General features: G+C 42.9%; 50 protein-coding genes (2 of these 50 cut by a window edge). 23 read left to right on the forward strand and 27 right to left on the reverse strand.

Annotated features, from left to right (window positions below; genetic code table 11):
* Positions 1-730 carry the 5' end (the start) of an exopolyphosphatase gene (gene ppx / locus ACHEVO_RS08200; protein WP_394124572.1) on the reverse strand. It extends 836 nt beyond the left edge of the window, so the window shows 730 of its 1566 coding nt (coding positions 1-730); the start codon lies at positions 728-730; the stop codon falls past the left edge of the window.
* 460 nt (positions 731-1190) lie between these two features.
* Between ppx and ACHEVO_RS08205 the strand changes: the two genes are divergently transcribed.
* A complete protein-coding gene (locus ACHEVO_RS08205; RefSeq protein WP_394124734.1) occupies positions 1191-1526 on the forward strand; it encodes an Mpo1-like protein in 336 nt (111 codons plus the stop codon).
* Positions 1527-1650: 124 nt separating this feature from the next.
* On the opposite strand, the gene ACHEVO_RS08210 is transcribed toward ACHEVO_RS08205, so the two are convergent.
* From ACHEVO_RS08210 to ACHEVO_RS08220, 3 genes are all read right to left on the reverse strand, one after another.
* Positions 1651-3372: an AMP-binding protein gene (locus ACHEVO_RS08210; RefSeq protein ID WP_394124573.1), complete on the reverse strand. Its 1722-nt coding sequence runs from the start codon at positions 3370-3372 to the stop codon at positions 1651-1653.
* A 264-nt stretch (positions 3373-3636) separates the two neighbouring features.
* The gene (gene hemL / locus ACHEVO_RS08215) at positions 3637-4938 is read right to left on the reverse strand and encodes a glutamate-1-semialdehyde 2,1-aminomutase (protein WP_394124574.1); all 1302 of its coding nucleotides are present in this window, start codon (positions 4936-4938) and stop codon (positions 3637-3639) included.
* Positions 4939-5041: 103 nt separating this feature from the next.
* Positions 5042-5395, reverse strand: a complete 354-nt coding sequence (locus ACHEVO_RS08220) for a zinc ribbon domain-containing protein YjdM (protein ID WP_057758016.1) — start codon at positions 5393-5395, stop codon at positions 5042-5044.
* A 457-nt stretch (positions 5396-5852) separates the two neighbouring features.
* Between ACHEVO_RS08220 and ygfZ the strand changes: the two genes are divergently transcribed.
* A complete protein-coding gene (gene ygfZ / locus ACHEVO_RS08225) occupies positions 5853-6605 on the forward strand; it encodes a CAF17-like 4Fe-4S cluster assembly/insertion protein YgfZ (protein WP_394124575.1) in 753 nt (250 codons plus the stop codon).
* A gap of 91 nt (positions 6606-6696) precedes the next feature.
* Positions 6697-8022: a D-amino acid dehydrogenase gene (locus ACHEVO_RS08230; RefSeq protein ID WP_394124576.1), complete on the forward strand. Its 1326-nt coding sequence runs from the start codon at positions 6697-6699 to the stop codon at positions 8020-8022.
* A gap of 92 nt (positions 8023-8114) precedes the next feature.
* Here the strand turns inward: ACHEVO_RS08230 and ACHEVO_RS08235 are convergent, their stop codons facing one another.
* Both ACHEVO_RS08235 and ACHEVO_RS08240 read right to left on the reverse strand, forming a co-directional pair.
* Entirely contained in the window at positions 8115-10313 is a 2199-nt protein-coding gene (locus ACHEVO_RS08235; RefSeq protein ID WP_394124577.1) for a molybdopterin oxidoreductase family protein, read from the reverse strand.
* Between the two features lie 63 nt (positions 10314-10376).
* The gene (locus tag ACHEVO_RS08240) at positions 10377-11075 is read right to left on the reverse strand and encodes a TetR/AcrR family transcriptional regulator (protein WP_394124578.1); all 699 of its coding nucleotides are present in this window, start codon (positions 11073-11075) and stop codon (positions 10377-10379) included.
* 210 nt (positions 11076-11285) lie between these two features.
* Between ACHEVO_RS08240 and ACHEVO_RS08245 the strand changes: the two genes are divergently transcribed.
* The 4 genes from ACHEVO_RS08245 to ACHEVO_RS08260 all read left to right on the forward strand — a co-directional run bounded on the left by ACHEVO_RS08245 (position 11286) and on the right by ACHEVO_RS08260 (position 15019).
* Positions 11286-12533, forward strand: coding sequence for an NADH:flavin oxidoreductase/NADH oxidase family protein (locus ACHEVO_RS08245; RefSeq protein WP_394124579.1), 1248 nt, complete (start codon positions 11286-11288; stop codon positions 12531-12533).
* Between the two features lie 434 nt (positions 12534-12967).
* Positions 12968-13171: a CsbD family protein gene (locus ACHEVO_RS08250; RefSeq protein ID WP_057758006.1), complete on the forward strand. Its 204-nt coding sequence runs from the start codon at positions 12968-12970 to the stop codon at positions 13169-13171.
* 729 nt (positions 13172-13900) lie between these two features.
* On the forward strand, positions 13901-14560 hold the full coding sequence (locus ACHEVO_RS08255; RefSeq protein ID WP_394124580.1) for a hypothetical protein: 660 nt from the start codon (positions 13901-13903) through the stop codon (positions 14558-14560).
* 84 nt (positions 14561-14644) lie between these two features.
* A complete protein-coding gene (locus tag ACHEVO_RS08260; protein WP_394124581.1) occupies positions 14645-15019 on the forward strand; it encodes a hypothetical protein in 375 nt (124 codons plus the stop codon).
* A gap of 142 nt (positions 15020-15161) precedes the next feature.
* On the opposite strand, the gene ACHEVO_RS08265 is transcribed toward ACHEVO_RS08260, so the two are convergent.
* From ACHEVO_RS08265 to ACHEVO_RS08300, 8 genes are all read right to left on the reverse strand, one after another.
* Complete coding sequence (locus ACHEVO_RS08265) at positions 15162-15473, reverse strand: NGG1p interacting factor NIF3 (RefSeq protein ID WP_394124582.1); 312 nt, start codon at positions 15471-15473, stop codon at positions 15162-15164.
* 37 nt (positions 15474-15510) lie between these two features.
* Entirely contained in the window at positions 15511-16143 is a 633-nt protein-coding gene (locus tag ACHEVO_RS08270; RefSeq protein ID WP_394124583.1) for a DNA-3-methyladenine glycosylase, read from the reverse strand.
* 294 nt (positions 16144-16437) lie between these two features.
* Positions 16438-16998 (reverse strand): hypothetical protein, encoded by a 561-nt coding sequence (locus tag ACHEVO_RS08275; RefSeq protein WP_394124584.1) that lies wholly within the window; start codon positions 16996-16998, stop codon positions 16438-16440.
* Between the two features lie 269 nt (positions 16999-17267).
* Positions 17268-17981, reverse strand: a complete 714-nt coding sequence (gene purC / locus ACHEVO_RS08280) for a phosphoribosylaminoimidazolesuccinocarboxamide synthase (RefSeq protein ID WP_057757995.1) — start codon at positions 17979-17981, stop codon at positions 17268-17270.
* 127 nt (positions 17982-18108) lie between these two features.
* Positions 18109-18435 (reverse strand): hypothetical protein, encoded by a 327-nt coding sequence (locus tag ACHEVO_RS08285; RefSeq protein WP_394124585.1) that lies wholly within the window; start codon positions 18433-18435, stop codon positions 18109-18111.
* A gap of 141 nt (positions 18436-18576) precedes the next feature.
* On the reverse strand, positions 18577-19482 hold the full coding sequence (gene dapA, locus ACHEVO_RS08290) for a 4-hydroxy-tetrahydrodipicolinate synthase (RefSeq protein WP_165598142.1): 906 nt from the start codon (positions 19480-19482) through the stop codon (positions 18577-18579).
* A gap of 450 nt (positions 19483-19932) precedes the next feature.
* Positions 19933-21141 (reverse strand): hypothetical protein, encoded by a 1209-nt coding sequence (locus tag ACHEVO_RS08295; RefSeq protein ID WP_394124586.1) that lies wholly within the window; start codon positions 21139-21141, stop codon positions 19933-19935.
* Positions 21142-21418: 277 nt separating this feature from the next.
* A complete protein-coding gene (locus tag ACHEVO_RS08300; protein WP_394124735.1) occupies positions 21419-22783 on the reverse strand; it encodes a Do family serine endopeptidase in 1365 nt (454 codons plus the stop codon).
* Between the two features lie 967 nt (positions 22784-23750).
* Here ACHEVO_RS08300 and ACHEVO_RS08305 point away from each other — a divergent pair.
* Positions 23751-26024 (forward strand): cation:proton antiporter, encoded by a 2274-nt coding sequence (locus tag ACHEVO_RS08305; protein WP_394124587.1) that lies wholly within the window; start codon positions 23751-23753, stop codon positions 26022-26024.
* A gap of 188 nt (positions 26025-26212) precedes the next feature.
* On the opposite strand, the gene tmk is transcribed toward ACHEVO_RS08305, so the two are convergent.
* The gene (gene tmk, locus ACHEVO_RS08310; protein WP_394124736.1) at positions 26213-26932 is read right to left on the reverse strand and encodes a dTMP kinase; all 720 of its coding nucleotides are present in this window, start codon (positions 26930-26932) and stop codon (positions 26213-26215) included.
* A 99-nt stretch (positions 26933-27031) separates the two neighbouring features.
* The gene (gene mltG, locus ACHEVO_RS08315; RefSeq protein WP_394124588.1) at positions 27032-28321 is read right to left on the reverse strand and encodes an endolytic transglycosylase MltG; all 1290 of its coding nucleotides are present in this window, start codon (positions 28319-28321) and stop codon (positions 27032-27034) included.
* A 170-nt stretch (positions 28322-28491) separates the two neighbouring features.
* Between mltG and ACHEVO_RS08320 the strand changes: the two genes are divergently transcribed.
* Positions 28492-29256, forward strand: a complete 765-nt coding sequence (locus tag ACHEVO_RS08320; protein ID WP_394124589.1) for a DpnI domain-containing protein — start codon at positions 28492-28494, stop codon at positions 29254-29256.
* Here the strand turns inward: ACHEVO_RS08320 and ACHEVO_RS08325 are convergent.
* Entirely contained in the window at positions 29248-29814 is a 567-nt protein-coding gene (locus ACHEVO_RS08325; protein ID WP_394124590.1) for a hypothetical protein, read from the reverse strand. The genes ACHEVO_RS08320 and ACHEVO_RS08325 overlap by 9 nt on opposite strands.
* A 177-nt stretch (positions 29815-29991) precedes the next feature.
* Between ACHEVO_RS08325 and ACHEVO_RS08330 the strand changes: the two genes are divergently transcribed.
* Positions 29992-30183 (forward strand): DpnD/PcfM family protein, encoded by a 192-nt coding sequence (locus ACHEVO_RS08330; protein WP_025651093.1) that lies wholly within the window; start codon positions 29992-29994, stop codon positions 30181-30183.
* Positions 30184-30301: 118 nt separating this feature from the next.
* On the forward strand, positions 30302-30985 hold the full coding sequence (locus ACHEVO_RS08335; protein WP_394124591.1) for a DNA-methyltransferase: 684 nt from the start codon (positions 30302-30304) through the stop codon (positions 30983-30985).
* A gap of 5 nt (positions 30986-30990) precedes the next feature.
* On the opposite strand, the gene ACHEVO_RS08340 is transcribed toward ACHEVO_RS08335, so the two are convergent.
* Positions 30991-32010 (reverse strand): aminotransferase class IV, encoded by a 1020-nt coding sequence (locus tag ACHEVO_RS08340; protein WP_394124592.1) that lies wholly within the window; start codon positions 32008-32010, stop codon positions 30991-30993.
* A gap of 3 nt (positions 32011-32013) precedes the next feature.
* Positions 32014-32676, reverse strand: a complete 663-nt coding sequence (locus ACHEVO_RS08345) for a hypothetical protein (RefSeq protein ID WP_165598150.1) — start codon at positions 32674-32676, stop codon at positions 32014-32016.
* A 490-nt stretch (positions 32677-33166) separates the two neighbouring features.
* Here ACHEVO_RS08345 and aroE point away from each other — a divergent pair, with 490 nt between their 5' ends.
* Positions 33167-34030: a shikimate dehydrogenase gene (gene aroE / locus ACHEVO_RS08350; RefSeq protein WP_394124593.1), complete on the forward strand. Its 864-nt coding sequence runs from the start codon at positions 33167-33169 to the stop codon at positions 34028-34030.
* A gap of 30 nt (positions 34031-34060) precedes the next feature.
* Here aroE and ACHEVO_RS08355 read toward each other — a convergent pair whose 3' ends face one another.
* A complete protein-coding gene (locus ACHEVO_RS08355) occupies positions 34061-35182 on the reverse strand; it encodes an FUSC family protein (protein WP_394124594.1) in 1122 nt (373 codons plus the stop codon).
* Between the two features lie 382 nt (positions 35183-35564).
* Here ACHEVO_RS08355 and ACHEVO_RS08360 point away from each other — a divergent pair, with 382 nt between their 5' ends.
* Complete coding sequence (locus tag ACHEVO_RS08360) at positions 35565-37385, forward strand: acyl-CoA dehydrogenase C-terminal domain-containing protein (protein ID WP_394124595.1); 1821 nt, start codon at positions 35565-35567, stop codon at positions 37383-37385.
* Positions 37386-37507: 122 nt separating this feature from the next.
* The gene (locus ACHEVO_RS08365; protein WP_394124596.1) at positions 37508-37978 is read left to right on the forward strand and encodes a hypothetical protein; all 471 of its coding nucleotides are present in this window, start codon (positions 37508-37510) and stop codon (positions 37976-37978) included.
* A gap of 97 nt (positions 37979-38075) precedes the next feature.
* Here ACHEVO_RS08365 and ACHEVO_RS08370 read toward each other — a convergent pair whose 3' ends face one another.
* Positions 38076-38450 carry a 5-carboxymethyl-2-hydroxymuconate Delta-isomerase gene (locus tag ACHEVO_RS08370; RefSeq protein ID WP_394124597.1) on the reverse strand — a complete coding sequence of 125 codons (375 nt, stop codon included), beginning with the start codon at positions 38448-38450 and terminating at the stop codon, positions 38076-38078.
* Between the two features lie 204 nt (positions 38451-38654).
* Positions 38655-39143, reverse strand: coding sequence for a Cys-tRNA(Pro) deacylase (gene ybaK / locus ACHEVO_RS08375; RefSeq protein ID WP_394124598.1), 489 nt, complete (start codon positions 39141-39143; stop codon positions 38655-38657).
* A 247-nt stretch (positions 39144-39390) separates the two neighbouring features.
* Here ybaK and plsB point away from each other — a divergent pair, with 247 nt between their 5' ends.
* Complete coding sequence (gene plsB, locus ACHEVO_RS08380; protein WP_394124599.1) at positions 39391-42195, forward strand: glycerol-3-phosphate 1-O-acyltransferase PlsB; 2805 nt, start codon at positions 39391-39393, stop codon at positions 42193-42195.
* Between the two features lie 104 nt (positions 42196-42299).
* On the opposite strand, the gene ettA is transcribed toward plsB, so the two are convergent.
* Positions 42300-43961 carry an energy-dependent translational throttle protein EttA gene (gene ettA / locus ACHEVO_RS08385; RefSeq protein WP_057757965.1) on the reverse strand — a complete coding sequence of 554 codons (1662 nt, stop codon included), beginning with the start codon at positions 43959-43961 and terminating at the stop codon, positions 42300-42302.
* 402 nt (positions 43962-44363) lie between these two features.
* Between ettA and ACHEVO_RS08390 the strand changes: the two genes are divergently transcribed.
* The 4 genes from ACHEVO_RS08390 (at position 44364) to ACHEVO_RS08405 (ending at position 48164) form a co-directional block, all read left to right on the forward strand.
* On the forward strand, positions 44364-45614 hold the full coding sequence (locus tag ACHEVO_RS08390) for a flavin reductase family protein (RefSeq protein ID WP_394124600.1): 1251 nt from the start codon (positions 44364-44366) through the stop codon (positions 45612-45614).
* A 158-nt stretch (positions 45615-45772) separates the two neighbouring features.
* Positions 45773-47221: a fatty acid desaturase family protein gene (locus tag ACHEVO_RS08395; protein ID WP_394124601.1), complete on the forward strand. Its 1449-nt coding sequence runs from the start codon at positions 45773-45775 to the stop codon at positions 47219-47221.
* Between the two features lie 198 nt (positions 47222-47419).
* Positions 47420-47713: a GNAT family N-acetyltransferase gene (locus tag ACHEVO_RS08400; RefSeq protein ID WP_394124602.1), complete on the forward strand. Its 294-nt coding sequence runs from the start codon at positions 47420-47422 to the stop codon at positions 47711-47713.
* Positions 47714-47870: 157 nt separating this feature from the next.
* Entirely contained in the window at positions 47871-48164 is a 294-nt protein-coding gene (locus ACHEVO_RS08405) for a 4a-hydroxytetrahydrobiopterin dehydratase (protein ID WP_394124603.1), read from the forward strand.
* A gap of 133 nt (positions 48165-48297) precedes the next feature.
* Here ACHEVO_RS08405 and ACHEVO_RS08410 read toward each other — a convergent pair whose 3' ends face one another.
* Positions 48298-48453 carry a DUF1328 domain-containing protein gene (locus ACHEVO_RS08410; protein WP_082624527.1) on the reverse strand — a complete coding sequence of 52 codons (156 nt, stop codon included), beginning with the start codon at positions 48451-48453 and terminating at the stop codon, positions 48298-48300.
* A 502-nt stretch (positions 48454-48955) separates the two neighbouring features.
* Here ACHEVO_RS08410 and ACHEVO_RS08415 point away from each other — a divergent pair.
* Positions 48956-50242, forward strand: a complete 1287-nt coding sequence (locus ACHEVO_RS08415; protein ID WP_394124604.1) for a saccharopine dehydrogenase family protein — start codon at positions 48956-48958, stop codon at positions 50240-50242.
* A 749-nt stretch (positions 50243-50991) separates the two neighbouring features.
* Positions 50992-51570, forward strand: a complete 579-nt coding sequence (locus ACHEVO_RS08420; protein WP_394124605.1) for a hypothetical protein — start codon at positions 50992-50994, stop codon at positions 51568-51570.
* A gap of 116 nt (positions 51571-51686) precedes the next feature.
* Here the strand turns inward: ACHEVO_RS08420 and ACHEVO_RS08425 are convergent, their stop codons facing one another.
* A complete protein-coding gene (locus ACHEVO_RS08425; protein WP_394124606.1) occupies positions 51687-54233 on the reverse strand; it encodes a Tex family protein in 2547 nt (848 codons plus the stop codon).
* Between the two features lie 378 nt (positions 54234-54611).
* Between ACHEVO_RS08425 and ompR the strand changes: the two genes are divergently transcribed.
* Both ompR and ACHEVO_RS08435 read left to right on the forward strand, forming a co-directional pair.
* A complete protein-coding gene (gene ompR, locus ACHEVO_RS08430; protein ID WP_057757943.1) occupies positions 54612-55370 on the forward strand; it encodes an osmolarity response regulator transcription factor OmpR in 759 nt (252 codons plus the stop codon).
* Between the two features lie 79 nt (positions 55371-55449).
* Positions 55450-56697, forward strand: coding sequence for a CobW family GTP-binding protein (locus tag ACHEVO_RS08435; protein WP_394124607.1), 1248 nt, complete (start codon positions 55450-55452; stop codon positions 56695-56697).
* Positions 56698-56948: 251 nt separating this feature from the next.
* Here the strand turns inward: ACHEVO_RS08435 and ACHEVO_RS08440 are convergent, their stop codons facing one another.
* Entirely contained in the window at positions 56949-57215 is a 267-nt protein-coding gene (locus ACHEVO_RS08440; RefSeq protein WP_101204603.1) for a DksA/TraR family C4-type zinc finger protein, read from the reverse strand.
* 149 nt (positions 57216-57364) lie between these two features.
* On the reverse strand, positions 57365-57671 hold the 3' end of the coding sequence (locus ACHEVO_RS08445) for a YciK family oxidoreductase (RefSeq protein WP_227684600.1). It continues 530 nt past the right edge of the window; 307 of the gene's 837 nt are visible here — the last part of the coding sequence; its start codon lies beyond the right edge, outside the window; it ends in the stop codon at positions 57365-57367.

Genomic DNA, 57671 nt, shown 5'->3' on the forward strand with positions numbered 1-57671 from the left:
TAATGCGTTCTTGCTCATCGGCCCAACCCTTTGACACTAGGACATTGCGCACCGCTTTAATCGTACCGCTTGAGCCAACCACACTGCTCCAGCCCGTCTTTTGATAGCGACCATTAATCGCTAAGACTTCTTTGCGCGCACCTGAAATGGCACTATTGAAGGCTTCTTTAGTAATCAGGCCGTCCGCGAAAAATTTTTGGGTAAAAGAAACACAGCCCATCTGTAAACTTTCAGTCAATAATGGGTCAAACTTTTGACCAATAATAAACTCTGTCGAACCGCCGCCAATATCCATAACCAAGCGTTTATCACTACTCTCGTTGGTATGCGAGACGCCCAAATAAATCAATCGCGCCTCTTCTCGGCCCGCGATAATTTCGATAGGTTTCGGCAAGATTTTATTGGCACGAGAAATAAAGTCGTTGGCGTTTTTGGCTTGACGCAACGCATTGGTCGCGACTACACGAATACGCTCTGGTGGTACTGAATCCAAGCGCGCCACAAAGCGGCTTAAACAATCAAGACCACGCTGTTCAGCAGCTGCGCTTAGAATATTATTTTCGTCCAAACCGGCGGCGAGCTGTACCTTTTCAGACATCGAGACTACTTTTCGCACTTCCCCATGGTCAAGACGAGCAATAGCTAAATGGAAACTGTTGGAACCAATATCGATGGCTGCCATCATTTCATCATCGCCAATTGGCGGATTCGTAAGGTAGTCAATAGGCATAGGACAAGTCGTCACCGTGTTAGAGAGAGTGGATAGTTTACCAAAATCACGTGCTATATAGTTATAAAATCACATGTATAGAAAAAAGTCATAACCACAAAAATCAGGGCAATTTTATCATTAAAGCATTTATACCAAACACTCGCAAGCGATGCAAAACTGTAGTGGGGACATCGAAGACCACCCTATAAGCTGACAGGTATAGACTCAGCATCTAGCGCTTGTGTTACTCATATCGGTTTGCTACATTGAAAGCTATCAATATCATGATAAAAAACCGTTATTTAGAGAGTTTTTATTCGTATCACTCACTTCAAAAGTCACCAACTAATCGGTTGAAAATCATCCGCAATTAATAGTTATCAACCCCACCAGCAAGGAAGCTAGTCACATGAATCAGACCACGACAAAAGACGCTACCCAAAATACTGAGCCCCCTATCAGTAGCGCTAAAAAAGACATGGTAAAAACTGAAAATTCGCCCAAACAGGCATTTTATGATTTTTACTTAGATGAGCATCAAAACATAGCTTGTCGCCGCTTACATTTCGCAGGTAGTAGCTTTGGCTTATTAGGACTCGCAAAGTCTGTCAAAACTGGCTCAGCTAAGCCTTTGGTAAAGGGCATTGCTGCTGGATATGCCTGTGCATGGGTTGGACACTTTTTCTTTGAAAAGAACAAACCCGCTTCTTTTAAGTTTCCATTGAAAAGCTTTGTCAGCGATTTTCGTATGTATAGCGATGTGCTACGAGGCAATCTAAGCTTGAGAGATCGCAAGTTTGATAAAGCACGATAACGTTTAATCGTCATATAAATTAAATGACAAAAAAACTGGGCTACTATTTTAGTAGCCCAGTTTTTAATTATGTTGATAGCTTCGTTGATATCAGCTCATTTCTATAAGCAAAGTGATACATTTTTTACCGTAAGGATTTGCGTAATATTTTGCCAACAGCAGTCTTAGGGAGCTCATCGATAAACTCATAGGACTGTGGGCGCTTATAACCAGTTAAACGCTTGCTTGCAAAGTCTTTTAGCTCCTCTACGGTGAGATCCGCGTCTTTTTTGACCACAAACGCTTTTGGCACTTCCCCGCTATGGTCATCTGCCACCCCGACTACAGCGACTTCGAGCACTTTAGGATGTTCAGTCAGCGCAGCCTCTACTTCATTGGGATATACGTTAAATCCTGATACCAGTATCATGTCCTTTTTACGGTCGACGAGTGTCAAAAACCCCTCATCATTCATGACGCCGATATCACCTGATCTAAAGTAGCCATTTGGGGTAAAAGTATCAGCATTGTCTCGCTGCCAATAACCGCGCATGACCTGAGGCCCTTTGATACAGACCTCACCCCTTGTACCTACTGGGCAAGTATTCCCATTCTCATCAATGATATGGATATCTGTCAAAGCAAGCGGCAGTCCGACGCTACCATTGAACTCTGTAATGCCAGACGGATTGAAAGAAATAACAGGCGCCGTCTCAGACATTCCATAGCCTTCGCTAATAATCATACCTGTCACTTGCTGCCATTGATCAGAGACCGCTTTAATAATCGCTGTGCCGCCACCGATAGATAAGGCTAAACGACTAAAATCTAGACTAGCGAATTTTGGATGATGCAGCATGCCAATGAATAATGTATTCACTGAAGGGATAACATGAGGTCGGTGCTGTTCAATGGTATTCACTAAACCATCGATATCACGTGGATTGGTGACCAATATATCTTCCCAGCCGCCATAAAGACCTAGCAAGCCGCAGACCGTAAACGAAAAAATATGATAAAGCGGTAAGGGATTAAGTATTTTAATCTGCTCGCTACGATTGGCTTCAATCGTTTTACCAAACATCGCGTAGCACTGGCAGACATTGGCCATGACATTATAATGAGTTAGCATGGCGCCTTTTGGCTTGCCAGTCGTACCGCCTGTATATTGCAGTAGCGCCAAATCTTCACGTTCAATCGTAACTGTTTTGAACGCTTCTGCACCATAGGCCTGCATAATATGTGCAAACATTATGTTGTGCTGTGATGATTCATTTGATAATTCGGTCGAGGAATGTGTTTGCTCATCTGTGTTCGCAGATTGTGCTGTGCCAATTTGACTGAGCAAGGCAATGTCGTTATCAGCAATGCTAGGATCAATGGAACATCTGACCACCCATTTCAACTGCGCTTTGACTGTGTCATCTAATTGCTCATAAGCAGTGCTCATACCATCTAGCACAATTAGACCACAGGCTTGAGCGTCAGTGAGCTGATGTGCCAATTCATATTGGGTATACATGGGATTAACATTGACCAATACCACACCTGCACGTAGGCAACCCAACAGTACCACGGCATACTGCAGTATATTTGGCAGTTGTACCGCTATGCGATCGCCCTTCTCAACACCTTGCGCTTGTAAAAAAGTAGCAAAACGTCGACTGGCAATATCTAGCTGCCTAAAAGTGAGCGATGCCGCACCCATACTAAAAGCTGGAAATTCACTATTCTGTTCAATCTTTGGTTGCAGTAAGTCAATTAGATTTTGCTTACCTTCCAATACATTCAAATGATTGTCTAGGCCGTATTGGTCGTAAGTGGCTTGCCATAATGGCGCGGTATTGCTAGAAGTACTGGTACTCATTCGTTTGCATCCTTGCTTAATTGGCTGGGTTTACCTCAGAATATCATAACTTATTGTCTGTTTTTCGGATGCGCAGGCAAGAACTGTATAAGCATCAGTCACGCTAACGGCTATACAAACAATCTTCAAAAATACTTTGTATTCTTCCCAATACGATTATAAATAAGATATCGATAAACAAAAAAACCAGCAAAGATCACGGGATGACCTTGCTGGTTTTTTAAACTGCAACTTTTTAGTTAGCTAAGAGCTTAAATGGCTAAACTATGCCTTTGCCATTTCTGCAAATATCTCATCAGCCGCTTTGATTGATGCATCAATATCTTCGTCGCTATGTTTGATAGACATAAAGCCTGCTTCATAAGCTGACGGTGCCAAGTAAATACCGCGATCTAGCATACCGTGGAAGAAAGTATTGAATACGTCCATATCGCACTCTGTCACGTCATCGAAATTCTTTGGTGTTTCGGTTGCGCTGTCTTTGACAAAGAACATGCCAAACATGCCGCCAAGCTTATTGGTACGTAGATGAATACCATGTTTGTCAGCTGCTGCTTGGAAACCGTCTACTAGGTGATCAACTTTCGCTGCTAATTCGTCATAAAAACCGTCTGCCGTTAAGTCTTCAAACATGGCGATACCAGCGCGCATCGCTAGTGGATTACCTGATAACGTGCCAGCTTGATAGACGCCGCCAAGTGGCGCGATGCAAGACATGACTTCTTTTTTACCACCGAAAGCACCGACGGGTAAGCCAGCACCGATGATTTTACCAAAGCAAGTTAAATCAGGGTCGATACCGAAATGGGCTTGCGCGCCGCCAAGACCAACGCGGAAGCCCGTCATGACTTCATCAAAAATCAATACTGCGCCATTAGCCGTACATTCTGCGCGCAACGTATCATGAAACTCTTGTGTTGGGATAACCATGTTCATGTTACCAGCGATAGGCTCTAAGATAACGCAGGCAATTTCTTCACCCCATTTCTCAAAGCAGTCCTTAATCGCTTGCGGATCATTATAAGGAATCGTAATGGTATGCTTAGCAAAGTCTGCTGGCACGCCTTTCGACGTTGGCTCACCAATATCAAGCATGCCAGAGCCAGCTTTTACCAACAAGCTGTCTGAATGCCCATGGTAGCAACCTTCGAACTTAACGATTTTGTCACGCTGAGTATAACCACGTGCCAAGCGAATCGCACTCATGGTCGCTTCTGTACCAGAGCTGGTCATACGAATCATCTCAACGCTAGGCACGATATCACAAATCTTGTCAGCAACTGTTGTCTCGAACGGCGTTGGAGTGCCAAAGCTCAAACCATCATCGGCCGCTTTTTTTACCGCATCGATGACTTTTGGGTGCGCATGACCCAAAATCATTGGGCCCCACGAGCCAACATAATCGATATAGGCGTTGTCTTCGGTATCGTAAATTTTGCTACCATTGGCACGGTGCATAAAGATTGGCGTACCACCAACCCCTGCAAAGGCGCGAACTGGCGAGTTAACACCACCTGGAATATGTTTACGTGCTTGTGCAAAGAGCTGTTCGTTTTTAGTACCCATAATTATTCTCTACTTATAGCGACATTTATAACGACAATGTTTTGTGATTAAACGTCTGCTTTATATTTGTTTATTATCGAATCTTTCAAGAAGTTTTTACAATTTAAGCTTTTTTGACCACAGAAGATTTAAGCTTCATTGGGCCATAGCCATCAAGTTTACAGTCGATATCATGACCGTCAGTAGCATCTGGCAACAGACGAATACTTTTCGCTTTCGTTCCTACTTTAATCACAATTGAAGAGCCTTTGACTTTTAGGTCTTTAATAACTGTCACCGCATCGCCGTCCTGTAGCTCATTGCCAACAGCATCACGAATAACTGCGTCTTGGTCTTCAGCTTGCGCTGCATCAGTCTCAGCCGCCGTCCATTCATGAGCACACATAGGACATACCAGTAACGCACCATCTTCGTACGTATATTCAGCATCACATTTAGGGCAATTTGGTAAGCTCATTATTTCCTCGGCAGCCATCGTACATTAGGTTAATTGTAGAGCTGATATTGTACCGTAACTCACCATCTTTAACCAATTTGTACGCTTGAAAATCAAACGCTATGCCCAATTTAACACTTAACTCATCGCTTATTGATGACGTTTTTTATGACAGGGTTTTTTGTGGTACTCTTCTTAACCTTATTTAGATTTATGTGCACATATACTGTCAATGATAAAAGCACCCATATAGTTTTTTATCACTTCGATTTACCCTCCATATTAGGGCGTGTCCCTATTTTAAAAATGGCGATAAATTGCAGGTAAACAAGGAAAATAGCGCAGGTAATATCGAGCTATTGGCCAGCTATTTGACGCCGTTTGCTAAAGATATATCCATTTTTAGCCCATTTAGTCATAAACATTTGAATTAGGGACATGCCCTAATAAGTAAGCTCTCATCAGAAGGATAATAACAATGACTCAGTCTTCAAATTTATCAGCCGTACCGCAGTTTTCGCAATTAACTATCCAAGGCGAAGACGCCGAAAAATTCTTGCAAGGGCAATTAACTTGTGACGTTACCAAGCTCGGGCTTAGCTATCAGGCAGCCGCCATCGGTAACTTAAAAGGTCGTATTGAGTTTGGCATCTGGATCAAAAAACAAGCAGAAAAACATTATGATGTGGTCATAAGTAGCGACTGTGCTGAGTCTTTTCAGGCACACCTTAATAAGTACGGGGCGTTTTCTAAATTTGAGACCAGCGCACCAGCAGCGATTTATCCTTGCGTACTAGCAGATGAGCCAACTTTTAGCCATAAAGACGACCATAATACTGCTGACGATACGCAGGCTTGGATGGCATGCAGCCTAGCTACTGGCAATTATTGGGTTGTGGCCGCCACTCAAGGTGAGTTTCAACCGCAAGAGCTGCGTCTACATCAGCGCGGCGGCATGGACTATGATAAAGGCTGCTACTTAGGTCAGGAAGTCATCGCTCGCATCTACTTTAAATCTGCACCCAAAGCATTTTTACACTATGTACAAGGTACCGGTGGGACACCAAACGCAGGTGACAAGCTCGATAAAATCCAAGTGGTCAATGCGATGAAAAATGACGATGGCTTTACTGCTTTGGTCGTGGCACGTCCTGAACAATTGGCAGAGAGTAATTTGAGCATATTGGACTTGCCAGCTGCACTACAAGTAGATGTCGCACGCCCAAAATAAAAGCACCTCGAATCAGGCAAGCGACGCAGCAAAGGTGATGGTAGTTTAATAAAGAGCGGCCGTCATGACTAACATGAGCATAGAGAATCCTATGACACATATTGCGGTACTCGGAGCAGGCGTGGTGGGCGTGACCACCGCATGGTATCTACGTCAAGCTGGCTATGATGTGACCGTGATTGAGCGCGAACCGGCGGCAGGTATGCAGACATCATTTGCCAATGGCGGCCAAATATCTGTCTCACATGCCACGCCTTGGGCCAATCCTGCGACCCCGATGAAAGCGCTCAAGTGGCTGTTTAAAGAAGATGCTCCGCTACTGTATCGTTTGCGCGCTGATAAAGCTCAGCTCAAATGGGCCATGCAGTTTCTGCAAGAATGCCGCGCCGATAGAGCCGATGCCAATCTGGTGCAAATGGTGCGCTTAGGATTATATTCTAGAGATACCTTACAACAGCTGCGCGCGGATATCGGTATTGACTACGAACAGCAAACCCGCGGTATCATGCACTTTTATACCAATCAGGCAGAGTTTGATGCGGCTATCGAACCAACTGAACGCATGCAAGCGCTTGGTTGTGAGCGCCATGTGATTGATATTAATAATGCCGTCAATTTAGAGCCAGCGCTCTACCCAATTGCGCATAAGCTCACTGGGGCAACCTATACCAGTCGTGATGAATCTGGTAATGCACACTTATTTACTCAACGGTTAGCACAGTGCTGCATTGATGCTGGCGTACAGTTTTTATATGATACCGAGATTTTGGCACTCAATGCTGATGCTGACTCTGCCCGTCCGTATGTGCACAGTATTACTATCCGTCCAAAAGGCGAAAATGCGCAGACTTTCACGGCTGATACTTATGTGGTCGCGCTTGGCAGCTATAGCGTACCTCTGCTAAAACCTTTGGGCATACACGTGCCAATATTTCCAGCAAAAGGTTATTCGGCTACTTATACGGTGAATCCACGTGCACCGCATTTAGCGCCTTTTGTCAGTCTAATTGATGATGAATTCAAACTGGTCACCTCACGACTGGGTGATAAGTTGCGAGTTGCTGGCACAGCAGAATTCAACGGCTACAACCTAGATTTAAATGCCACGCGCTGTGAAGCCATCACTCGGCGTGTACAGCAATTATTTCCAAAAGGTATCATCGCAAACTCGGTGCAATATTGGACAGGACTGCGCCCGATGACCCCATCGAACGTACCTTTGATTGGTCGCGCACACTGCGGCCAAGTCAAACATGGTAGTCATAATACTTCAGCGACTTTTGATAATTTATGGCTCAATACAGGGCATGGTACCTTGGGATGGACACACTCTTGCGGCTCTGCAAAAGCCCTTAGTTTGCTAATCCAAGGTGAAACGCCCAACGTCGATTTTGATTTTATCGGCATGAGCGTTTGATCGGCTCAGTGACGTATTCAGATTGCAAACAGAAAAAGGCGCTCACTTTACGTGAACGCCTTTTTTGTATTTCTATGAACTTGCGATTAACTTTATGCTAGTGCGCCTTCCGCTACAGTCTCTGTAGCGGTAGATAAGCCATCTACACCCATATCCAATGCTTCTAATTGCACAGGCACACCATTAACGGCGGCATTACCACTCAACTGATCAATCAACGTCTCATCGGTCAAATCATTAACGCTGACACCTGCATGCGCTTGCGCAATCTTTTGCTTCACCCCTTTGCGTCCGTGACCAAAACCATGCGGAATACTGACCACTCCTGGCATCAGCTCATCCGTCACTTCTGCTGCAATGACCACACTACTCACTCGAGAAGTTACTCTGACATCTTGACCGTCTGCAATGCCATGTTGCGCTGCCGTTTGCGGATGCAACATCAATGTACAGCGAGACTTACCTTTTACCAATCGATGGCTATTGTGCAACCATGAGTTGTTACTACGTACGTGACGACGACCGATTAGCAAAATCTCATTACTGTTGTACTGCTGTACCATCTCTTTAACACGGGCTAAATCTGACTGATAAAAATCAACATGAAGATGAATTTGTTTATCAGCGTGTTTGATGGCCTCTGGCAACATACGATGTAGAGGCCCTAAATCGATACCATGTGGATTTTCGATCAGTGCTTCAAATGTCACGTCTTTATGAGGTCCATACTTTAGGCCTTGCTCTAACAAGAACTTAGGACCAAATGCTTTTGTCGCGGCACGTTCCTTTTGCGTTGCTTCTGGCGCATCTTTGTCTAAGCGCTCTGCCAATCCTAAATAAATCTCCCAGTCATGCTTGGTATCGTCAGTTTTCTCAAACAAAGCAGACGAATATTTGGCGACATTGTGCACGGCAAAGCCGTTAAAAGTAATGTCATAATGGTCGCGCTCTAATGGCGATACAGGTGGCAAAATAATATTGGCATGGCGACTGGTCTCAGTCACAAAGTAATCAAGCGAAACCATAAACTCTAGTTGTGATAATGCTTCGTCTAACTTTTCACCATTTGGGGTACTCAGAACCGGATTACCAGCGACCGTGACGAATCCCTTTAACTGGCCTTCCCCTTCGACTAGCATCTCATCTGCCATCGCAACCACTGGATACTCACCATTAAAATCTGGCAAGTTACTGACGCGGCTATGGCGTTTACCCAAATAGCCTGGTCCTGAGCTGTTCACAACATCGACAGCAGGATTTGGGAACATGAGTCCACCCACTTCATCTAAACGACCCGTGACGATATTGATGACCATAGATAGATATTGGCTTAGCAAACCAAACTCTTGCACCGAGATGCCCATACGGCCGTAACAAACCGAGCTTTCTGCTTCACAAAAGTCTTTGACGATACGTTTGATTTCGGCTGCGGTAATACCCGTGATGTCTGCCACTGACTCAGGCGTGTATTGTTCAGCAAATAAAGCAAGTCGATCTATTTCTGGTGCCAAGGCCGCCACTCTAGTATCGAGCTTTGCATAGCCTTGCGTATAGATTTCATTGAGCATGGCCAATAGCAGCAATACGTCCGTCGCTGGACGAATAAAGTGGTGCTCACTAGCGATGTCAGCAGTTTCGGTACGTCTTGGATCAACTACTACCACCTTGCCATCGCGCGCTTTAATATCTTTTAGCTTTTGACGCATATTGGGCGCAGTCATGATACTGCCGTTGGAAGCTAGCGGATTGCCACCGATGATGAGCATGTATTGGGTGTGATTGACATCAGGAACAGGTATACGCAGCATGTGACCAAACAGATGCATGCTAATAATATGATGTGGCAGCTGGTCGATAGAAGTGGCAGAAAAACGACTGCGCGTCTTTAAGCTGGTAAGCAGTTGTTTGATGGTCAACATACCACCCATGTTATGTACGTTAGGATTACCCAAATAAACACCCAACGCATTTTGACCATACTTTTGCTGTATGGATTGAATACCTGCGGCGACTTTATCTAACGCTTCTGGCCAACTAATAGATTTCCAACCGTCAGCCGTTCTCTCTACTGGCTGACGCAAACGGTCAGGATCTTCATGCAAATCTTGCAAAGCAGTGGCTTTCGGACAAATATAGCCTTGTGAAAAGGGATCGTTTTTATCCCCTTTAATCGACAAGACTTTTTCGCCATCATGTTTTATCTCGACGCCGCACATTGCTTCGCACAATGTACAAGTTCTAAAATGCGTTTGCGTTTCGCCTAACGTTGGTGCAGCCGTGGTTGTGGCCATAGTCACTCTCCCTGTTGTATTTTTTGTTCTAGATTTCATGACAATAATTTTTGCTTATTATCACTACTGACTAGTCTTGCTTCCGTGCAAAAAATTGGCGAACAGTGCATCAAAGCTGAGACTCAACGTGGCAATCGCTTGTTGCCTTGAGTAACGCTGCTGATGACAGCCCAATATCAACTCATGTACTTGTGCCGCCGCCATATCGACGCATAGATTGACAGCACTACGCTCGCAAGAACGATTGGATAACTGCAATCCTTGAATAAATATCTCTGTCCACTCTTCTTGTATTTCGGTAATCAGATTGCCCAGTCCATTGTTTAATGAAGACTGATTTTCTATAGTGTCACTAAACCTAGGCCGATCTTCGAGCAAATGCTGAAACAGCGCGATATTCTCAAATGCAGAATCAAAGATCATAATCAGGCATTGTCGACATTGCTGATTAAATTGATCTTTACTCAACACATCATAATCTTTGAGCATATTGACCCATGCCAGTCGCATCGGTGATAGATAATTGTCTTTTAGTTGGGCGCTCAGCTCATTTTGTAACGTCTCTAGGCTCTCAAAATGATTGTAAAAACTGGGTTGGGCAATACCTGCACCTTTGGCAACTTTATTCATGCTCATGCCCTGAGCACCTTCCAAACTATACAACCGCAAGGCACTTTTTAATAACGCACGCCGAGTCTTAGCTTTCGCCAGCTCACGTTTAGATTCTACTGGGCCTGTCAAATCTTGCGCTAATACATTCAATGCAGAGGTTTTCCTATTCAATAGATAATTATATCGACACACCAGTAATTTACCTTAGGTGCTATTGTGCCAAAAAAATGTGATGATAATGGTCAATTGCCGACAGCGAATATCTTAGCTATAAGGTTATAGTCATTTAAACCATATGTCTATAGCCAAACCCATAGTAGAACTCATGCTTCACAAAACAACTATTTTTAGGCCACCATCATGACATCACCTGTATTCTCCCCTTTAGTGCTGCCTTGTGGCGCTACATTACCCAACCGCTTAGCAAAAGCTGCCATGGAAGAAAACATGGCTGATGTCGGTCAAGTCCCTGGCCCTACTCTGCTCCGTCTATATAAAAACTGGGCAGAAGGCGGTACAGGGCTGTTAATCACGGGAAACGTGATGGTCGATGGCCGTGCTATGACAGGGCCTGGTGGTGTCGTATTAGACAAACACAGTGAGATAGCGCCTTTTAGAGCATGGGCAAATGCTGCCAAACACAACAACAACAACACACAGGTTTGGATGCAGCTCAATCATCCTGGCCGTCAAGTATATGCTGCCATGGGCGGTGATGTGTTGTCACCTTCTGACGTGGCTATCGATTTAGGCAAGCACTCCCATCTATTTGGCAGACCTCGTGCGATGACGCAGCAAGATATTGAACAATTGATCCAGCGGTTTGCCGATAGTGCACTAAAAGCAGAGCAAGCTGGCTTCGATGGTGTACAAATTCATGCCGCCCACGGCTATCTAATTTCTCAATTTTTATCACCGCTTACCAATAAACGTAAAGATAAATATGGTGGTTCGATTGAGAATCGTATTCGACTATTGATCGAAGTAATCAAAGCCGTTCGTGCTCAAGTTGCGCCTACTTTTGCAGTCGCTGTGAAGATAAACTCGGCCGATTTCCAGCGCGGAGGATTTGATGCAGATGATGCTAAAGTGGTTATTTCAGCGATGAATGAATTGGCGGTAGATTTGGTTGAACTATCAGGTGGCAGCTACGAAAGCCCAGCCATGCAAGGCAGCACAGCAGATGGTCGCACGTTGCAACGAGAAGCTTACTTTTTAGATTTCGCAAAGGAGATTGCTCAAGTCGCTACCATGCCTATCATGACGACAGGTGGCGTTAGGCGATTGGCTGTCGCAGAAGATGTACTGGCGCAAGGGATTGAAGTGGTTGGTATGGGAACCGCATTAGCCATGAACCCTGCTCTGCCGAATGGCTGGAAAAATGATAGTACGCTTAGTGCTCACAATCCTGTGGTACGCTGGAAAGATAAAACCTTAAGTGCAGTTGCTACAATGGCCCTCATCAAGCGACAATTACAACGCATGGGACAAGGGAAGTCGCCCAAACCAACTGCCTCGCCAATTTTCTCCTTGATTTCTGATCGTATACGAATAAAAAAACTCACCAAACGCTATCATCAGTATTTGAATAAATATTCGACGAAATAACTTTCAAGCAATTTCAAAGACAATAAAAAAGCAGCTACTCTATTTTTGAGTATCTGCTTTTTTATTTGCATAATTATTTTTGAGTAATAATATATTTTTTAATATTCATATAAAAAACAAGTTCATAGAGGGAATTATTATCACGTACAATAGACGCAATTTACGTGGCACTACTACAGCAGCCCTGTATATAACACTTAGTAAACGCTCACTATAATTAAGTAACACTATAAACATAGCATATACAGACAGCTGAATTGAAAAGTCCTATATTTAATCTCACAAGATATTTGGAACCAATCAATTATTCTTGTGCAATACAATTAAAATAAAAATTAAATAGTAGTATCAGTAATCGATATCGTGAAATAAGCATCAAAATAGTGATTAAGAAATAAATCAAACACAATAAGTTCAATAAAAGGAATAATACAATGAACGAACATACTCTAAAAGGCGAATGGAACCAAATGAAAGGTTCAGTTAAACAAAAATGGGCTGAGCTAACAGATGATGACCTTACCCATATCGAAGGTAGCCGTGACAAGCTAGTAGGCCGTGTACAAGAGCGTTACGGTCATGCCAAAGAAGACGCAGAGCGTGAAGTAGATGACTGGCGTGTAGAAAATAAATATTAATATGTTTGCTGGATAATTATTCGCTACGTAATCACTGTACTGAACAAACCGAAAAACCGCATAGAAATATATGCGGTTTTTTTATGGCAGATTTATACTGTACAGATACGCTGTTGGAGAAATAAATTACCATTCTCCAGACACGATAAAACCGCATAGCAATCAATTGTTATGCGGTTTTATTGTTAACTATCCATGTTACCTATCACGACTGCTTTTCATGCATCCTTGCACAAATATTCAGTATATTGTGATACTGGGCATCCTGCCCTTTTTACTACACTACAGCTTCAGTATTACTTGCTGCTATCAGCAAAGGGACTGTGTCCTTACTTCAATCGCTATTGTCATCCTGACGCTAGTTATCGAATCATTATCCTTAATGCGGTCAACTCAATCCTTGAGTCACATTCCCTAATGCCGTGTGACTATAATGCCTAACTCTCACTCGTATGTTAAGTCGCGTAAACGTCATTGCGTGTAAGCATATGCTTACAACAATCTATTTTATTTGCCACAATTATTACAACTTATTAACGCAAATGACACCTAGCGCAAAGTTTTGTACTCTATTATAGATAATGTAAGGAAATATTTCGAAAAATAACCTACTAAAGATACTTGTTAATTACGATCTAATTTAATTCATCAGAATACTTTTAAAATCTTATAGTTATAGATATTTCTAACATATATCGCCTACTTAATACCATCATAGGATATTGCCTCATGAAAACAATAAAACCTTTCTCTATTAAGGCCACTGTATCTACTGGTCTTGTCGTCGCGTTATTAGGTACGACAGTGGGTTGTGCGGTTGTAGGCTCAGGATATGACAATCAGCCCGTATATCGTGGTGATAATAGCCAAAACAATAATTTTAATCGCGTAAGTCAGCAGCTTCGACAAGACTTGCGCCGCAAAGGCTATCAGGTTATAGATATCAGAGCTGATAGTTACCGTGGCGATCGAGCTCTTACGGCTTATGCTAAAAAGAACAACCAAGCCTACGAGCTAAAATATACTTACCCTGCCCTAAGACTCATCAGCTCAAGCAAAAAAGCATGGCCAAATAACTGGGATAATAATAAGTCGCAAAAGAATAATGACCGCTATAAAGAAAACAAGCATCAAGATAATTATCAGAATGGTCAGCTCTATAAAAAAGGCGATGTCGAAGACACTATTAAAAGAGAATCACGTTACCCAGCTATCAAACGTCGTGCTATCAATAAAGTAAGAGCTATGGGCTACCGTGTTGAAGATATCGATCTTGAGGAAAAAAATAAGCGCGGTGTCTTTGAGATTGAGGCCAAGCGAGGTTCACAGAAGTACGAGATACTATTAAGTTATCCAAATTTAGATGTTATCAAAGTCAGAAAAGATTGATTACTTGCAGCATTTTTAGCTAATTACCTCGGTACATTTAACTTTTACCCATATTGAGCAACGATATATTATTAGGAGATCATTATGAAGACTCTATCATTTTCAACATTAAAAACGGTAGCGACTGGCAGCATAGTCGCAGCTTTACTGGCAGTGACCACAGGCTGTGTGACTGCGCCTAGCGGCTACAATGGCTATGACGACCTTTACGAGCATACTCATAAGGACAATAAAGGGCACAAAAAACACAAAGACAAAAAGAACGACAAAGACAGCTATGTCTCCGTTGTCGAGCAACGAGCTGCTAGTAAAGTCCGTAGCATGGGATACCGTGTCAAAGACGTCAAATATAAAAACGGTGATCGTAAGATTAAGATAAAGGCTGAACGTGGACGCGACGATTATAAAATTGAGCTAGGCTATCCAAGCTACAACGTGATTAAACTTAAAAAAGATTAATCAGTTATTAGGATCTGATATTCACTATCTATACTCAGTTGAAATATTAAAAGCTTTATAACCAAATAAGTCATCGAATAGCTTATTTGGTTTTTTTATGAGAATTCTTACACTCAATCATCTGATACTTTTCTATATAAAACTAAAAATCCAAGACTTTTATCACATCATAAGCTAGTGTTTCATATGGATGTGCCTTTTTTAATGCTGCAATGGTAGCATCGATAAAGGCTTCATCCACCACCATTTCGACTCGCCACTCATTGACCATCTCTAAACTATCATGTGTACCAATGTGCGGATTACTGCCTGATAATGGCATAAACTGACCGGCTCCTTGTACCTGCCAACAGCATTGCTCATAGTTTCCAATTTTCCCAACGCCAGCAGCAAACAGAGCAGACTTCACTTGTTCTAACGCTGCATCAGGAATAAAAACGGTCAACTTATACATAGGTTTACCTTATAGAATGGTTTTGAGTCTCAACTTGCTAGTTCTTAGATAAAGAAGGGTGATCGGTCCATATATAACGTAGCAGCCAGTCTTTGGCATCACCTGCATAATCAATACCAATACGTGGGCGTAGTGATACAGGTGGCTGGCAGCCATCATCTTCTATCCAAACTTCTGATGTCGACGAGATAGGCTTGCCATATAAATCGCGATCAATTTGCAAGCGTTTGGTCAATTTCCCAGGACCTGCGAACTGCTTAGAATGTGTAAACTGCTTATCTGGGCTGAGTTGTTGCTCTTCAATCAGACGGTCACTATCATCGGTCAAAAACCCAGCGCGGATCAATACCGATTCAGGCGACTCTACAGAGCCGCTAATCAAATTTAGCATATGATGCACACCATAGGTCAAATAGACATAGAACACACCACCTTGCTCATACATAATCTCTGTGCGCGACGTTCGAGTACCTGCATGTGAATGGCAAGCGGGATCATCTTGACCAATATAGGCCTCGGTCTCAGAGATACGCATACGTAGCGTTTTTTGTTGTCCATCGCTATCTGTCAGCTGTCGACATAAAACCTTACCAATCAGGTCAGCAGCGACCACACAGGTCGGACGAGTGAACCAGTCAGGCTCTAAAATAGTTGATGAAGCAGTAGACATTAGCAAAACCTTTTTTTATTTTTATAGTCTAATTGATATTAGTAAGTACTAACAAATTAGCATAAAAGTAAGATAAGGTATCGAGGACAGTGTTGGCGCTATGTTTGATTTTTATACAATCTAAACTATACGCCTGTACCTAAAGAGTGATACTGGTTGATAAATAGATAGGAATTGCAGTCTGTTATAAGTGGTTCCATTATGGTGGTCTATTTAAGTAGTCTGTTAATAGGTTTGTCGAGTAAAATAACTGGTTTCGCTGAGGTATACCCTATAAAGATTTTCTAATTTAAATTATTTAAACTCACCAAAATTGGACTTAATAAAATATATAATGACGAGAAACATTAAGATATTTCCCATAAATAACACAAGCATTAAGTAGGCATGACCAACATTTACCAGAAGTTGATTTTTACCTTTGTGTATCTGATAAATAATTTCATCATCAGCGCTAATACTTATAAGTTGCTTATAAGGGTTATGATACCAATATAATTTAGGGATTTTATACCAATGAACAGTAACTTCCTTACCTTGAATAAGAGTTATCTTTTCAGAAGGTATGCGACAACCGCCATTTCCATTTGGCATTCGCGCACCCAAATAACAATTGATAGTCGTATCGCTTCCATTGCTATTTAGGTTTAGCCAATACTCATTGCTATAGGTTTCTCTTAGCGTTAAAACGCCTTCACTGCTATAGATACTTGACTTATCAACCGGGTATTTGTCAGATTTTCTATCTACATCTAGCACAATAAGTATGTAGATAGTACCTACTACAACCATAAAGGTTAGAAAAACAATGTATAGCTTTCCAAGGGTAGATAAATCACGAAAACTTAAGTTCATTTACTGATTTTTCCAAGTAGCGGCTTGTTGAATGTATCGTTAATCTGCCAGATTCCAGTGTGAATAACGGGCATAAACGTATTGAGTGCAAGACCTGTATAGCACACTGGCCATAGATGAAATATATATGCTAAAGCAAGTTACAACGTTGATGCCATTAGCCCACAGCCTTATGTTCGAGTCCTCACTAGAGTACCATTATAAATATAATGACATAAAAAAACTGAGCACAAGGCTCAGTTTTTTATTTTATGCTAAGTATCAGATACTTATTTTAATGGTACACCAATACGGTCAGCGACTTCTTCATAAGCTTCGATCACATCACCTAATGACTGACGGAAACGGTCTTTATCAAGTTTCTTCTTAGTGTTCTTATCCCAGATACGGCAGCCATCTGGTGAGAACTCATCACCTAACACGATACGGTCATGGAATACGCCAAACTCTAGTTTAAAATCAACTAGAATCAAATCACCCGCATCAAACAATGCCTTCAGTACATCGTTGACTTGATAGGTTAGCTCTTCCATTTTAGCCAGTTGCTCTTTGGTCGCCCAACCAAGAGATACAGAAAGTGATTCGTTAACCATCGGATCACCTAGCGCATCATCTTTATAAAACAGCTCATACGTTGGCGGCGTCAATGCCTGACCTTCTTCTAAACCTAAACGACGTACCAAACTACCAGCTGCAAAGTTACGAACCACGCACTCTACAGGAATCATGTCCAAGCGTTTAACCAACACTTCGTCATCAGACAATTGCTTCTCGAAATGTGTTTCGATACCAGCATCAGACAATTTTTGCATGATAAAAGCATTAAAGCGGTTATTAACCACACCTTTACGTGCTAATTGTTCGATACGCTTACCATCAAGCGCTGAGGTATCATCACGGAAGTGCAAAATCAGAAGATCATTGTCCTCTGTTTCATAGACAGATTTGGCTTTACCTTTATACAGCAGTTGTTGCTTTTGCATTATGGGGGTTCCTGTTCGTTCAAGCTTATGTGGTAAAAACGCGCAGCTACCGCTGACTGATGTAAGATACATGGCTTGCGGCTATGATAAAAACGCAACAGTCAGCGATATAGATAAGGGAATAAGTTTAGTTTGAAGTGTTGCTAACAGCACGCTGAGGTTTTGGCAGCTGATACTGATTGCCTGACTCATTTTGTAGTTGGAGCGTGTTTGCCCCAGCATTAGGTGTTGAATATAAAGGTACAAAAGGTGCCGTTTCTTGGGCGGCAGGTAGCTCTATCGGTGCAAGCTTTTTGCTTTGTTGATAATCTAAGCTACCGTTGTCACGTTTACCAAGCAAGTTTTTTGTCGCTTGACAACCGCTCAATACCAAAGTGCTACCCAAAACCAAGGTCAGCATTGCTAGAAATAATTTTGTCGTTGATGATGCTGTTTTTGATGTTACTGTCATCATGTTGTCTCTCTGAGTTAGCAGTTATTGCTCATGTAGGCGATTGACTTATCGTGATAAGTTGGCTTGCTGCTAGCTCGAATGGCACTCATCTAATGTGCAGCAAGTCTTAAATCGCCGAATATCAATTGGCTAAATATCAATTTATCGTATGTTTGCTCGAACCAATGCTTCATCAATAGTCGCATGATGCTGCTCCGCAAGCCAAACCAATGGCAGACGGATACCTTTATCGATAATGCCCATTTTATGCAAGGCGTACTTCGCTGGAATAGGGCTTGATTCGATGAATAGGTCACGGTGCAGATGCTTGACCACGTCATGGATTTTACCAGCCGCTTCAAAATCACCACGTAAACCCGCAGAAAAAGTCTCGCTCATGGCTTTTGGCGCCACGTTAGCAGTGACTGAGATATTGCCTTTGCCGCCTACTTTCATTAGATCCAGCGCAGTACCGTCATCACCAGATAACACAACCATTCTGTCACCAACGGCTTTGATCAATTGCTCACCGCGACCGACAGATCCTGTCGCATCTTTGATAGCAACGATATTATCGATGTCACACAAACGCTCGACCGTGTCTTGAGCGATATCAACCACTGTACGTCCAGGTACGTTATACAGCATTTGCGGTATATTTACGGCTTTGGCAATGGCTTGATAATGCTGAAATAAGCCTTCTTGTGGCGGCTTATTGTAGTAAGGAGCGACGAGTAACGCACAGTCTGCGCCTGCATCGGCAGCATCCTGAGTCAGCTTGATGGCTTCCATCGTGTTGTTGGCACCAGTACCCGCGATGACCGGTACACGACCTTTGACATGCTGAACAAAATAGCGAATGACATCGCTATGCTCTTGCATAGATAGGGTCGCTGATTCGCCAGTAGTACCAACAGCCACAAGGCAGTGTGTGCCCTGCTCGATCTGCCAATCTATGAGATCTGCGAGACGTTTATAATCAACCTTACCGTCAGGGTGCATGGGCGTTACCAAAGCTACCATTGAGCCTTGTAGTCGGGTTTTGATCTCGTCGTATGCTGTGCTCATAACCGTGCCTTACTGTATTATCCTAGCTTTTATTAAAGCTGTCACATGATAGGTCGTTTGCAAGTGGCCATTGCTTTATATGCGTTGATAAACGCTGATGGCGTAACTTACTTGATGTTAATGCTGCGTCTCTACTTACTATAATAGCGTTTGTACCATAGATTATTATATCTATGATATCAGTATCGTGATGGCAATCTACCAAGAGTAATAGGCGTACTTACTAGCCGACAGAAATATAATAATAAGAGTGCTCGTTAGTGTAGCATATTTTGATTTGACCGCTATCAATCAATTGACAGTCAGCCCATAATTTTAGTACCAAAAAACGTGTATTATTTTTTGCTTAAATATATAAAGCTTGGCTTAAAACCTTGCAAAGAAGTAATCACATTACTACAGAAGCAGTTTAGCGTAATCAACGTGCGCTGATAAGTCTCTTATGTAATATTAACGAATCGTCAACACATCGATAGTAGGTCGATAGAATCGAAAAGGCAACCCTCTCGTACCGATGCCACTACTGACAAATATCTGTGCACTTGCATGTTGATATAGGCCGCGCTGCTTACCCATGCGACTGTTATATAGCAATGTTGATTGCTCACTACTGCGTCGAATATCGTTCTGTTTTTGAGCAAGCAGGATATTTTTTTGAATAGCCTTTGCAGCGCCTGTTATCAACAAAGGGCGTGGTTGTAAAGATTTTGGCAGATCACTGATACTATCAAACCGTGATGCCAAGATAATCACTGGACTGGTGGCATTGGCAATCTCTGTTCCAAGTATTGCTTTATCAGTCGCCTCTGACGTTTCGATATCTGTAGATTGCTTGGGTACATCTTGCCAGCCGCAAAGCACCGCTACTAATGGATTTGTATTCGGGTTTTCTTGCTCAACACTGTCTTGATTATTAGTTTGATTAGTCGACTGATTGACGACTAACTGCTCATTTGTTGTTCTTGCACATTTGAGTGGCAGTGACGTACATTGCTGACCGATATAGTTGATGTCGAGTACATCAAAAGTACTGGCCAATGTATCTTCTAATAGTGGCTGGCCTTGTTTGGTCGTATTCATAGATTGATAACGCAAGTCCGAGGTACTCATGACCGTATAAACAGGTTTATTCACCCCTTTAAATAGCATTAACTGACCTACTAAATCTGCACTTGGATAGTATAGCCAGTCGCCCGTAATCAGTACGGCATCTGCTGACAAGGCGTTGATAGTAGAGACCAACTTGCGAATATGACGCGGCTTACCACCGTATATCCCTATACGCAAATCTGCCAATACGGCTACTTTAAGCGGTGTAGACAAGTCTAAGTCAATAGAATGATGCTCTAATCGTAAGCGGTTAGGTTGTACAATGACAGTATAAAAGTATAAGCCCATCATCAATATTGCCATCAGTACGGCAGATAGTGATAGCTGCGCTAACATCGGCATCAGCTCCTGTGACCAAACCATGATAAGCAATATCGCCCAAACAGGCATCGTATAAGCAGCATAATACAATGCTAGCTTCACCCAAATACGCATAAAGCGCTTGGTAGGATTGGCATTAAACGTTTGTAGCCCTGACCACAGTGCAATGTACGCTAGCAGTGCTGCTGACGTCGTTGTAATAAGCGTATGTAGAGCGGGGTCAGTCATAATTACCTAGCGGTTGCATAATGGTACGAGCCTACTAAGCGACTCGGCCCACCTTAGAGCCTATTGATTGATCAATAACTCACTTAACGAATGGATTGCTGTTGAGGTCTTACTCTTAGCTGTTTGATAAAAAACCAAACATTATAGAGGTCGACCTCCATGATAGACAAGCACAATTATTGACGTGCGCGCTGCCTTTATACCCTGAACCATAACCTGAGTTACATTATTAGTCATATTAACAGTGACATTAACAGTCACGCTTTAATCATGACACCTACTCAATACGCAGACCAATAATAGCAGGAATGCCTTGGCGTATAACTTCTATAGTGACTACGCCTTTTTTAGGAAGAGATGAGATAGCACCTGAAAAGTCTGCCACTGTTTCAATCGGCTTTTGATGAAAGTTAGTGATGACATCACCTGCTAGAATACCTGAGCGAGCGGCCAATCCAGTAGGATCAACTGTAGTAACCAATATGCCGGTTTTATTATCGACAGCAATTTCTGCTTGTTCATCTGCCGTCAAATCTCGTAAACGCAAGCCCAACTGTACATCATCATTTTGCTCATTACCGCTCTGTGCTCTTACATCATTGGGCGCATAAGCGAGCTTGCCGTTAATCACCATCTGCTTACCATTACGTTGAATCCGTGCACGGAAGGAATCGCTTGGACGCGCTCGGTTGAGCAAGTTCAGCAAATCTGATGCCTCCATGATTTGTACGTCATTGTATTGCAAAATGATGTCACCAGGTTTTAGGCCTGATTTTTGTGCTGGTGAATCTGGTGATACACGAGTCAGTAAGGCACCTTGAGGACGCTCTAAATTATAAGCCTCGGCCAGATTGCGATCGATATCTTGTGGATAGACTCCTAAATAAGCACGCGCCACTTCACCATCATTTTTTAGCTGCTCATAAATATCCATGGCAGCGTCAATAGGAATAGAGAATGACAGACCCATATAACCGCCCGTACCACTAAAAATACGCGAATTGATACCAATCACTTCGCCGCGTTGGTTAAATAGTGGCCCGCCAGAGTTACCAGGGTTTAGTGCTACATCTGTTTGGATAAATGGTACGCTCGTCTCACGCGAGAAGCTACGCGACTTGGCACTGACAATACCAGCAGAGGCTGAGTAGTCAAAACCAAATGGCGAACCAATTGCCAATACTGGTTCCCCTACTTTTAGACCACTTGAGTCGCCGATAGGCAGGGCTGGAAATTGGTTGCCCTCAACTTTTAGCACGGCCACATCTGAGCGCTCGTCACTACCGACCAAGGTTGCATCAAGCTCGGTTCTGTCATTGAGCGTCACAGTGATTTTGTCCGCACCTGCGATGACATGATGATTGGTCAGCATATAGCCATTGGAGGTAATAAAAAAGGCCGTGCCATAAGCATGTTCAATCGCTGGCGTCGCGACTCGATCAGGAATACGTAGACGATCACCAAAGAACTGACGCAATACTTCAGCCGTCTGAGCCTTAGCAAGCTCGGCTTCACTAATCGTTTTGGTGACATTGACGCGTGCCACTGCTGGCGTAACTTGTTGCACCAAACCAGAGAAATCAGCCGTAGTGACTGCAGCTTGCGCACTGTTTATCGTCGTGACATTAATACTAGCGAACATCGCGGTACTAACAGCGAGTGCTAGGGCACTACGTTGTAACCAGCGCTGCATGTTGGCAGTGGTCCGTCCTTTGAACATATTGATAGGCATTTTGTGTCCTCCATATGAGTAATCGCTGTTATTAACAGCCACGTTATGATTGTCAGCGATAGCGACTACACCAAGCGGCATGCCCCTATTCGTTACTATTTGGTGAAATTATATTCTTTTATCTATTTATCTTGTCTATTTATGCGGCGCAGCACTCTTATTCGAACTTATTGTCATAGCTTTTTAGCCGTTACTTTACGCTTATTTTTATCATTACTCATTACTTGAATATTTATAGAGCGCTTGTCTTTAGAAGATGGTTAATAGTGTAGAACATGATTAATAGTGTCTTATAAAAATAAACCATGTCAGCAATCAGTATATGACATTTCATGGCGCTAACACTATTATCCTGTGCGCGACGTGCATGCCCCACGTAGCTACTGTATGATAAATAAAAACTTGAAGTATTGTGCTGATGCCTTTTTCATAGTGCAGGATAACCCAAGGCAGCGTTATTTCATATGGGCTTTATACACTTTTGTGGCCGTGAGATAGCTTTTTAGCAGGTACGGCTTACATCAGCTTGAAATAAAATCATGGTATGATGTCAAACCAAATATTTTACTAAACAAACAAAAGTTAGCTTGTATATGAGGCTGTTTATTGCAGGCTTATGAACTGGCTATCATCACTCTTGTTTTCCATCTTTTGCATTTCTAGCGTATTGTGATTTATCTAGAAGCGCTTTTGTCTTTGCTACTTTATAGTAGTTATATCATATCTAGCTTATGTCGTGATTCATAAGGGCTATCAGTGCGATGGCTTAGCTACAACAAAAACGGATAACAACTTAATGTTAAATAAACGGTAGCGACTATCTTATAACAGCTATCGATAGATATAAAATATGACAAGATTATAAAAGGATTAATTTATGGATACCGCCCTTTTGCTATCCGGCGTGGTTGGGATTGGCATTGCCGCCCAATGGTTGGCTTGGTATTTAAAGCAACCATCCATTTTATTTTTATTACTGATTGGTATTATCGTCGGCCCAGTGCTGGGTGTATTTGACCCAGACTTGGTGTTGGGCGAGCTGATGTTCCCTTTCATCTCTTTGGGCGTAGCGATTATCCTATTTGAAGGATCGCTAACGCTAGAGTTCGATGAGATTAAGCAACATGGTACCGTGGTACAGATGCTGGTATCGGTCGGTGTACTGATTACCATTGCTATCGTGGCCCTATCGACTTATTTACTATTCGATGTCGATCCATTGATTGCTCTACTCTTCGGTGCGCTAGTCTGTGTGACTGGTCCAACAGTCATTATGCCGCTGCTGCGTAGTGTACGCCCCAACAAAACCATTTCCAACATCCTAAAATGGGAAGGTATTATCATTGACCCAATCGGCGCTATCGCTGTGGTATTGGTCTATGAGTACATTATCTCAGGCGGTGAAGCCAGTAGTATTCTACTATTTGCTAAGATTGTTGTATTGGCAACTGCAATGGGTATGGCGGGCGCTTGGTTACTTGCATTCCTCATGCGTCGTCATATGATTCCTGAGTTCTTGCGTAATGTTTTTACCCTAGCTTTTGTACTGGTGTTATTTTCGATATCAAATCATTTAGAGCATGAATCTGGTTTATTAACTGTCACAGTATTGGGCGTGGCATTGGCGAACTGGCCAAAATTCCCACGTGAGACGATTTTAGAGTTTAATGAATCGTTGACCATTTTGCTGATTTCAGTGCTGTTCATTATTTTGGCGGCGCGTGTAGAGTTGGCAAGCTTGCTCAGCGTTGGTTTTGCAGGGCTAGTGCTGCTTGCTATCGTGATGTTTGTCGCACGCCCACTATCAGTCTGGGCATCAGCTATCGGCTCGAACCTTAAGACCAATGAAAAGCTGATGATTAGCTGGATTGGCCCACGTGGTATCGTTGCTGCTGCCATCTCATCACTGTTTGCGATTCGTTTGCAAGAGTATGATATTCAAGGCGTAGAGCTACTTGTACCTCTCGTATTTATGGTCATTATCGGTACGGTCATGATTCAGGGTCTAGGTGCAAAGGTTGTTGGTAATTTACTAGGCGTACGTGAGCCTGAGACCAATGGTATTCTCATCGTCGGCTCAAACCCAATTGCGCTATTGATTGCTACCTCTCTCAAAGACCAAGGCTTCGACGTCATCGTTGCGCACAATAACTACACCAATATTGCACGCGCACGCATGAGCGGTCTGCGTACTTACTTTGGTAACCCTATCTCTGATCACGCAGATCATCATTTGGATCTGATCGGTATTGGTCGCTTGTTTGCGATGAGTATGGACAAAGAAATGAACACGTTGTCTGAGATTCATTATCGTCATGAATTTGGTGAGCGTAAGCTATACCGTCTTAAATTCAGTGACGAAAAAGTCAAAAGCGAGCGTGATGACAAGCAATCGAACTTCCATTCACAGTGGCTGTTTGGCAAAGATGTGACCTATACCAAGCTTGCCAGTATGCTGTCCAAAAAAGCTCGAATTAAGATTACTAACATCACGGATAGCTATAGCTTTGAGCAGTATAAAGCCGATAATAAGCAATTCGTACCGCTATATACCGTCGACAAAGAAGGCAAACTGCACGTCATCACTGATAAGTTTGACGGTACTGTCCCTCGTGACCGTAAGCTTATATCGCTAGTGGTAGACGATGAAGTACAGCCGAAGCCAGTCGATGTAACGCCTAAGCAAGAGCAGGCTCGCATGGCGGCTGATGCTAACTTTGAGTCTAACTCAAAATCCCCTGAAAAGCGCAAAGAGCAGGAGCCTAGCCCTGATGACAGTCAGACAGCAGCGCCAGAGTCTTCGGTAGATAGTGACAAAAATAATGAGCAAAACATTGCTAATCAGTCATCAACCACTCAAAGCAGTAGCACCGAGACTAAGTCACCTTCTAGTACTACCGTAGAGAAAAGTGAACCAGTAGAAGAGCCAAAAACGTCTGCTACTAATGTGGATAATAAAGGCGTCATGTCTGCAAATTCGACAGCGACTTCGAAAACCAAAACCTCTACGAACAGTAATGGCAATGGTAGTGCGCCTAAAAACAAAAAAGGTGCGCTTGACCCAAATCGTCTACCTGACTCTGCTCAAGATAGCGACGCCTCTATCGCTACTACTGAGGGTGTAAAAGTAGATAAAATAGATGACAAATAATGTGCATAGTTATCTGCTTTATTGACTTAAAGATAAAATATTTACCTTAACAAAAAGCCCCAGCAATATACTGGGGCTTTTTATTGGTGCTAACTGCCTGTCTAACTAGCTGTCTGGCTAACTGGCTAACTGGCTAACTGGCTATCGATACATCTAACTGCCTTATAAATCTACTTGGTAAAATTTAATTATTTAATATCGAATCTGTCCATAACTGTCTGCCATATACGCGCACTCACATCATCCGTACTACCCGATGCATCAATACGCTGTATACGCTCAGGATACTCGCTCGCAAGCTGGCTAAAACCAGTATGCACCCAAGTAAAAAACTCGGTAGCCTGCTGCTCAAAACGATCTGCCGCACTGCGCTTGTTTGCACGTTTCATACCCTCTGCTACTGGCAAATCCAACCACAACGTCAGCTCAGGAAGCTGCGTCACAAATTGTTTGATAAGCATATCGATTTTGCCGCGTACCAACTCGTCGCCATACGCACGCCCAAAGCCCTGATACGCAATAGTGGAGTCGGTAAATCTATCACATATTACCCAAGTACCATTTTGGAGCGCTGGTAAAATGACTTGCTGCATGTGATCACAGCGCGCCGCAAACAATAGTAGCAGCTCAGTATCGTCTTCGATATCAGTCGCTGGATCCAATAATATGTCACGCAATTGCTCAGCAAATGGGCTACCACCCGGCTCACGAGTACGTAGATACGAGATGCCATTAGCTTCTAAGCGCAAGCACAACTGTTCAATCGCGGTGGTTTTACCCACGCCTTCAGTGCCTTCAAAACTAATAAAGCGGCCTAACGTAGGTGCCGTCTCCGTAATTGAAGCACTTGATTCAGGTAAATTCGATAATGGTATGCTGCTATGTGAAGGTGTTACGCTGGTGTGCATAGATACTGACATGATATGACCTTATGTCATTGATGAGCGCTACCTCTACTTTGTAGCACTCAATAAACGATAAGTTTTTTAAGAAGATTAAGAGGTTATTTACTGCGGCGGCGTTTGAGATTTTTTCTCACGCATGACACTGAGGTAGTCTTTTACCGCTTGATTGTGTTCAGCCAAGTTATTGGTAAATTTGTGCCCACCATTGCCCGTTGCCACAAAATACAATGCTTCACTATCGGCAGGATGTAAGGTCGCTTCGATAGAGGCCGCTGATGGTAGCGCAATTGGCGTTGGCGGTAAACCATCAATTTGGTAGGTGTTGTAAGACGTTTTTTCATTGATGTCTTTGCGGCGGATATTGCCATCGTAACGACTACCCATACCATAGATAATAGTCGGGTCCGTCTGCATACGCATGTTTTTATTCAAGCGATTTCTAAATACGGCAGAAACTAAAGGACGTTCATCAGCAACGCTGGTCTCTTTTTCGATAATAGACGCCATGACTAGCGCTTCATAAGGACTCTTGTAAGGCAGATTCGGCGCACGATTTTCCCACGCATCAGTCAGTACCTGCTGCTGACGCTTATACAAGTCAGTCAATACTTTTTTATCGCTGGTTCCTTCACCATAATAATAGGTATCAGGCGCGAACCAACCTTCAAGATTGTAGTTAACAATCGGGTCACTGCTGTTAGTCACACTATCTGGCAATACACCCGTCAAATCCAATGCTTGGGCAATACTCGTATTGTCACTATCTGCGGTCAGTACTTCTTTTTCGATTTTGTCATTGTCACGCAGCGCTTGGTAAAGGTCTTTAGATGTCTTGCCTTCGATAATCTGTACCTTGACCATAGCCGCTTTTGCGCCTTGACCTAGTATTTGTAGCGCCTCAGCGATAGTCGGGTTTTCGGGTAATTGATACGTACCAGCATGCAACGGCGCATCGACTTGCGATTTGATATATAGCTTGGCCACACCTGCCGAAAACAGCGGAATCTGCTGCTGCCACTGCGGTAGTAGACCATAATACGTCTGACCTGGCTCAATCGTGACCATTTGCTGCGGCTGCTCGATACGACCAAACAACGTCTGATAAACCATGACTAAGAAAAATGCAGCAATCAGCCCCAACACTAGCAGCACTTGATAGCCACGTTGCATAAAAAACGATGGGTTATTGACTTTATATTGACGCGGTTTACTGTTACCACTGATAAGCGAGACGTTGGTTGCTGGCGTTGCTGATGTGTCTTCCACCTCATCTACCACTGGTTGCGCGTCCGGCAGCGTGGTATCGACACGCTCCTCGACTGTGCCATCTTGCTTGTTTGACGGCGACTCATTGGGACGTTCAGGTGGTATATTGGGTGTAGGCTTGCTCATGGCAACTCGCGAGGCAGATGTTTGCTAGAATTTAGCACTGAACCGTGCGATTTTCAATGGTATTTGCTTAGCTTATGAATTATCTTGCTATTGATAGCAGTTTATATGGCTTAATACTTAAGTGTTTTTTTCAGTATTCTCAGCTTATCTATTAATAATGAAAATATCTTATGAACCTACATTTTAACCAAAGTCTTGCTAAAAACTATCACTCTGAATCTCAAAAAGTTCGTGTACTCAGTGAAGCATGGGTAAAAGAAAATAGTTACTGCACCAATTGTAGCGCCCAATCGCTAGCTGAGTTTGCTAATAACAAACCTGTTGCTGATTTTTATTGCGAAAATTGTAATGAGCAATATGAGCTAAAAAGTAAAAAAGCCAAGTTAAGCAATGTTGTCAATGATGGTACTTATAAGACGATGATTGAGCGTATCAATAGTAAGGACAATCCCAGCTTCTTCTTTTTGACCTACTCAAAAGAATACACCGTCAATAATTTTCTAATTATTCCCAAGCATTTCTTTACACCCGATATTATTGTCAAGCGTAAACCCTTATCAGTGACGGCAAAACGAGCAGGTTGGGTTGGTTGCAATATTGACTTACGCCAAGTACCCGAATCAGGCAAAGTGTTTTTGGTCAAAGACCAACAAGCTATACCGCGTGAAAATGTCACTCAACAGTTCCAAAAGATTTTATTTCTACGCAAGCAATCTATGGCTTCACGTGGTTGGACACTCGATGTCTGGCAATGTATCGACCGACTCGATGACAGTTTTTCTCTCAATCAAGTTTATGCTTTTGCTGATGAGCTGCGGCTCAAACATCCTGAAAATAACCACGTAAAAGATAAAATCCGCCAACAGTTACAAGTATTACGAGATAAAGGCATCATTGAATTTGTGAGCCGTGGTCACTATCGAAAGTTATACTAGTCGCTTCTCGTTGTAGTGCTTAGGTTTTGGCTGTCCTTTTTTGTCACGGTATACATCGGCAATCAGCTCATCTCTATCATCCCATAATGGTAATCGCGCAGTAGCCACAAGACGCTGATGAAACTTATGCGCTGGATACTCCCAATCAATTTCATCATTGATTTTGAAAAAATGCACTCCACGATAGTCGATATAAGCATGCAATCGATTACGCACATAGCGATTCCACTGCCATAACAGCTGTACCGAGTTGCGTGCAGGTTTGGTAAAAGGAATTAGATTAACCGTCAATGCACACATCACCAATTCATCATTAGCAATAACGTCAATACCCTGCTCGATGACTTCTTCTCGCGTATGCGCATACTCAAACATACCTCCAAAAGCGACAAACCTTTTAAGGTCTTTTAAATATATGACACCAAGAGCCAGTTGGGTGTGAGGCGACAAATGCACGATTTCATTAGGCTTAACTTTGGCCAATCTACAAATTTCATCAAACACCATCAAGCGTCTGATTTGTAGTGGAATTCGTTGATCTTCATGTATTGAACGCATACGATACTGTCCTTTTAACGGTTTCTACTGAAAAAGGATCATTGATCGATTTGCTCTAAGACACAAGTCTAGGTAACAAAAGACGATCACTTCTTTTGAGCGCTTTTGCTAATCTAGTTGGTATAGATAACAAAAATAGATTTTGAATATGACAACTTGTAATTGTTGAGAATAGTTATGATAAGGACAGACGGTTTGAATATTTATCAAATAGAAGTAATCGAAACGATGAGTGCACTTATAGAAGTGGTTGCAGAAGATGGTGAAACTGCTCTGCTAAAAGCGCGAGAAGAATATAGAAGCGAGAATATTACTTTAGAACCTGATGATATGCTTGATACTGAATTTATTATCTTTGGCGTAGAATAGAATGAGTAGCTAGCTCAAACCTAAAGTAGCTCTCAGTACTTGTGAACCTTAATGGATAAGCGTATAGATAATAGTAGAGCGCTGGCTCTTAACCAGTACATTCAATAATGGTCTAACAGTGAAAAACGGTAAAGTCCAGTCAGTCAATAAAGGTCAGTGGGACAAGCTCATCAGTGACAATGATGCTTACGTATTCACCTACGAATGGCTATCTGCTGTACGAGAAAAAATGGCAGATAATGCGACCTTATGGGTCAGTGGTACACACCATAATATTTTTACCTTAGGACGTATTTTGCCGCAGCTTGGTTTTAAAATACTCAACGTTATAACTTGGGAAAAGACCAACCCACCACCCAATTTCTCTTGTCGGTTTTTCACTCACTCTACAGAATTTATTATTTGGGTAAGAAAACACCCCAAAATACCTCATTACTTTGACTATGATTTAATGAAGCGACTTAATAACGATAAACAAATGAAAGATGTGTGGCGTTTACCCGCTATTGCCAAGTGGGAAAAATCTTGTGGCAAGCACCCAACGCAAAAGCCGCTAGCGTTACTAGCCCAAATTATTTTAGCATCTACTAAAAAAGACGCTTTGGTTCTCGACCCTTTTTCTGGCTCTGCGACGACAGGTATTGCAAGCAATGTCTTAGGAAGGCGCTTTATGGGTATTGAGCAAGAAACTGAATATCTACAACTTAGCCAAGCGCGCTACGAAGACCTACAACAAGAAGGAAGAAAAGAGTTTTTCAAACAGCATTTCTATCGTTTATTAAATAAAGAAAGTAACAGCTAAACAGATTAAAATTCCACAACATCACCTGACAACAACGTCAGACTGCTCATTGGCATGATACCGCGCAGTGCATTGCAAAAGAATAGCTGCGTTAACTTAGGCAAATCCTCATCTTGTAGCGACCTGATTATGACTGGATAGTGCATCGTGGATAGTGCATCTATAATTACCTGACGCATGACGCCAGCGACGCCTGATTGAGCCATAGAAGGGGTGTACCACTGGCCAGTGATTAGGTAATCTTCATCATCTTTATGAATGCTAGAGGTAGTTTTGGATTCTGATAGTGGTGCTTCTGCCAATTGATAGAATACGTTACTCATCGTACCCTCAACCCACTGCCCGCTCATATCGCGTAGCAGACCTTCACCAAGTGTTGAAGCAAGCTTTGATGCCAATGGCTCAGCTTTTATCTGTTGTAGCTCACCACTAGCGAGGACGTTGTCTAAACGATTAAGGCTTTTGAGACCTGCCAGCGGTGGCGGTAAGCAAGCAATCTGAGAAGACAAGCATATTGCCGAAGCATAAGGTTGGATAGGTACCAAGTTTCCATCAGGCAAAGACAGTTGTAGCGCCGTAGAAACTCGCATTGCAGTAGCCTTTAGCCATATCTCACAGTCGCTACCATTTGTACTAGGTGCATAGCCATAACCGCGTACATTCTGCGCAGCGCGGGTGACTACTAGCTTGAGCATACCCTGCTCTAACTGCTGGGCATACAGCTGCAGTACTGCTAATAGCTCTTCGTTATTTATGTTTAGCTGCAAGGCTTCAGCATGAGAGACAAGCCGCCGATAATGATAATCTGACCATAGTATCAATCCATTAATGACGCCCATGGTGGTAAAAAACCCATCAGCGTATGCCAGTCCGCGATTATCTAGAGACATCGTTACCGTTTGGCTGGTCTCCCTATCCTCTTCGGTCACACTGCTGTCTTCGGTCACACTGCTGTCTTCGGTCACACTGCTGACTTGTGGGTACAGACACACCCAACCGCTTGGCACTGACGTCGTATCGGTCATGATTTAGCTATTGTCTGTTTGAGCAGCGGCTTTATTGATAACTAGCATGCAACTGTAGAACTCACATTTTGCTAGCTCTATCTTTTGTCCACCGACGATTCTATTTTTGATGATTTGACTATTGAGCATATCAGCCACCATTTTACCGCCATCATCACCCATCAATTGACGCGATAGCTGATAGGCTTTTTTGGCGTGGTTTTGGCTCAGCTCTTTTTCTTTGTCTGTGTCAGTAGGATTGGCATAGTACCAGCCAAGCTCTAGATATTTTTCAGAGTCGATGATATCTAGATAGGGTGCGTCCGTTTTCATAAAGCGATATTTTGCCGCTGGATTACTGGCATAGTCTAGGCTGTTTTCATCCGTACTCATCACTTCGCCAAACACAGATTTTATACTATCTAACTCATCTACAGCGAGCGACTCTACCTTATCCGTACCCCATGCTGCGACATCATATCTCACTGGCGTGCCTTGCTGAGCAGTGGCACCGTCTAGGTCAGGATTGTTTGCGCTGTCCTGTACTGGCTCATTCGTCGTTGCCTGCTCAGTGGTCTCAGCATCTGGATTTGGAGCATCTTCTTTGGTGCTGTCACAGCCACTGAGCGTCACACCAACGGCCATTATCGTACCGACTAGAAGGGTCTGTAGGTTAGGATTCCACATGGATAATTTACTCACACTTTTAGATTGATCTCGAAATAGTATTAACGAGCTGGCAGGAACGCCGCTGATAACGAATAGTTTTCAATAAAGAGCATATTTCACAAACATTATAATCTAGCAGTCATTACAGCATATTGATATAGGTTTCCATATTTTATAGTTTACCCAACTGCTCAGCACTTGACTACCTTTTACGTTACGCGGAGCACTCCCCGAGAGTACAGATTTGTTAAATATATAACGTACCAAAACGACCTTCTTTTTAATAGGAAGTGGAAAACTGCCTGAGCGTGTTTTACATATATTTGCCTCAATGTCACAATTTATTTTCAAAAGCGATAAGGCAGCCTCTAATTAACGCTATCACTTTCTAATAATCGATTGGTGATAGCCTCTTGGTTTGTCAATCATAGCGTTATCCCTTATGATGATTGAGCGCCACTTATCGCTCCTTTTATAGTATTTCTATTTTCTAGCCAGCGGACTATTTATGACCCAACACTTTATCGTTATTGGCAATCCAATCGCCCATAGTAAATCTCCTGAGATTCATGAGCAGTTTGCTGTACAAGCAGGGATTGATATTAGCTATCAGCGTCAGTACTGCCCTGATAATGCCGCTAGTTTTACGGCTGTCGTTGAAGCGTTTTTTTGCGGTGGCGGTGTGGGTGCCAACGTGACAGTTCCTTTTAAACAAGTTGCTTATGATTGCTGTGCGGCGCGTGGTGGCTTATCAGAACATGCCAAGACGGCAGGCGCGGTCAATACATTAATGTTAAACCAAGCACTACTAGAAAGCGGCGTACCAATCACCGAAGCACTCTATGGTGATAACACGGATGGACAAGGACTTATCAATCACATTATGAGTATGGACTGGCCACTGACCGATGCTCGTATGGCGCTAATAGGTGCAGGCGGTGCCGCTCGTGGCGTAATATTGCCATTATTTGAAGCGGGTATTGGCTCTCTCACGATTGCCAATCGCACCGTGTCTAAGGCAGCCGATTTGGTAAATGAGCTCAGTGCGGCCAGCTCAATAATCGATAACCAAAACATCGAGGTTTGCGCGACCAATGAACTCAGTGGCTCTTTTGACATTATCATTAATGCCACCTCGATTGGCTTGTCAGGTGATACGTTGCCGCTGGATGATACTCTAAACTGTCAGTACGCTTACGACATGATGTATGGTCGTCCGCTACCATTTTTACAGCATTTTGCCGCTCGCGGCGCACAGACCTCTGAAGGCTACGGTATGCTTATCGGTCAAGCCGCTTTAAGCTTCGAGCGTTGGACTGGGCATACTATCGATGTGGCACAAGCAACAACAGCGTTAAATAAAGACAGTTAAACAAAGAAAAATCTTTGCAGAGCTATGCTACTAACTAAAACGCAGTAATAGCCAATTTTCAAAACGGCGCAGCGGTACACGCAATCGCGTAGAGTGTATCGCTAGACCACCACTCAATCCAATCACACAGCCGAGCGCCGTATCAATCATACGCGCTTGAATAACCTCATCAACGACTGGAGGCACTGACATCGTACTACCATACTCAGCGATAAATATTGTCAGCGGCGTGATAAATATCACTGCCAGTCCATAATGCCGATCCACAAATGACTCAATCAAAAACATCATACACAGTATCGCGATAGCGATGCCCCATCCTGATAGTCCCCAAGACAGCATCCAACCTGCCACGCCCATGCCAGCCAACGTACCCAATAAACGATGCAACTGTTTGATCCACATGGTTCGTAGCTGCATACCTTGGATGATAATGAAGCAGCTCATCGCTGCCCAGTAGGGATAAGGCAGCTCTAACAGAACAGCAACGACCAACGCCAAACTAACGAAACTTACCACGATCAGACTATCGCTAATCATATCAGGCTGATAGTCATAGACAGGTACAGAAGCAACTGGACGCGTCGCCAATAAGAACAAACTATAGAGTAGCGCTAGCAACATCGAGGAGCCACTACCCAATATCACAAGCCCTATCGCTGAGAGCACTTGATCAATCGGCACAGGGATAAATAGCGCAATCGCACCCGCCATCAACACAAACAATCCTGCTGGTGGTGGTTGCCGATAATAACGACCTAGCATCACTACGCTAATGCCAATCAGCATAAACACAGGTAATCGCAGCACTGGCAACAGCTGCGCGATCAGACCCAGTGCAAAGCTAAGTATCATCGCAAACCCCCAAGCCATGACCGTCACTAGCCGGTGTGGCAGCCCGCCTGCAAATGGTAGGTTTAAAATAATCATAGAGCCTAGCGAGGCTTTGATACCTGAAGACAAGTCACCAAAATAAGCCCCTACAAACACCGGAAAGCTAATCGCAATCGCCGCGATGATTGGCATATGCCATGGTCGATGGCTACGATTGACTGTGAGTAAATGATTCAGCTCACCATCGATTAACCCCTTAATACGAGTTAACAATGTGCTCAACCAAGAGGCTCGCTGTTGCTTTTCTGAGGTGCTCATAAATGGCTTTTCCTATTTGATAAGTCCATTTGTCTTTGAATTTAGATGAGTCTACATAGCCCTTTATAGAATAATTTCAAGCGAAGATACAATTTACCTATACAAACTAAAATGAATTAATAACATAATTAATCATGAATAATAGTTATTAGTTGTATATTTGTCGCTGTAGAAGATTTATAATCATATCAACGCTATAACAGCTGTCTGCTACTAAAGACGTTCTAATAACTAATACACTAGAAAGCTGTCCACTAATAATTCACTTGATGACTAATATAACGTCTAGCTCATCTAAAATAAGTAAATATCGCTTACATAAGTTGTGACTCAAATATTGCGCCATAAGTCTATGATAGCGAACTAACCAAAGAGAGCGATTATGTTAACTTACAAAGCCCCCTTACGTGATATCAAATTTTTGATTAATGATGTATTTGACTATCAGACGCATTATAAAAGCTTAGACAACGGCGAAAATGCTGATCCTGAAACTGTAGACATGATTCTACAAGGTATGGCTGATTTTGCTGAAAACGTCATTGCCCCGCTCTATCAATCAGGTGGTGAAGAAGGCTGTCATTTTGAAGATGGTGTAGTAACCACGCCAAAAGGCTTCAAAGAGGCTTATGACCAGTTTGTAGAAGGCGGCTGGCAAGGTATCTCATACCCTGAAGAATTCGGTGGTATGAATCTGCCAACGTCAATCAACCTTATTAAAGCTGAGATGATCGGTACTGCTAACTGGTCATGGTCGATGTATCCTGGTCTGTCAACAGGTTGTATCAACACATTGCTTCAGTACGGTACTGACGAGCAAAAAGCACTGTATTTACCTAAGTTGGTCGAAGGCTCATGGGCAGGTACCATGTGTCTAACTGAGCCACAGTGTGGTACGGATTTGGGTCAAGTTAAATCAAAAGCCATTCCACAAGATGACGGTACCTACAAAATCAGCGGTACCAAAATCTTTATCTCAAGCGGTGAGCATGACTTAACAGATAACATCGTCCATATCGTCCTAGCACGCCTACCAAATGCACCAGAAGGCACGCGCGGTATCTCACTATTTATCGTACCAAAATTCACCCCGAATGCTGAAGGTGAAGCTGGCGAGCGCAATGCCGTTGTTTGTGGTTCAATTGAGCACAAAATGGGCATCAGCGCATCTTCGACGTGTGTATTGAACTTTGATGGCGCAGTCGGCTACCTAATCGGCGAACCGCATAAAGGCCTAAAAGCTATGTTCACTTTTATGAACACGGCTCGTATCGGTACTGGTATCCAAGGTCTGGCGCATACTGAATTGTCTTTCCAAAACGCCTTGCCATATGCCAAAGAACGCCGTTCTATGCGTACGCTATCTGGTACTAAAGATCCTGAAAAAGTAGCTGATGCTATTATCCATCATGCCGACGTACGCCGTATGCTACTGACGCAAAAAGCCTTTGCTGAAGGCGGTCGCTCAATGATTTATCATTCAGCACGTTATGCAGATAAAATGGCACAAGGTATTGTCAATGGCGATGATGAAGAGTTCGAAAAGTGGGACGACAAATTGGGCTTCTATACGCCAATTCTAAAAGGCTTCTTAACTGAGCTAGGTATCGAAGCTGCTAAGCATGGTCAGCAAGTCTATGGTGGTCACGGCTACATCAAAGAATGGGGCATGGAGCAAATCGCTCGTGATGCTCGTATTGCAACGATGTACGAAGGCACCACTGGCGTACAGGCGCTTGATCTACTAGGCCGTAAGGTTATCTTACAGTCTAAAGGTAAGATTATCCGTGACTACACGTCAAGCATCATGAAATGGTGTGGCGAGTACGCACTCGATAAAGAAATGCGTAAATTTGTTTGGGCACTAACTAAACTGTGTGCTGAGTGGAACACCTTGACAGTACGCTTGATGCTGATGGCACGTAAAGACCGTGAAATTATCTCAGCAGCATCAGATGACTTCCTAATGTACTCAGGCTACGTAATGATGGGTTATCATTGGGCTCGTATGGCAGCGGTCGCTTATGAAAAGCTAGAAAATGGCGGCACAGAAGCACCAGAATTCTACAAAGCAAAAATTCAGACTGCTGAATTCTACTTTGATAAGTTGCTACCACGTACTTCTGGTCACGCAGAAGCGATGGTTGCACCAAGCGAAAGCATGACATCGATGGAAATCGATCACTTTGCTTTCTTAGATTAAAATTGACTAAAACTGCATCGATAATCAATAAAAAAGCGCCTATCATTTAGGCGCTTTTTTATGCTTAACTGAAAATCTACTTATACAGAATACACAGCAACTAGCAGATTTAGGAGCAAGCTATGCCAATACCCTATTACAAAGCTGCCGCGTTAGCCACATGCTGTATGCAAACATTGGTAATTAGCACTGTACTAGCAAGTATCGCTGCAAATAGTGCGACTGCTAAAAATAACGACATCCCTCTTCATTTTACAGAAGGTGCTATTAGTAGCGTCGTCACTGGTAAATTAAACCACAATGACAATGAACGCTGGTATCGTTTTGACGCTACCATTGGACAGTATACCGTGATAAATATTACTCCACTTACGGGAACATCTGAGACTGCCAATGTCGGCGTATTACATATGCCGAATGGTATGCAAGATGGGAGCAAAGGCGGTATAGTCTATCAAAGCTGTTTACCTGCGACGGGCACATATCGGTTACGTATTGCCCGCAATCTTATGGCTACCGAAGGCAAAATCGCGGGTTATAAAGTGGAAGTAATGGTACTACCAACATATGCCAGTCAGCCTTTATGCAAATGATTGTAATCATTTAACGTTGGTAACTTTAGCCTATAAGCAGTCACCTTTTTAAGCAGTCGCTTCTTTAACCAAACAGTTTTTAAAAAGGCAGGCGCTATTAACTACCAAGCATTTTCTTATGATACACCGCACTTATCTCTTCAACTTCTACACATATCTGCAATGCTGCACGTCCTGACTGCTCTGCGCCTATTTTTTCTTCGATAGTAGCAACCAACAGTTCAGCCAACTGATCACGAGTGGCCGTATCGCGTCCGCTCATCAGCTTTAGGTGAGCATAAATAAATCCATTGGCCTGTTCATCGTCTTCAACACCAACTAGAAATGACTTAATAGGTACAATGCGGGCTTTTATATCAGTAGGCAGCTTAAACTGACCACTATCCCACAATGCTTTGTTTAGCGATTTGAGCAATGATTCTTCGTGAGCGATACTGACGTTGGGTGTCACTTGAATGGTTAAATGTGGCATGAGCATGTCCTTAAATGTGGATAAAAATAATAGATAAACTGGCGTATAAGTCTACGCCTTATCGCTATGCTCAATCTACAACAATCTTGCGCCAAAATATCTTCAATACAAGCAAAACCAGTATAGATTACTCATAAATATGCTTAGCGAAATTGTCGACATGGCGAATTTATAATATGCAGATGATAGCCACCGTATAACATTTTACTCATCAGTAATAGCATCAAAGCAAGCATCAAGCGTTGCTGCCAACTGTGCAGGCGGCAATTCAATCTCAAGACCGCGGCGACCCCCACTCACATAGACAGTGGCCTGATCTTGAGCTGTACTATCTATCACGGTTTTTAGTCGCTTCTTTTGACCCAGTGGACTGACACCGCCCAACACATAGCCTGTGCTTCGTTCTACTTGTTTGGGGTCGGCCATCTGCACTTTTTTGCATGACAGCAATTTGTTAGAAGATAACGCCTTAGCCATTTTTTTAAAATTAAGTGTTTTATCAACTGGTAATATCGCCACAGCGAGCACGCTAGTATCGGTGATCACTACTAAAGTTTTGAACACCTGTGTCACCGCTACGCCTAGCTTTTCTGCGGCTTCTAAACCAAACGAAGCGGCATTGCTGTCGTGAGTATATTCGTGTACCTGGTAATCAAGGTTACGTTTTTTGGCAAGATCGATAGCTGGAGTCATAAGTTTTAGGCTTAATAAAATGAAATTGAAAAATAGACGCTATATGTATCAGTCATCGGTGATAAAAATATATTATTACGCTAAATATATGAACTTTCAAATGTTTGAGCATTTTGTATAATTTGTCACTCACTACAGCGTAACCAGACCGTATTAATATTGGTAGTATATACAGACACTATATATCGCTTTGGTGGCTTTTATGGCATCATAAGCGCAACATATTTGACTATTTTTGATACTGATTATGATACCGAAGTTCCTAAAAAAACGGATTTTTAAAGCGCCGGTCGCAACTGACCGTGCGTCTGAAACTGACACTGCTGAAACTGATGGCAATGCAATCGCTACTAAGCCTTATTCTAATGCACCGATCAATCAGCTGTATCGTAAGCTGTCAGGTCAGATGCTCGATATCGCCGTAAAACCTAAGCTATTAGGCGAGTTACCTGAGTTCGATAATGATGATCAGACGCTAAGGTTTTATGTACTACAGGACTACTCTCGTTCCAACAGTATTCTGATTGACTTGCAGACGCAAGAGCACAACTTACCGCCTGCACTGGTTGGAGTAAATGATGCCGCCCATAATATTAAAGAAAATGCGGCCATCATATTTTTGAACCACCCAAGTGCCAAAGACAGCCAGTTGTCTCCTCGCCTTTCTCGCTTAGTGTCTGCTGTATTACAATACCCCGAGCTAAAGGTACGTCTAGTCCCCGTATCGATTCTGTGGGGACGCGCACCTGAAAAAGAAGATTCGTTATTTAAGCTACTGACTGCTGACAACTGGCAAGACCCTAGCATTACCAAGCAATTATTTAATATCGGAGTAATGGGCCGCGATACTTTCGTACAGTTTCACCCACCGCAAGACTTACGTACCATTATCAATGATAATCTCAAAGGCGATGTGGAAGGACCTGCTACCTTTGACTCAGTTGCTACAGATGCCCTGAAAGCAGATTTAACAGCGACGGATTCACTCGATACAGAGTCAACGGCCACTAACAGTGATGCCGCAGCTGACGCTGAGCAAACACCAAACTATGCGCTAGTCGCATCAGCTGATAGTAATCGTGAACTGGTTCGTATGTTGCAGCAGCAACTGTCAATTTATTTAGATAAACAGCGCGCCAGTATGCTTGGCCCTGATCTATCAGATAGACGCAACTTGGTAGACAAACTGGTGTATTCGCCAGCGATCAAACATGCAATTGAGATGGAAGCGGCAGAAAAAGGGACTAGCGTTCGAGAAGCTCGCAGTCAGGCCAGAGGCTATGCTAATGAGATGGTCAATGACTACTCTCATTCTATTATCCGTGGTTTTTATAAATTTCTGACATGGTTGTGGACGCAGTTATATGACGGTGTAGAAGTTCATCACTTCGAGCGCGTACGTGACCTTGCGACCGATTATGAGCTGATTTATGTGCCTTGTCATCGCAGCCATGTTGACTATCTATTACTGTCTTACGTTATCTACAAACGTGGCCTGAGTATCCCTTATGTCGCAGCAGGTGATAACTTAGATGTACCGGTATTAGGCCCACTATTACGCGGTGCCGTCGCTTTTTATATTCGTCGTAGCTTCCGTGGTAACGCGCTATATACCGCTGTACTGCGCGAATATATGCATACCCTGATCACGCGCAACACCCCGATTGAATATTTTATCGAAGGGGGTCGCTCACGTTCAGGTCGCCTGCTACCGCCGAAGATGGGGATGCTAGCGATGACCGTGCATAGCCAATTACGCCAAACCAATAAACCTGTGGTATTTATACCGACTTATATTGGTTACGAGCGTATTATGGAAGGCGGCACTTATGTTGGTGAGCTAAAAGGTAAGCCAAAAGAGTCAGAGTCTTTGATCGGGCTGCTCAAAGTTGGCCGTAAAATCGAACGTATCTTCGGTAATGTGCACTTAAGCTTTGGTACACCGTTGCACCTTAGCGATTTTATGACAAAATTCGATGTGCCAGCCAATAGCTTGCCATCTGATCGTACTGACTCGCCGCTCGATGAAAAAACCAGTGCTATGGTTGATAACATTGGTGTGAAAGTCATGCAGCATATCAATAAAGCTGCAGTAGTAACCCCTGTATCCCTATTATCATTGGTTCTCCTCTCGGCACCGAAAGCGGCATTGGATGAAAACATTTGCCGCGAGCAAATCGCTTTGTATCAAGGTCTGGCTCAGCAGCTGGTCTATTCAGATGATACGGTTATCACTGACATGACGCCGCAGCAAATCATTGATTATGGTATTAAGCTAAAACTTATTGAGCGTACGCCGCATATCTTGGGCGATATCATTCAGGTCGCAGGTAAACAAGCAGCGTTGCTTAGCTACTTCCGTAACAACATTTTGCATGTCTTTATTTTGCTGTCGTTCCTGTCTGCACTAGTCGCACGCAACGGACGTATCAAACGCAGCCGTCTCGATAGTATCGCTGAGCAGCTATATCCGTTCTTACAAAGTGAGCTATTCTTGTATTATCCAGCACATGGCTTGGCTGATACGCTCAATAAGAAAGTTGATAATCTACTATCTCATGGACTCATCGTTGACTTGGGTGATGATACGCTCAGCGTTCCTGAGTCTAATAGTAAGCACTATCAGCAGCTGCAAGTTCTGGCAACTCCAGTTGGACAAAGCCTTGAGCGTTACTTTATGACGCTTGCCCTACTTGCTCAGCAAGGCTCTGGTAATTTAACTGAAAACGAAGTTGTTGACCTGTGTCACCTACTTGGACAGCGTTTGTCTGTGCTTTATGCAGATGATATTCCCGATTTCTTTGACCGCGCCTTGTTCACCAGTTTCATTAGTGCGCTGACTCGTCTTGACTATCTACAAAAAGACGATGAAACAGGCATACTAACTTTCGATCATCGTATTAATGACATCGCTCATCATGCTAAGTACGTGCTAACGCCTGACATGATGCAAATCTTGCAGCAAGTTGCTAGTTTGGACGAAGAAGAAATCACTCACGCCATTACTGAAATTAGTAATAAAAAACAGCGTAAGTTTGGGCGTAAGCGTTAGTCTTAACAGCTGTCCATACTCTTTAAGATTTTAAGCTAAACAAAAAAAGACCTCTAATAGTTAGAGGTCTTTTTTATTGAATTTCAATACACTAAACAGCCGTATTAGTTAGTAATTTTCTTATACTTGGCACGTTTAGGACTGGCGTCATCACCCATTGTCTTTTTGCGATACGCTTCAAACTCAGTATAGTTACCGTCAAACCAAACTGGGCCTTCTTCTTCGAATGCCAAGATATGAGTCGCGATACGATCAAGGAACCAGCGATCATGCGATACGACCATTACTGTACCTGGGAATACTTGAATCGCATCCTCTAGCGCACGTAAGGTTTCGATATCCAAATCGTTTGATGGTTCATCAAGGAGCAATACGTTTGCGCCTTGCTTTAGCGTCTTCGCTAACTGCAAACGGTTACGCTCACCACCTGATAATTGACCAACGTGCTTTTGCTGATCTGAGCCTTTGAAGTTAAAACGTCCGATATAGGCACGGCTTGGCGTGGTATAGTCGCCAACGGTAATGATATCAAGGCCGTCAGAGACTTCTTCCCACACGGTCTTGTTATCATCTAGATGATCACGTACCTGACCGACATAGGCAACTTTAACACTTTCACCCAAATCGACTGAACCTGTATCTGGGGTATCACGCTCAGTAATCATGTTAAATAGCGTGGTTTTACCCGCACCATTTGGACCGATGATACCAACGATACCACCAGCTGGTACGTTAAAGCTTAGGTTTTCATACAGCAGACGATCGCCGAATGATTTAGAGATGTCATTGATCTCAATAACCTTGTTACCCAAACGTGGACCAGGTGGAATATAAATCTCAGAAGTCTCATTACGTTTTTGGAACTCAGTTGAGTTCAATTCTTCAAAACGCTGTACACGAGATTTAGACTTAGCCTGTTGGCCTTTTTGGTTTTTGCGAATCCACTCAAGCTCTTTTTTCAGCGCTTTAGCAAATGATTCTTCTTGCTTGTTCTGCTGCTCTAGACGCGTGTTCTTTTGCTCTAGCCACTCGGTATAGTTGCCTTCATACGGATAGCCATGGCCACGGTCAAGCTCCAAGATCCACTGAGCAACATTATCCAAGAAATAGCGATCATGGGTAATGGCAACGATCGTACCGCTGTAGTTCTGCAAGAACTGCTCTAGCCATGCAACAGACTCGGCGTCCAAATGGTTGGTCGGTTCGTCAAGTAATAGCATGTCAGGGCGCGACAATAGCAAACGGCATAATGCCACACGGCGTTTCTCACCACCTGACAGTTTGCTAACGTCCGCATCCCATGGTGGCAGACGGAGCGCGTCGGCCGCTTTTTCTAGCTGGTTGTTTAAGTTGTGCGCATCCCAAGACTGGATGATATCTTCCATCTTGCCTTGCTCTTCAGCAAGTTTATCAAAATCAGCATCAGGCTCTGCGTATTCAGCATAGATAGCATCTAGACGTGCTAGCGCATCTAACGCTTCGCGCATACCATCTTCGACATTACCACGAACGTCTTTGCTGTCATCTAGCTGTGGTTCCTGTGGCAGATAGCCAACTTTGGTACCTGCTTGCGCGCGTGCTTCACCACTAAACTCAGTATCCACGCCTGCCATGATACGTAGCAAGGTTGATTTACCTGAACCATTGATACCCAAAACACCAATTTTGGCACCAGGGAAAAACGATAGGTTGATATTTTTTAGGATTTCACGCTTAGGGGGAACAAGTTTTGACACGTTGTTCATCGTGTAAATATATTGAGCCATTAACACTCCGATAGACTGCATAGAAGAGAACAGCAAATGCAACTCAGCGATGATGCCAAGCGTGCCGTACCTCAAAATCAGGGTTACAAATTATAGGTCATTATCGCATTGTGGCGCATACCCTGCAAGCTGACAGGTTGTTTTACCAGTTGTTTTACCGTTTTTGACAGCAGGCTATGGCCTTTAGCTATAAAACACGCTTTAAAAAATAACGCAAGAAGTCTTATCTTAATGAACTAACTTAACATTTTGATTCATTAGCATTTTATAAAGACCACAAAAAATAGCATCAAAACTTTCGCAAATTTAATCAATAGCCGTTAGCATGTTAGTGTGGCTTAACAAGGTCTATCGGCTCGATTTCATTTTCGATTATTAGAATGACTTATAAACTGACTTTGTATGCGTTACCTCATTCACTTTTATAGCAATCATACAGGTACTGATAATATGGCCAACGGCTATCGCCCTGAAATAGTTCAACGTGCGTTTGTCGATTTTATCGGATCGCGCTTACATCCGTTTTGGTCATTGACGACTCCTAAGTTACGCCTGATTGCACGCTATACGTTAAGTGATGATTTGATAGCACTTCGTTTTGAGACCAATAGAGCCTTTAAACAGCAGACTTCTAAGATGATGAATGGTTGGCAAGGTGGTCAATATCTTGATCTGCGCGTTTGTATCGATGGAGTCTATCACCAGCGTAGCTACTCGATAGTGGGCTTGGCGCATCAACCACTCTGGTGGCTCGACGATATTACCGAGAGCCATACGGCATACCAATGCCATACGGTAACTATCGCGATTAAACCGCAAGGGTTGGTATCTAACTATTTAACCAAGCAAATGCCACTGGCTAGCGTCGTTGACACAAGTCTGCCACTTGGTCATTTCACATTAGAACAGACCTCGATAGCAGCGCAGAACACCTCAAATGATAACCAACTTATTCCTTTGCTATTTATCGCTGGTGGTAGCGGTATCACGCCTATGCTCGGACTTATCACTCAAGCGCTGAGTAATGGCTACCATGTGACTTTACTGCATTACAGTCGGACTATTTCATCCAAACTTAAACATCAATGGCAACAGCTGAACGATATATATCCAGACTTTATTTATCATCTAATCCATACTGAAGAGCCGACTACCTATTTGGCAGGCACACGATACTTAAGTGTAGAGGGTCTGCTGTCGCTAAACTTACCTCTAGCAGATACGCAGATATTTGCTTGCGGTTCACAAGCGTTATTAGCTGGCTTATATACGGCCGCTGCAGAGATAACTTTACCTATAGACAAACAGCTGCGCGATAACATCATAGTAGAGAACTTTGGTAATGCCCTAGCTGATGTTGATATCAGCAGCAATCAAACATTCGATAAGACGATACCTGTAGAAGAACACACTGTCTATTTGCGATCACGGCAACGACAGTTTAGCAGTGACACGACCATACTGGCTGCTGCTGAAAATGCAAATGTACGACTAGCACATGGTTGCCGGCAAGGCATTTGCCAATTGTGCCGCTGTAATAAAGTCAGTGGCGTGGTCAAAAACGTCCAGACAGGGAAAGTGAGCGGTGATGGTTACGAGTCTATTCAGACTTGCATCAATATTGCCATGACTGATGTGGTTCTCGATGTTTAATGACTGGCTTGATAGAACGACTGGCTCAAAAGAAAGCATGTGCTAGACAACCTATGAGAAATAAAAGACAAACGTCACTTTATAGGCTACAACTCAGATAACTTATCAAACCGGATGCAGTGCTGCTTATTCATGCCGTTTCGGTTAAGGATTTATTTATGCGCTTATTACCACCCGTTACTACGCCACAATCTGCTGTGCCTATCTTGACGCCACTGTCCGATGCACAACTAGCGAAAAACGCGCCTTTGCCTTTGACGCCGCAAACGTCTTACACGCAGCTTAATGATAAAGCAATCAATGATAGCGGTCAGCCAGACATGTCAATACGGACTCGCTACCCAACAGTAACTGACGCTCCTTTATCAAAGCCTCAAAGTGATGCTTTAGCTGCAGAGCTCAATGCCCTGTATAAAAGCGTCATGGACTCGCTAGGCAGTGAAGATGCACGCTACATACAGCGGATATATGCCACCGTGGTATATAGTGAAATTATCGCCCGTGGTCTACTTGCAGCGGTTGGGCGTATGACATCGAAACGCAGTCTGGTCGCTACTTGGCTACTAGGCACGTCTTTACTTAGCTTTAGCAAAATATTGAACAACATGGAGCTGGGTCATAACGTCATGCATGGTCAATATGACTGGATGCAACACCCGCACCTTAATAGTCAAAAATTCGACTGGGATATCGTCTGCCCTGCTCCATTATGGCAACACTCTCATAATTATCTACATCACACTTTTACCAATATTGTTGGCCGTGATCATGACGTAGGCTATCACTTGATTCGAGTGACTGATGAGCAGCCTTGGACGCCAGAAGATCGCTACAATATGTTTAGTACAGCGGTACTGGCATTTGGCTTTGAATGGGCAGTAGCCTTTCATGACATCCAAATCAGTGCAGATGAATACGCCGACTCCCCTGATCTGCACAAAATCATGCAGCAAAAGTCTCGCGCCTTATTTGCCAAAATTGGACGACAGATAGGCAAAGACTATATCGCACTGCCGTCTATAGTAGCGATGACGCTAGGTCGTCGTAGCGCCTTCAGTACGCTGAGCGGTAACATGACTGCCAACACTGTCCGTAATCTATGGACGTGGGCAGTGATTTTTTGCGGGCATTTCACTGAGCAAGCGCATATCTATACCCATCTCGATGCCAATGAAAGTAAAGGCGACTGGTATGTACGCCAAATCCTTGGCTCTAGCAATATCAAAGGCAGCAAATGGTTTCACCTTTTGACAGGTAATTTATCTCATCAGATTGAGCATCATATATTTCCTGATATGCCAGCCGGCCACTATGCAAAGATTGCACCGCAGGTACAGGCCATATGCCGTAAGTATGGTTTAAGCTATAACACTGGCCGCTTTGGTACGCAACTCAAGCAAGTACTGGGACGTATTTATCACTTTAGCAAACCTAGCGAGAAAGAATGGCAAGCCTATGTGCAATCAACGGAAAATGCAGATAGTACCGCTTATAAAAATGATAGGTTAGCGGCCAATTTAGAAGACAAATTAGCGATAGAAAACACTAGTGGTCTCACTCGCTTTTTACCTCCAGTCGTTCGTAAGGCCATATCCTATGCATGGTGACATATTCAGATTTGCAACTAGATACTGCCATGATAAGGTAGGACAAAAGACATAAATGACGTCAACAATCGTCCTATCTACCATTACGGTAAGCGTCTAGATTATTAGGCATCAAACCTACATACTAAACTGGCACTATTAAATTAATAAATATTTAATTCATAATAAAAATTCGATAATAAGAAATGGAGTATATTAATGAATAATCAAACCTCTAAACCAAATCTAGAAATTGTTCATAATCAAGCAGCAAAACGCTTTGAGACATCTATCAATGGTCAGACAGGTTATATTAGCTATCAGGAAAGTGCTGACAAGTTGGTTTACGATCATACTATCGTACCGCAGCAGTTGGGTGGACGCGGTGTTGGTTCAGCACTGGTAAAGCACGCGCTAGATTATGCACGCGAGCAAAACAAGAAAGTGATACCACAATGCTCGTTTGTCGCGTCATACATTAGCAAACATCCTGAGTATCAAGATTTGATTTAACTGGCTACGTAGTTAGGTTCAATTAATTCGTCAATTAAGTTCAGTTAAGTGATATCGGTCAAAGCAGAAAAATATGTAGATATTTATTTAGCATAGGAGACATACCCCAACACCACTTTTAATAAACCAATTCGACATAACAATAAAGGTTATTAATATGAGTAGTTTATCTGACAAACAAATCAATCTACAGCTAGAAGAGCTTGCTGGCTGGCAGCGTGACGGCAATAGTATCGTCAAGACCTATCACTTTAGCAATTTTATCGAAGCTATGAGCTTTATGAATCAAGCGGCATTTCATGCTGAAGCGCTTGAGCACCATCCAGAATGGCGTAATACCTACAATATCGTGGAGGTTCGTTTAACCAACCACGATACAGGCGGTATATCTAGTCTGGATATTCGTTTAGCCAAACGCATGGAGCATATCATTCAGCCAAAACGGTTATAGTGGCAAGTCTACAATGTATGCCTTGATGCCGATTATCTTTGCTCTGTACCAATTGCCCTAGTTGAAGCAGATAAAAAAAGACCCTCAATTGAGGGTCTTTTTTATAGTAGGTATTTATAACAATACGCTGTATCTACATTTTACGACTGACAAAGGCAACGATAAACAAAATCACAGCAACTGCTAAGAAAATGTATGCCAAATTAGCAGACAATCCTGCGACACCACCGAAACCTAGGAAACTCGCTAATAATGCGATCACTGCAAAAATAATAGCCCAACGAAACATAATCTTCTCCTCAAATAATGGTAAAAAACAGATATTAGAATTTATATAGCATCTATTTAACTTGTTTTTATCTAATGCTAGTTATTACTGTTTACGCTTATAGACTAGCAATGTTCGTCTCCAAAAAACGTTCATTTTAGTAATAATATCGGTAGGTTATGTAAAGTTTGTAGTAACTGTTAATGTCTCATACCTCTTTTTCTTTAATAGATGCTATTTTCAAAATAGAATTATATTTCTGAATACAGCGTTATTTAACTGAGAGTTCTTAAACTAAGTGCTTTTTACTTGAATGTGCTTTTATTGAATACTCTTTTACTGAACGCTACTCTTCCAACTGTATACAGAATTATTTTAAATTTCTAACGTTGTATGCGATGTTGTATGGGAGGTTGGCTGCAAACTATAAACTGTAGCGACCTCACAAACCCCTAACCTAATCAAACGACTTGGTTTATAGTTTACTATCCACTTATTCTCAAATCTATTAAGGACAATACATATGGATACCAATACGGATACTGAAAACCCTACACAAAAAACCAGCGGCGACACACGCCCTTATGCAGTTGTTCTATATGGTGCGACAAGCTTCGTCGGTCAGATCACTGCCCACTATTTAACCAATTTTTTGTCAAATAATAAGAACGAAGATGGCTCAGACGTATCATGGGCGATCGCAGGTCGTGATGAAGACAAGCTCAATAAGCTACAGGCCAAACTTGAGAGTAAGGTAGACATTATTATCGCCAATAGTAATGATGCTGCCAGCCTTGATAAGATGACAAAGCAAACTCAAGTCATCATCTCTACTGTAGGCCCATATCTGAAATATGGTGAGCCACTGATTAAATCCTGTGCTGAAAACGGTACAGATTATGTCGATCTTACTGGTGAGGCCATTTTTATCAAAGATATGATGGACAAGTACCAAGATACTGCCAAGCAAAGTGGTGCCCGTATTGTTAACTCTTGTGGTTTTGACTCTATCCCGTCAGATTTGGGCGCGTACTTTACCCAAGCTAAGGCAGAAGAGAAGTTCGGCGAGACCTGTAATGTCATCCATATGCGTGTCAAAGCAGCGAAAGGTGGTATCTCAGGCGGTACTATCGCATCGATGGCATCAATATTTGAAGAAGCTGGCGAAGATAAATCACGTCGAAAACAAGTGGCCAATCCATATCTGTTAAACGATGATACTGATGCACCAAACGTACGTCAGGATAATGTCAGCAAACCAGTATATGACAGTAACCATAAGCGCTGGTTAGCACCGTTCGTCATGGCGACCATCAATACGCGTATCGTCCATCGCACTAACCAATTGCTCAGCTATGAGTACGGTCGCGATTTCAAATATGACGAAGCAATGTGGATGAAAGATGGCGTCAAAGGAAAACTGTCTAGCTATGCCATGAGTGCAGGTTTGTTGGGCTTTGCTACTGCAATGATGATTAAACCAAGTCGCGAGTTACTATCCAAGCACGTCTTACCAAAAGCTGGCTCAGGCCCTTCTAAAGACGAACAAGAAAACGGCTACTTTGATATTCGTCACTTTGGACAAACGGCCAAAAATGACACTATTACCGTTAAAGTAACAGGTGATCGAGATCCTGGTTACGGCAGTACTTCTCGCATGATTTCGCAGGCGGCATTATGTCTGGCACAAGATATCAGCAAAGAGGACGTTGGCGGTGGGTTCTGGACACCAGCATCTGCGATGGGAGATAAGCTAATAACTCGCTTAGAAGCGCATTCTGGTCTTAGCTTTGAAGTGATTGATAGTTAATCTATTGAATGATAACAAAGGCTCAATGTCTTTATGACCGTATCTTGGTTTCGAGATACGGTTTTTTATTACCTACTTTAAAATTTCAGCTAGGATTAAATTGAGAACAACGTATTTTTTTGGTGAACAATGTTTCTGTTTCCCAATTATTTAATACTTTATGATACTAACTACTAATCTAATATTGCTACTATCGTTTTATAAATATTGTAGAAAAATTATATGTAAACATTAGTTTAATTAAATGTATATCATCGAAAAACTTATGTACTAAAATCTGATAATTATCTAAACACTGGTTTTGAATTATAAATAAAAACTACTGATGAAAGTCTCTGTAATACTGACAAATAGCACTCAAAAAACTATTAATAACAGTTATCTAAGTTCAAATAACAACTATGAGCAATCAAATATTCATATTCTCAATACTAGAGACGTCGGTAGATATTTATTATTAGCAGACTCACTTATTAACAGTTGTAATAACACAATCAACCTTTGCTACTAATGAGTTTTGGGGAATCTAGAAGTTAAAATATCAGCTAGACTTTAGGTATGGCAGTTTCATAACGTCACAAGAAAACATTAAACTGTTAGAACCTTAATGAGTTTGCTACTGAAATATAAACTACATCGTTGATAATTTGCATACAGTATTTACAGACAACTTTAAATAAAAACGGCTCAACATTGAATATGAGTTATCGTTTTTAACTATTGCTAATTATGTATCATGGAGTTCTATAATGAAAAAGAATGTTTTATCACTAATCGTCGGCGCTACCCTTGTACTACCAACTATGGCAATGGCGGCACCCGTTAACAATAGCGATCTAATGCCAGCAGATATGCGTAATGCTGCTGTCGAGAGCACTGTACAGGCCGAAATAGAAGGTCCTGATGGTGAGTTGCTAGCGACTCAACCTGGCGCTGTCGATGTCGAAGAGTCAAATACTGATGATATCGATATGGACATGGGTAATGAAGCAGATGAAATGAACGACGAAACTGACGATATGGATAATGAAGCACGCGATGATAACGCAGCTTTGATGAACAACGCTCAAGCAACAACCAATGCGGCAGCAATGACTACTGCTACAACTGCTCAGGCTCCTGTACAGAACGCTCAAGCGCCTAACATGCAACACAGCAATGCAGACTATCAGCCTTTGATCGTTGGTGAAGCGGCTACTGAGAATAAAGTTGCAGATGCTGCTAGTACTTTGCAAGAAAAGAAAAAAGACAAGCGTGGTGAGTTATTAGCTACTCAGCCAGCAAACGTACAGTTCAAAGAAAACCGTCGTATCGCTGTATCACGCTAAGCAGGCAACTAGTTTAGTGGATTAGTTTGTAAGTATATTACTTATATAAAAAGGCAGCCATATGGCTGCCTTTTTTATTATACCCAACTATAAATTTTAGCTATTTTTAGCAGCATTTATTTCTTAGTTTTAGTCACGCCAGCTTCTTGTAATAAAGCGCCGAGTGTACCCACTTTACTTGGGGCTTCAGCTTTATCATTTTTCACTGGCTTACTACGATTACTCGCGTTGTCTTTATCCTGACGCTTGCCACGTGGCTTAGACGGACGTTTGTCAGCAGCTGGACGGCTATTATTTGGACGGTCACTATTTGTATTATTACTGCGTGGACGACTGGTTTTCTCGCCATCTGTATTAGCTGTCGTAGACTTGGCAGCCGTACGGACAGGTTTTTCAGATTCAGGTTTCATGCTAAAGCCGATACGACCACGTTTCTCATCGATGGAGATAACCCGTACCGATACGATATCGCCAGGTTTAACACGATTCATAGGATCTGCGACAAAGTCATTGGCCATCTGCGAGATATGTACCAAACCATCCTGATGTACACCAACATCAACGAAACAACCAAAGGCCGTTACGTTGGTGACTACCCCTTCTAACGTCATGCCTTCGCTCAAATCTTTGATGCTATTGACGTCATCACGGAAATTGGCCGTTTTAAATTCAGGACGAGGATCGCGAGCAGGTTTGGCAAGCTCTTCGATAATCGCTTTTACGCTGACATTATCGTCATTAGCAGCCAGTGTAGTCGTATCGATAGTATTTAACACGCTATCATTACCGATGACTTCTGACAATGGCTTGCCCGCTTGTGCAAGTAAACTATCGACCAATGCATAGCTCTCTGGATGCACACCAGTGGCATCTAATGGATTGCTACCATTATGAATACGCAAGAAACCAGCTGCCTGCTCAAATGTCTTAGTGCCTAGACGTGGGACGTTTTTGAGCGCTTCACGACTATCAAATGCACCATGCTCTTTGCGATAGGTGACAATTTGCTGTGCCACATTGCGGTTGAGACCTGCGATGTGAGCCAAGATAGCTGGACTGGCTGTGTTTACATCCACACCCACGGCATTTACGCTATCTTGAGTTACTTTATCCAGACTGTCTGCAAGCTGGTTTTGATTGACGTCATGCTGATATTGACCAACGCCAATGGCTTTTGGATCAACTTTGACAAGCTCTGACAATGGATCTTGCAAGCGACGCGCAATAGAAACTGCACCGCGTACAGAAACGTCTAGATTGGCAAGCTCATCACTAGCAAGTTCACTCGCTGAATAAACAGACGCGCCCGACTCATTAACAATGACAGCTTTGGCTTTTAGTGCATCGTTCGCAGCCAAAATCTCTTTGATCATCGCATCTGTTTCGCGACTTGCCGTACCATTACCGATAGCGACCAAATCAACGTTATAAGTGCTCAACAGCGCATCGATGACTTTCTTGGCTTCATCCATCTTATTATCAGGTGCGAACGGATACACTGTCGCTATAACAGGCTTCTCTTCGCTATCTGACATGACATGACCTTGCGCATCAACGATGGCCATTTTTACGCCATGACGGATACCAGGATCGACACCCAAGATTACTTTAGGACCTGCAGGTGCAGACATTAGCAAATGCTGTAAGTTGCTAGCGAACACATCAATCGCATCCGCTTCTGCGGCTAGGCGCTTTTCAGTTAACAAGCGGTGCTCGATATGCGGACGCCATTTGTCTTTCCACAAGCTACTGGCTGCCTCTGCCAAAAACTCACGGCGGGCTGCTGGCGCTTTGGCATCAACATCGAAATGATTGATAATTTTTTCGATAAATGGTGCGTCTTCGCCTTCAATCTTTAGACCCAAGACGTTTTCTTGACGACCGCGCAACATTGCTAATAGGCGATGATTTGGCAGTCGAGCAAGGCTTTCGCTATGCTCAAAGTAGTCTTTGAATTTTTCGCCAACTTCGCGCTTTTCTTCGCTCGCAACGCTCGATACGATACTGGCAGTTTTGGCAAAACCACTGCGTAAATTGTCCAACAAGCCCAATGCTTGTGTCCATTCATCAACGATAATCGCTTGTACGCCAGCGAGTTGTTTTTCGATATCGCTAAAATCAACCTCGATTTCATTACCACTGTCATCAGTGATACTTGACTGGACTTGATAGTCAGCCAAGGCATCCGTCGGGGTAATTTCTTGGGTCAAGACCGCTTGTGCAGCAGTATCAAGACCAGCGGCACGAGCTTTGGCAGCAGGTGAACGACGACGCGGACGATATGGCAGATAGATATCTTCAAGCTCAAGCTTAGACGTCGCATTATCGATACGCGTCTGTAGCTCGTCAGTCAGATTGTCCTGTGTGCTTAACAGCTCAGTAATTTTGAGGCGACGTGTTGCCATGTCACGCTCATAATTAAGAGACTTCTCTAAAGCACGCAGCTGCGCATCATCAAGATTCTGAGTCTTTTCTTTGCGGTAACGCGCAATAAAAGGAACCGTCGCGCCTTCATCATAAAGTTTGACAAACGCATTGACTTGAGCAGTCTTAATGCCAAGCGCGCGAGCAAGCTTGTCGTGAATATTCGCGTGTGTGGTTGCATCTAAAACCTGTGCATTTGTCGAGGTTTGAGATGACGTTAAGGTATCAGTGCTACTCATATACGTATCAATCGTTGAGAAATGTAGCTTTGCATTATAGCAAAAGCTGCATGAATAAAAATCCTTTTTATCTTTTCGTTATTTATTGCGTATTTTAGGACGCAAATCGTTCTATATCGCACATCCTATGGACTTGTTAAACAAACGCATACAGCATTTATTATCATGGGTGATGCAATTCTCGGTGCAATCTTATACACTAAAGTATCAATAACACAAATATTGATATGTGCTGACATATTGAACAATAGTTTTTAATTTTATGAAGTGCTTATTCGTAACCAATAATTAAATAATGATAATTAGTGGCAGTGTTTTTGCTCATAGCTATTTACTTGTAGTTTCTGATAACAATAATTTTTATAAAAGGATGCCTGTATGACTGATAACAACAGCCCTGACACGTTGACTCAGCGTATTTTAGTCGTCGATGACGATGCTCGTCTGCGCTCTTTATTGCAACGCTTCCTAGAAGACGACGGCTTTGTCGTTCGTACTGCTCATGATGGCAGTCAGATGGACAAACTCATGCAACGTGAGCTTTTCTCTTTGGTCGTGCTCGATTTGATGCTGCCAGGCGAAGATGGTATCAGTATCTGTAAGCGTCTACGTGAAGACAATGCAGATATTCCTATCATTATGCTGACTGCCAAAGGTGGCGATGCTGACCGTATCGCAGGTCTAGAAGCGGGTGCAGATGATTACTTGCCCAAGCCTTTTAACCCAAAAGAGCTATTGGCTCGTATCAAAGCTGTATTACGTCGTCAAAACCGTGAATTGCCAGGTGCGCCAAGTCATCAAATGGAAGTGGTCGAGTTTGGTCCATGGACACTAGATTTATCGACTCGTACGCTCAAACGCGATGGCAACGTAGTCACTTTGACAACAGGTGAGTTTTCAGTACTAAAGGCGCTTGTACAGCATCCACGTGAGCCATTGACCCGTGATAAGTTGATGAACCTTGCTCGTGGTCGTGAATGGGGTGCGATGGAGCGTTCTATCGACGTCCAAGTATCACGTCTGCGTCGTCTGATTGAAGACAACCCCTCACAAGCGCGTTATATCCAAACTGTTTGGGGCGTTGGTTATGTGTTTGTTCCTGATGAAGCTGAGGTAGAAACCATCAAGAGTGAATAACTTTTGACTGATCTAATTCCTTTTAATATAGGCCGTGTTTGTTTACTCATAAACACGTGCCAATATGATGAGCCTATTTGTGAAAAACCCAATTATTTTTCAAAACATACCCTGCACGTTAGTGACAGGGTTTTTAGGTGCTGGCAAAACCACCGTAATTAATCAGTTACTGGCCACAAAACCTGATGACGAACGTTGGGCTCTATTAATCAATGAGTTTGGTCGTATCGGTATTGATGGCGCACTCCTTGCAAGCTCCCAAGATAACGAGCTTGAGCAAAAAAATATCGCCATTCGTGAGGTCAGTGGTGGCTGTATTTGCTGCACCAGTCAGCTGCCCTTACAGATTGCAATCAGTCGCCTGCTCAGTGAACATCATCCGCAGCGATTACTCATTGAGCCCACAGGTTTGGCACATCCACGTGAGCTGATACTACAACTCAGCGCGCCGCACTGGCAAACTGCCCTACAGATGAATGCGGTGATAACCGTACTGAGTGGCGAGCAGTGGCAACAGATTAAATATCGTGACCATGACGGTTTTCAAGCGCACGTCCGTGACGCCGATGTGCTGATAATCAATCGTTATACCCAATTAAATACTAGCGAAAAACAAACCTTGGTAGAATGGATAACCAAGCTAAATTCGCAAGTAAAAATCATTTGGGCAGCATCAGGACTAACGGCATCTGAGGTAACAGACTCATCAGATGTCCATTCATCAGATAAGTTTGTAGCAAATAAACTTGTAGCAGATGCATATTCGACAACGTTAAACGACCAACTGAATCAGCCCAGCTCTATCATTTCGAATCAACGAAAAGTCAGTATTGCTCATCTTCAAAAATCGATGATTGGTGTACAGTCTCAAGCCAGCTCTTTAGCAACTGTGCCATCATTGAGTGCATCTATAGATGAGACCGAAGCTCAGGCTAGTGCTGATAGTGATCTCCCCTATCGCTACCATGAAGAGCAGCAGGATTTTCAATTGGCTGGATGGCGACTACCTACACACTACATACTAAACGCTGATGATTTACAGAATTGGTTATTAGCCTTGCCAAACTGGCAACGTATCAAAGGCGTGGTACATACTTCTGATGGCTGGATGCAGATCAATTTTAACCCTGGTAGTCTAACTACCAGAACCATCGACCCACAGACTGATAGTCGATTGGAAATTATTTTGCAATTAGACAATACTGTCGATACAAATGCTGTCGACAAAGCTACAGAAAAATTAGAAACTGAGAATGGTGCCAAAGCATCATCGGCCTTGATAGATTGGGAAGAGTGCGATCGCGAACTGATGGCGCTGGTCATATAGCAACAGACAAAAAAAGAGTAGACATTGCTATTCTATCTAGCAATGTCCGCCCTTTTTTTTCAACGCAACTAGGGCGTGTCCTCATTTTAAAAATGGTGATAAAAATGAGATAAATCGCAGTCAAACAAGGAAAATAGCGCAGATAATATCGAGATATTAGTCAGCTATTTGACGACGTTTGGCAAGATTTAGCCATTTTTAACCCATTTAGATAAATATCGATTGAATTGAGGACACGCCCTAACTATTTTTTAACGCAATTGACTGTCTTTACTACCACGACGGTTAAATAGCTCAGCCGCTTTTGCTTCTTGTTCAAGCTCCGTCTGACAGCTAACGCAGTGCTGAATACCGGGCACTGCCAGTCGCCTTGCCTCTGGAATAGGCTTACCACATTCGTCACACAGCTCAGCACTTACACCTGTCGGTAACGAACGTCGCGCTCGCTCCAATGCATCATTTACCGTTGCATCCATCTGTTCGTGCTCAGCACCATCTCTCGACCAGCCACCTGCCATAATCTTATCCTATATTTTATTCATTATAATTAGACAATACAAATGTCTTTAATAACAAATAGATGGGGCTAGCTATGGTTAATTGCAACCTGCAATAGTTTGTAAAACCGTCAATAAAGAATGACGCAATCGATTTACAAACTTTGCTACTAATCTTTAGGTTGTAGCTCAATTACTTGACCGCGTACGCCAATACTTTCGTCACTCATCAGACAGACATAGCCTGCCATGATATCTTCAGGTGTTTTTAAGCTCATAGGGTTTTCACCTGGATACGCATGCGCACGCATGTTAGTGCGAGTACCACCTGGGTTGACACAATTGAAACGTAGATTAGTGGTGTTCTGAGTCTCTTGAGTAAAGATATCACTCATACCTTCTACTGCTTGTTTCGAGAGTGCATAAGCCCCCCAAAATGCGCGAGGATGTGTACCTACAGTGCTAGAGGTGAAAACA

Origin of the sequence: Psychrobacter nivimaris (assembly GCF_043419765.1) — a bacterium.
GTDB lineage: Bacteria > Pseudomonadota > Gammaproteobacteria > Pseudomonadales > Moraxellaceae > Psychrobacter.

Excerpts from the sequence above, each read along its gene's own strand:
- ACHEVO_RS08205 (WP_394124734.1), top strand. The coding sequence starts at position 1,191 with ATGGTAAAAACTGAAAATTCGCCCAAACAGGCATTTTATGATTTTTAC.
- ACHEVO_RS08210 (WP_394124573.1), bottom strand. The coding sequence starts at position 3,372 with ATGAGTACCAGTACTTCTAGCAATACCGCGCCATTATGGCAAGCCACT.
- hemL (WP_394124574.1), bottom strand. The coding sequence starts at position 4,938 with ATGGGTACTAAAAACGAACAGCTCTTTGCACAAGCACGTAAACATATT.
- ACHEVO_RS08220 (WP_057758016.1), bottom strand. The coding sequence starts at position 5,395 with ATGAGCTTACCAAATTGCCCTAAATGTGATGCTGAATATACGTACGAA.
- ygfZ (WP_394124575.1), top strand. The coding sequence starts at position 5,853 with ATGACTCAGTCTTCAAATTTATCAGCCGTACCGCAGTTTTCGCAATTA.
- ACHEVO_RS08230 (WP_394124576.1), top strand. The coding sequence starts at position 6,697 with ATGACACATATTGCGGTACTCGGAGCAGGCGTGGTGGGCGTGACCACC.
- ACHEVO_RS08235 (WP_394124577.1), bottom strand. The coding sequence starts at position 10,313 with ATGGCCACAACCACGGCTGCACCAACGTTAGGCGAAACGCAAACGCAT.
- ACHEVO_RS08245 (WP_394124579.1), top strand. The coding sequence starts at position 11,286 with ATGACATCACCTGTATTCTCCCCTTTAGTGCTGCCTTGTGGCGCTACA.
- ACHEVO_RS08250 (WP_057758006.1), top strand. The coding sequence starts at position 12,968 with ATGAACGAACATACTCTAAAAGGCGAATGGAACCAAATGAAAGGTTCA.
- ACHEVO_RS08255 (WP_394124580.1), top strand. The coding sequence starts at position 13,901 with ATGAAAACAATAAAACCTTTCTCTATTAAGGCCACTGTATCTACTGGT.
- ACHEVO_RS08260 (WP_394124581.1), top strand. The coding sequence starts at position 14,645 with ATGAAGACTCTATCATTTTCAACATTAAAAACGGTAGCGACTGGCAGC.
- ACHEVO_RS08265 (WP_394124582.1), bottom strand. The coding sequence starts at position 15,473 with ATGTATAAGTTGACCGTTTTTATTCCTGATGCAGCGTTAGAACAAGTG.
- ACHEVO_RS08270 (WP_394124583.1), bottom strand. The coding sequence starts at position 16,143 with ATGTCTACTGCTTCATCAACTATTTTAGAGCCTGACTGGTTCACTCGT.
- ACHEVO_RS08275 (WP_394124584.1), bottom strand. The coding sequence starts at position 16,998 with ATGAACTTAAGTTTTCGTGATTTATCTACCCTTGGAAAGCTATACATT.
- purC (WP_057757995.1), bottom strand. The coding sequence starts at position 17,981 with ATGCAAAAGCAACAACTGCTGTATAAAGGTAAAGCCAAATCTGTCTAT.
- ACHEVO_RS08285 (WP_394124585.1), bottom strand. The coding sequence starts at position 18,435 with ATGATGACAGTAACATCAAAAACAGCATCATCAACGACAAAATTATTT.
- dapA (WP_165598142.1), bottom strand. The coding sequence starts at position 19,482 with ATGAGCACAGCATACGACGAGATCAAAACCCGACTACAAGGCTCAATG.
- ACHEVO_RS08295 (WP_394124586.1), bottom strand. The coding sequence starts at position 21,141 with ATGACTGACCCCGCTCTACATACGCTTATTACAACGACGTCAGCAGCA.
- ACHEVO_RS08300 (WP_394124735.1), bottom strand. The coding sequence starts at position 22,783 with ATGTTCGCTAGTATTAATGTCACGACGATAAACAGTGCGCAAGCTGCA.
- ACHEVO_RS08305 (WP_394124587.1), top strand. The coding sequence starts at position 23,751 with ATGGATACCGCCCTTTTGCTATCCGGCGTGGTTGGGATTGGCATTGCC.
- tmk (WP_394124736.1), bottom strand. The coding sequence starts at position 26,932 with ATGCACACCAGCGTAACACCTTCACATAGCAGCATACCATTATCGAAT.
- mltG (WP_394124588.1), bottom strand. The coding sequence starts at position 28,321 with ATGAGCAAGCCTACACCCAATATACCACCTGAACGTCCCAATGAGTCG.
- ACHEVO_RS08320 (WP_394124589.1), top strand. The coding sequence starts at position 28,492 with ATGAACCTACATTTTAACCAAAGTCTTGCTAAAAACTATCACTCTGAA.
- ACHEVO_RS08325 (WP_394124590.1), bottom strand. The coding sequence starts at position 29,814 with ATGCGTTCAATACATGAAGATCAACGAATTCCACTACAAATCAGACGC.
- ACHEVO_RS08330 (WP_025651093.1), top strand. The coding sequence starts at position 29,992 with ATGATAAGGACAGACGGTTTGAATATTTATCAAATAGAAGTAATCGAA.
- ACHEVO_RS08340 (WP_394124592.1), bottom strand. The coding sequence starts at position 32,010 with ATGACCGATACGACGTCAGTGCCAAGCGGTTGGGTGTGTCTGTACCCA.
- ACHEVO_RS08345 (WP_165598150.1), bottom strand. The coding sequence starts at position 32,676 with ATGTGGAATCCTAACCTACAGACCCTTCTAGTCGGTACGATAATGGCC.
- aroE (WP_394124593.1), top strand. The coding sequence starts at position 33,167 with ATGACCCAACACTTTATCGTTATTGGCAATCCAATCGCCCATAGTAAA.
- ACHEVO_RS08355 (WP_394124594.1), bottom strand. The coding sequence starts at position 35,182 with ATGAGCACCTCAGAAAAGCAACAGCGAGCCTCTTGGTTGAGCACATTG.
- ACHEVO_RS08360 (WP_394124595.1), top strand. The coding sequence starts at position 35,565 with ATGTTAACTTACAAAGCCCCCTTACGTGATATCAAATTTTTGATTAAT.
- ACHEVO_RS08365 (WP_394124596.1), top strand. The coding sequence starts at position 37,508 with ATGCCAATACCCTATTACAAAGCTGCCGCGTTAGCCACATGCTGTATG.
- ACHEVO_RS08370 (WP_394124597.1), bottom strand. The coding sequence starts at position 38,450 with ATGCCACATTTAACCATTCAAGTGACACCCAACGTCAGTATCGCTCAC.
- ybaK (WP_394124598.1), bottom strand. The coding sequence starts at position 39,143 with ATGACTCCAGCTATCGATCTTGCCAAAAAACGTAACCTTGATTACCAG.
- plsB (WP_394124599.1), top strand. The coding sequence starts at position 39,391 with ATGATACCGAAGTTCCTAAAAAAACGGATTTTTAAAGCGCCGGTCGCA.
- ettA (WP_057757965.1), bottom strand. The coding sequence starts at position 43,961 with ATGGCTCAATATATTTACACGATGAACAACGTGTCAAAACTTGTTCCC.
- ACHEVO_RS08390 (WP_394124600.1), top strand. The coding sequence starts at position 44,364 with ATGCGTTACCTCATTCACTTTTATAGCAATCATACAGGTACTGATAAT.
- ACHEVO_RS08395 (WP_394124601.1), top strand. The coding sequence starts at position 45,773 with ATGCGCTTATTACCACCCGTTACTACGCCACAATCTGCTGTGCCTATC.
- ACHEVO_RS08400 (WP_394124602.1), top strand. The coding sequence starts at position 47,420 with ATGAATAATCAAACCTCTAAACCAAATCTAGAAATTGTTCATAATCAA.
- ACHEVO_RS08405 (WP_394124603.1), top strand. The coding sequence starts at position 47,871 with ATGAGTAGTTTATCTGACAAACAAATCAATCTACAGCTAGAAGAGCTT.
- ACHEVO_RS08410 (WP_082624527.1), bottom strand. The coding sequence starts at position 48,453 with ATGTTTCGTTGGGCTATTATTTTTGCAGTGATCGCATTATTAGCGAGT.
- ACHEVO_RS08415 (WP_394124604.1), top strand. The coding sequence starts at position 48,956 with ATGGATACCAATACGGATACTGAAAACCCTACACAAAAAACCAGCGGC.
- ACHEVO_RS08420 (WP_394124605.1), top strand. The coding sequence starts at position 50,992 with ATGAAAAAGAATGTTTTATCACTAATCGTCGGCGCTACCCTTGTACTA.
- ACHEVO_RS08425 (WP_394124606.1), bottom strand. The coding sequence starts at position 54,233 with ATGAGTAGCACTGATACCTTAACGTCATCTCAAACCTCGACAAATGCA.
- ompR (WP_057757943.1), top strand. The coding sequence starts at position 54,612 with ATGACTGATAACAACAGCCCTGACACGTTGACTCAGCGTATTTTAGTC.
- ACHEVO_RS08440 (WP_101204603.1), bottom strand. The coding sequence starts at position 57,215 with ATGGCAGGTGGCTGGTCGAGAGATGGTGCTGAGCACGAACAGATGGAT.